The sequence below is a fragment of the Nocardioides sp. genome (genome assembly GCF_036267815.1).
Classification (GTDB): domain Bacteria; phylum Actinomycetota; class Actinomycetes; order Propionibacteriales; family Nocardioidaceae; genus Nocardioides.
Map to the genome: position 1 here is coordinate 1 of NZ_DATAVI010000011.1, position 56,616 is coordinate 56,616.

General features: G+C 72.5%; 56 protein-coding genes (1 of these 56 only partly in view). 19 read left to right on the forward strand and 37 right to left on the reverse strand.

What is annotated here, in order from left to right:
* The 4 genes from VHW64_RS01990 to hemL all read right to left on the reverse strand — a co-directional run.
* A partial coding sequence (locus tag VHW64_RS01990) for a cytochrome c biogenesis CcdA family protein (RefSeq protein ID WP_329648827.1) occupies window positions 1-708 on the reverse strand: 708 nt, incomplete at its 3' end.
* Window positions 701-1,276, reverse strand: a complete 576-nt coding sequence (locus VHW64_RS01995; RefSeq protein ID WP_329648828.1) for a TlpA disulfide reductase family protein — start codon at window positions 1,274-1,276, stop codon at window positions 701-703. The genes VHW64_RS01995 and VHW64_RS01990, both read right to left, overlap by 8 nt.
* Window positions 1,277-1,280: 4 nt before the next feature.
* Window positions 1,281-1,964, reverse strand: a complete 684-nt coding sequence (locus VHW64_RS02000; RefSeq protein WP_329648829.1) for a histidine phosphatase family protein — start codon at window positions 1,962-1,964, stop codon at window positions 1,281-1,283.
* A complete protein-coding gene (gene hemL / locus VHW64_RS02005; RefSeq protein WP_414690436.1) occupies window positions 1,957-3,273 on the reverse strand; it encodes a glutamate-1-semialdehyde 2,1-aminomutase in 1,317 nt (438 codons plus the stop codon). Before hemL ends, VHW64_RS02000 begins: the two co-directional genes overlap by 8 nt.
* A 242-nt stretch (window positions 3,274-3,515) precedes the next feature.
* Between hemL and VHW64_RS02010 the strand changes: the two genes are divergently transcribed.
* The gene (locus VHW64_RS02010) at window positions 3,516-4,679 is read left to right on the forward strand and encodes a lytic transglycosylase domain-containing protein (protein WP_329648831.1); all 1,164 of its coding nucleotides are present in this window, start codon (window positions 3,516-3,518) and stop codon (window positions 4,677-4,679) included.
* A gap of 139 nt (window positions 4,680-4,818) precedes the next feature.
* Here the strand turns inward: VHW64_RS02010 and hemB are convergent, their stop codons facing one another.
* The 6 genes from hemB to VHW64_RS02040 form a co-directional block, all read right to left on the reverse strand.
* Window positions 4,819-5,817 carry a porphobilinogen synthase gene (gene hemB / locus VHW64_RS02015; protein WP_329648832.1) on the reverse strand — a complete coding sequence of 333 codons (999 nt, stop codon included), beginning with the start codon at window positions 5,815-5,817 and terminating at the stop codon, window positions 4,819-4,821.
* Window positions 5,814-7,466, reverse strand: coding sequence for a uroporphyrinogen-III synthase (locus VHW64_RS02020; protein ID WP_329648833.1), 1,653 nt, complete (start codon window positions 7,464-7,466; stop codon window positions 5,814-5,816). Before VHW64_RS02020 ends, hemB begins: the two co-directional genes overlap by 4 nt.
* A complete protein-coding gene (hemC, locus tag VHW64_RS02025) occupies window positions 7,463-8,434 on the reverse strand; it encodes a hydroxymethylbilane synthase (RefSeq protein WP_329648834.1) in 972 nt (323 codons plus the stop codon). Before hemC ends, VHW64_RS02020 begins: the two co-directional genes overlap by 4 nt.
* Window positions 8,431-9,759: a glutamyl-tRNA reductase gene (locus VHW64_RS02030; RefSeq protein ID WP_329648835.1), complete on the reverse strand. Its 1,329-nt coding sequence runs from the start codon at window positions 9,757-9,759 to the stop codon at window positions 8,431-8,433. The genes hemC and VHW64_RS02030 overlap by 4 nt, the downstream gene beginning before the upstream one ends.
* Window positions 9,756-10,427: a redox-sensing transcriptional repressor Rex gene (locus VHW64_RS02035; RefSeq protein WP_329648836.1), complete on the reverse strand. Its 672-nt coding sequence runs from the start codon at window positions 10,425-10,427 to the stop codon at window positions 9,756-9,758. Before VHW64_RS02035 ends, VHW64_RS02030 begins: the two co-directional genes overlap by 4 nt.
* A 165-nt stretch (window positions 10,428-10,592) precedes the next feature.
* A complete protein-coding gene (locus tag VHW64_RS02040; RefSeq protein ID WP_329648837.1) occupies window positions 10,593-11,144 on the reverse strand; it encodes a M15 family metallopeptidase in 552 nt (183 codons plus the stop codon).
* A gap of 10 nt (window positions 11,145-11,154) precedes the next feature.
* On the opposite strand from VHW64_RS02040, the gene VHW64_RS02045 reads away from it, so the two are divergent.
* The 3 genes from VHW64_RS02045 (at window position 11,155) to VHW64_RS02055 (ending at window position 12,594) form a co-directional block, all read left to right on the forward strand.
* The gene (locus VHW64_RS02045; protein WP_329648838.1) at window positions 11,155-11,292 is read left to right on the forward strand and encodes a hypothetical protein; all 138 of its coding nucleotides are present in this window, start codon (window positions 11,155-11,157) and stop codon (window positions 11,290-11,292) included.
* A 109-nt stretch (window positions 11,293-11,401) separates the two neighbouring features.
* Window positions 11,402-11,926, forward strand: a complete 525-nt coding sequence (locus VHW64_RS02050) for a SigE family RNA polymerase sigma factor (RefSeq protein ID WP_329648839.1) — start codon at window positions 11,402-11,404, stop codon at window positions 11,924-11,926.
* Complete coding sequence (locus VHW64_RS02055; RefSeq protein ID WP_329648840.1) at window positions 11,926-12,594, forward strand: hypothetical protein; 669 nt, start codon at window positions 11,926-11,928, stop codon at window positions 12,592-12,594. The genes VHW64_RS02050 and VHW64_RS02055 overlap by 1 nt, the downstream gene beginning before the upstream one ends.
* Before the next feature lie 40 nt (window positions 12,595-12,634).
* Here VHW64_RS02055 and VHW64_RS02060 read toward each other — a convergent pair whose 3' ends face one another.
* Window positions 12,635-12,904: a glutaredoxin family protein gene (locus tag VHW64_RS02060; RefSeq protein ID WP_329648841.1), complete on the reverse strand. Its 270-nt coding sequence runs from the start codon at window positions 12,902-12,904 to the stop codon at window positions 12,635-12,637.
* Complete coding sequence (locus VHW64_RS02065; protein ID WP_329648842.1) at window positions 12,901-14,502, reverse strand: class I adenylate-forming enzyme family protein; 1,602 nt, start codon at window positions 14,500-14,502, stop codon at window positions 12,901-12,903. Before VHW64_RS02065 ends, VHW64_RS02060 begins: the two co-directional genes overlap by 4 nt.
* A gap of 102 nt (window positions 14,503-14,604) precedes the next feature.
* Between VHW64_RS02065 and VHW64_RS02070 the strand changes: the two genes are divergently transcribed.
* From VHW64_RS02070 to VHW64_RS02080, 3 genes are all read left to right on the forward strand, one after another.
* The gene (locus VHW64_RS02070) at window positions 14,605-15,483 is read left to right on the forward strand and encodes an HAD-IB family hydrolase (RefSeq protein WP_329648843.1); all 879 of its coding nucleotides are present in this window, start codon (window positions 14,605-14,607) and stop codon (window positions 15,481-15,483) included.
* Window positions 15,484-15,615: 132 nt separating this feature from the next.
* A complete protein-coding gene (locus VHW64_RS02075) occupies window positions 15,616-16,371 on the forward strand; it encodes a sigma-70 family RNA polymerase sigma factor (protein ID WP_329648844.1) in 756 nt (251 codons plus the stop codon).
* Window positions 16,372-16,509: 138 nt separating this feature from the next.
* Window positions 16,510-17,700 carry a DUF5667 domain-containing protein gene (locus VHW64_RS02080; RefSeq protein ID WP_329648845.1) on the forward strand — a complete coding sequence of 397 codons (1,191 nt, stop codon included), beginning with the start codon at window positions 16,510-16,512 and terminating at the stop codon, window positions 17,698-17,700.
* A gap of 40 nt (window positions 17,701-17,740) precedes the next feature.
* Here the strand turns inward: VHW64_RS02080 and VHW64_RS02085 are convergent, their stop codons facing one another.
* The 5 genes from VHW64_RS02085 to VHW64_RS02105 all read right to left on the reverse strand — a co-directional run bounded on the left by VHW64_RS02085 (window position 17,741) and on the right by VHW64_RS02105 (window position 22,299).
* A complete protein-coding gene (locus VHW64_RS02085) occupies window positions 17,741-18,811 on the reverse strand; it encodes a lysophospholipid acyltransferase family protein (protein WP_329648846.1) in 1,071 nt (356 codons plus the stop codon).
* Window positions 18,804-19,853 (reverse strand): NAD-dependent epimerase/dehydratase family protein, encoded by a 1,050-nt coding sequence (locus VHW64_RS02090; RefSeq protein WP_329648847.1) that lies wholly within the window; start codon window positions 19,851-19,853, stop codon window positions 18,804-18,806. The genes VHW64_RS02085 and VHW64_RS02090 overlap by 8 nt, the downstream gene beginning before the upstream one ends.
* A gap of 12 nt (window positions 19,854-19,865) precedes the next feature.
* The gene (locus tag VHW64_RS02095) at window positions 19,866-19,967 is read right to left on the reverse strand and encodes a 30S ribosomal protein bS22 (protein ID WP_008356322.1); all 102 of its coding nucleotides are present in this window, start codon (window positions 19,965-19,967) and stop codon (window positions 19,866-19,868) included.
* Window positions 19,968-20,241: 274 nt separating this feature from the next.
* Window positions 20,242-20,448, reverse strand: coding sequence for a helix-turn-helix domain-containing protein (locus VHW64_RS02100; protein WP_329648848.1), 207 nt, complete (start codon window positions 20,446-20,448; stop codon window positions 20,242-20,244).
* A 201-nt stretch (window positions 20,449-20,649) separates the two neighbouring features.
* A complete protein-coding gene (locus VHW64_RS02105; protein WP_329648849.1) occupies window positions 20,650-22,299 on the reverse strand; it encodes an acetoin utilization protein AcuC in 1,650 nt (549 codons plus the stop codon).
* 358 nt (window positions 22,300-22,657) lie between these two features.
* On the opposite strand from VHW64_RS02105, the gene trpS reads away from it, so the two are divergent.
* Window positions 22,658-23,656: a tryptophan--tRNA ligase gene (trpS, locus tag VHW64_RS02110; RefSeq protein WP_329648850.1), complete on the forward strand. Its 999-nt coding sequence runs from the start codon at window positions 22,658-22,660 to the stop codon at window positions 23,654-23,656.
* A 9-nt stretch (window positions 23,657-23,665) separates the two neighbouring features.
* Here trpS and VHW64_RS02115 read toward each other — a convergent pair whose 3' ends face one another.
* The 7 genes from VHW64_RS02115 to VHW64_RS02145 form a co-directional block, all read right to left on the reverse strand.
* Entirely contained in the window at window positions 23,666-24,901 is a 1,236-nt protein-coding gene (locus VHW64_RS02115; RefSeq protein WP_329648851.1) for a hypothetical protein, read from the reverse strand.
* Window positions 24,901-25,425, reverse strand: a complete 525-nt coding sequence (locus tag VHW64_RS02120; RefSeq protein WP_329648852.1) for a SigE family RNA polymerase sigma factor — start codon at window positions 25,423-25,425, stop codon at window positions 24,901-24,903. The genes VHW64_RS02115 and VHW64_RS02120 overlap by 1 nt, the downstream gene beginning before the upstream one ends.
* Window positions 25,426-25,582: 157 nt before the next feature.
* Window positions 25,583-26,386, reverse strand: coding sequence for a pyrroline-5-carboxylate reductase (proC, locus tag VHW64_RS02125; protein WP_329648853.1), 804 nt, complete (start codon window positions 26,384-26,386; stop codon window positions 25,583-25,585).
* A 30-nt stretch (window positions 26,387-26,416) separates the two neighbouring features.
* Window positions 26,417-27,352 carry a proline dehydrogenase family protein gene (locus VHW64_RS02130; protein WP_329648854.1) on the reverse strand — a complete coding sequence of 312 codons (936 nt, stop codon included), beginning with the start codon at window positions 27,350-27,352 and terminating at the stop codon, window positions 26,417-26,419.
* Window positions 27,353-27,481: 129 nt separating this feature from the next.
* On the reverse strand, window positions 27,482-28,255 hold the full coding sequence (locus VHW64_RS02135) for a sugar phosphate isomerase/epimerase family protein (protein ID WP_414690438.1): 774 nt from the start codon (window positions 28,253-28,255) through the stop codon (window positions 27,482-27,484).
* Between the two features lie 2 nt (window positions 28,256-28,257).
* A complete protein-coding gene (locus VHW64_RS02140) occupies window positions 28,258-29,196 on the reverse strand; it encodes a Ppx/GppA family phosphatase (protein WP_329648856.1) in 939 nt (312 codons plus the stop codon).
* Window positions 29,197-29,205: 9 nt separating this feature from the next.
* Window positions 29,206-29,907: a hypothetical protein gene (locus tag VHW64_RS02145; protein WP_329648857.1), complete on the reverse strand. Its 702-nt coding sequence runs from the start codon at window positions 29,905-29,907 to the stop codon at window positions 29,206-29,208.
* 49 nt (window positions 29,908-29,956) lie between these two features.
* Here VHW64_RS02145 and VHW64_RS02150 point away from each other — a divergent pair, with 49 nt between their 5' ends.
* From VHW64_RS02150 to VHW64_RS02160, 3 genes are all read left to right on the forward strand, one after another.
* A complete protein-coding gene (locus VHW64_RS02150; RefSeq protein WP_329648858.1) occupies window positions 29,957-30,718 on the forward strand; it encodes a hypothetical protein in 762 nt (253 codons plus the stop codon).
* 85 nt (window positions 30,719-30,803) lie between these two features.
* A complete protein-coding gene (locus VHW64_RS02155; protein WP_329648859.1) occupies window positions 30,804-31,442 on the forward strand; it encodes a VOC family protein in 639 nt (212 codons plus the stop codon).
* A gap of 7 nt (window positions 31,443-31,449) precedes the next feature.
* A complete protein-coding gene (locus tag VHW64_RS02160; RefSeq protein WP_329648860.1) occupies window positions 31,450-32,151 on the forward strand; it encodes a class I SAM-dependent methyltransferase in 702 nt (233 codons plus the stop codon).
* A 115-nt stretch (window positions 32,152-32,266) separates the two neighbouring features.
* Here VHW64_RS02160 and VHW64_RS02165 read toward each other — a convergent pair whose 3' ends face one another.
* Complete coding sequence (locus tag VHW64_RS02165; RefSeq protein ID WP_329648861.1) at window positions 32,267-33,298, reverse strand: LacI family DNA-binding transcriptional regulator; 1,032 nt, start codon at window positions 33,296-33,298, stop codon at window positions 32,267-32,269.
* Window positions 33,299-33,466: 168 nt separating this feature from the next.
* Between VHW64_RS02165 and radA the strand changes: the two genes are divergently transcribed.
* The 3 genes from radA (at window position 33,467) to disA (ending at window position 38,056) form a co-directional block, all read left to right on the forward strand.
* Window positions 33,467-34,882 carry a DNA repair protein RadA gene (radA, locus tag VHW64_RS02170; protein WP_329648862.1) on the forward strand — a complete coding sequence of 472 codons (1,416 nt, stop codon included), beginning with the start codon at window positions 33,467-33,469 and terminating at the stop codon, window positions 34,880-34,882.
* A 40-nt stretch (window positions 34,883-34,922) separates the two neighbouring features.
* Entirely contained in the window at window positions 34,923-36,881 is a 1,959-nt protein-coding gene (locus VHW64_RS02175) for a glycoside hydrolase family 15 protein (protein WP_329648863.1), read from the forward strand.
* A 125-nt stretch (window positions 36,882-37,006) separates the two neighbouring features.
* The gene (gene disA / locus VHW64_RS02180; RefSeq protein WP_329648909.1) at window positions 37,007-38,056 is read left to right on the forward strand and encodes a DNA integrity scanning diadenylate cyclase DisA; all 1,050 of its coding nucleotides are present in this window, start codon (window positions 37,007-37,009) and stop codon (window positions 38,054-38,056) included.
* Window positions 38,057-38,072: 16 nt separating this feature from the next.
* Here disA and VHW64_RS02185 read toward each other — a convergent pair whose 3' ends face one another.
* Entirely contained in the window at window positions 38,073-38,837 is a 765-nt protein-coding gene (locus VHW64_RS02185) for a hypothetical protein (RefSeq protein WP_329648864.1), read from the reverse strand.
* Window positions 38,838-38,914: 77 nt separating this feature from the next.
* Between VHW64_RS02185 and VHW64_RS02190 the strand changes: the two genes are divergently transcribed.
* On the forward strand, window positions 38,915-39,778 hold the full coding sequence (locus VHW64_RS02190) for an A/G-specific adenine glycosylase (RefSeq protein ID WP_329648865.1): 864 nt from the start codon (window positions 38,915-38,917) through the stop codon (window positions 39,776-39,778).
* On the opposite strand, the gene VHW64_RS02195 is transcribed toward VHW64_RS02190, so the two are convergent.
* Window positions 39,763-40,335 (reverse strand): TetR/AcrR family transcriptional regulator, encoded by a 573-nt coding sequence (locus tag VHW64_RS02195; protein ID WP_329648866.1) that lies wholly within the window; start codon window positions 40,333-40,335, stop codon window positions 39,763-39,765. The genes VHW64_RS02190 and VHW64_RS02195 overlap by 16 nt on opposite strands.
* A 99-nt stretch (window positions 40,336-40,434) precedes the next feature.
* Here VHW64_RS02195 and VHW64_RS02200 point away from each other — a divergent pair, with 99 nt between their 5' ends.
* Window positions 40,435-40,875: a multidrug efflux SMR transporter gene (locus VHW64_RS02200; RefSeq protein WP_329648910.1), complete on the forward strand. Its 441-nt coding sequence runs from the start codon at window positions 40,435-40,437 to the stop codon at window positions 40,873-40,875.
* On the opposite strand, the gene VHW64_RS02205 is transcribed toward VHW64_RS02200, so the two are convergent.
* The 10 genes from VHW64_RS02205 to VHW64_RS02250 form a co-directional block, all read right to left on the reverse strand.
* Window positions 40,808-41,836 carry a glycosyltransferase family 2 protein gene (locus tag VHW64_RS02205; protein WP_329648867.1) on the reverse strand — a complete coding sequence of 343 codons (1,029 nt, stop codon included), beginning with the start codon at window positions 41,834-41,836 and terminating at the stop codon, window positions 40,808-40,810. The two genes, VHW64_RS02200 and VHW64_RS02205, sit on opposite strands and share 68 nt — an antisense overlap.
* Before the next feature lie 104 nt (window positions 41,837-41,940).
* Window positions 41,941-42,963 carry a glycosyltransferase family 2 protein gene (locus VHW64_RS02210; protein ID WP_329648868.1) on the reverse strand — a complete coding sequence of 341 codons (1,023 nt, stop codon included), beginning with the start codon at window positions 42,961-42,963 and terminating at the stop codon, window positions 41,941-41,943.
* Between the two features lie 230 nt (window positions 42,964-43,193).
* Entirely contained in the window at window positions 43,194-43,523 is a 330-nt protein-coding gene (locus VHW64_RS02215) for a hypothetical protein (RefSeq protein ID WP_329648869.1), read from the reverse strand.
* 272 nt (window positions 43,524-43,795) lie between these two features.
* On the reverse strand, window positions 43,796-46,390 hold the full coding sequence (locus VHW64_RS02220; RefSeq protein ID WP_329648870.1) for an ATP-dependent Clp protease ATP-binding subunit: 2,595 nt from the start codon (window positions 46,388-46,390) through the stop codon (window positions 43,796-43,798).
* A gap of 168 nt (window positions 46,391-46,558) precedes the next feature.
* Window positions 46,559-46,879 (reverse strand): Lsr2 family protein, encoded by a 321-nt coding sequence (locus VHW64_RS02225; RefSeq protein ID WP_329648871.1) that lies wholly within the window; start codon window positions 46,877-46,879, stop codon window positions 46,559-46,561.
* A 160-nt stretch (window positions 46,880-47,039) separates the two neighbouring features.
* Window positions 47,040-47,825, reverse strand: coding sequence for a type III pantothenate kinase (locus tag VHW64_RS02230; protein WP_329648872.1), 786 nt, complete (start codon window positions 47,823-47,825; stop codon window positions 47,040-47,042).
* Entirely contained in the window at window positions 47,822-48,706 is an 885-nt protein-coding gene (panC, locus tag VHW64_RS02235) for a pantoate--beta-alanine ligase (protein ID WP_329648873.1), read from the reverse strand. The genes VHW64_RS02230 and panC overlap by 4 nt, the downstream gene beginning before the upstream one ends.
* On the reverse strand, window positions 48,703-49,617 hold the full coding sequence (locus tag VHW64_RS02240; RefSeq protein WP_329648874.1) for a Rossmann-like and DUF2520 domain-containing protein: 915 nt from the start codon (window positions 49,615-49,617) through the stop codon (window positions 48,703-48,705). The genes panC and VHW64_RS02240 overlap by 4 nt, the downstream gene beginning before the upstream one ends.
* Window positions 49,618-49,798: 181 nt before the next feature.
* On the reverse strand, window positions 49,799-50,998 hold the full coding sequence (locus VHW64_RS02245; RefSeq protein ID WP_329648875.1) for a hypothetical protein: 1,200 nt from the start codon (window positions 50,996-50,998) through the stop codon (window positions 49,799-49,801).
* On the reverse strand, window positions 50,995-52,200 hold the full coding sequence (locus tag VHW64_RS02250) for a hypothetical protein (RefSeq protein WP_329648876.1): 1,206 nt from the start codon (window positions 52,198-52,200) through the stop codon (window positions 50,995-50,997). The genes VHW64_RS02245 and VHW64_RS02250 overlap by 4 nt, the downstream gene beginning before the upstream one ends.
* A 118-nt stretch (window positions 52,201-52,318) precedes the next feature.
* Between VHW64_RS02250 and VHW64_RS02255 the strand changes: the two genes are divergently transcribed.
* From VHW64_RS02255 to VHW64_RS02265, 3 genes are all read left to right on the forward strand, one after another.
* Window positions 52,319-53,362 (forward strand): sulfotransferase family protein, encoded by a 1,044-nt coding sequence (locus tag VHW64_RS02255; RefSeq protein WP_329648877.1) that lies wholly within the window; start codon window positions 52,319-52,321, stop codon window positions 53,360-53,362.
* The gene (locus VHW64_RS02260) at window positions 53,359-54,816 is read left to right on the forward strand and encodes a bifunctional cytidylyltransferase/SDR family oxidoreductase (RefSeq protein WP_329648878.1); all 1,458 of its coding nucleotides are present in this window, start codon (window positions 53,359-53,361) and stop codon (window positions 54,814-54,816) included. The genes VHW64_RS02255 and VHW64_RS02260 overlap by 4 nt, the downstream gene beginning before the upstream one ends.
* A gap of 216 nt (window positions 54,817-55,032) precedes the next feature.
* Window positions 55,033-56,616, forward strand: the start of a protein-coding gene (locus VHW64_RS02265) for a bifunctional glycosyltransferase/CDP-glycerol:glycerophosphate glycerophosphotransferase (protein WP_329648879.1). It continues 2,052 nt past the right edge of the window; 1,584 of the gene's 3,636 nt are visible here — the first part of the coding sequence; the start codon lies at window positions 55,033-55,035; its stop codon lies beyond the right edge, outside the window.

The following is a 56,616-nucleotide window of genomic DNA, read 5'->3' on the forward strand; positions in this document are numbered from 1 at the left end:
CCAGGTGACCGCCTGGTCCCAGAAGCCGGTCACCAGGGCGAGCCCGACGAGCACGAGCATCAGGCCGCCGATCCGGGTGACCCACTGCTGGTGGCGGCGGATGACGCGGAAGGCGCCCAGCGCGCGCCGGTAGGCCAGGGCCGCGACGATGAACGGCACCCCCAGCCCGACGCAGTACGTCGCCGCGAGCAGCGCGCCACGCTCGGCGGTGCCCTCGTTGAGCCCGAGGGTGATGATGGCGCTCAGGGTCGGCCCGACGCACGGCGTCCAGCCGAGCCCGAAGAGGAAGCCCAGCAGCGGTGCGGCACCGAGCCCGACAGCCGGCACCGTGTGCACGCGCACGTCGCGTTGCAGGAACGGCACGAGCCCGGCGAAGGCGAGGCCGAGCAGGATCATCACGATGCCGAGCACGACCTCGAGGTCGGTCCGCTGTCGCACCAGCCAGGTGCCGAGCGAGCCTGCGGTGAACCCGATGACGACGTAGACCACCGAGAAGCCGAGCACGAACAGCACGGCCCCCGCGAGCATCCGGCCGCGCCGTCCGTGCTCGAGGTCGGCCCCCGACAGGCCGGTCGCGTAGGAGAGGTAGCCGGGCAGCAGCGGGATCACGCAGGGCGAGAAGAAGGACACCAGGCCGGCGACCAGCGCCACCGGCATCGCGAGCAGCAGCGAGCCGGACAGAGCCTGCTCGCGGAACCAGTCACCCACCGCGCGCCACCTGCCGGACGAGCTCGACCACGGTCAGCTGCGACGGCACCGCGCCGATCATGCTGGCCGCCACGCGCCCGTGCGCGTCGAGGATGACGGTCGCGGGGATGGAGTTCGGCGTGAGGGTTCCCGGAAAGGCGAGCAGCGCCTCGCCGCCGGGTGAGTAGAACGAGGGCCACGAGACGCCGAACTGGGTCTGGAACGCCTTGGGCGCCGCCGTACCGCTGTCGCGGACGTCGATGCCGACGAAGTTCGCCGTGCTCCCCAGCGTCTTCTGCGCCCCCACGAGCAGCGGGGCCTCCTTGCGGCAGGGCGGGCAGTCGGCCCACCACACCGAGATCACCGTCGGCTTCCCGCGCATCGAGGCCAGTGACAGCGGCTTCCCGGTGAGGTCCTCGCCGCTGAAGTCGATCGGGGCACCGCGGTCGGCGACGGCGATCTGCCGGGGCGCGCCGTCCCCGGACACGTAGTCCTTGCCGTCGGTGCCGTTGACGCCGTGCAGGGAGCAGCCGCTCGTGGCGATCAGCACCATCGCCGCCACGAACGTCGCACGAACCCCTCGGATCACGTCGCTAGGGCTTTCGCGAGTCCGGGGCGTTGCCGGCGGAGAACGGCGCCCTCTTGTCGCGCAGCGGGATCAGGTCACCGGCGGGCTCGGAGTAGGCGATCGTCGTCAGGTCGTCGCCGGTGAAGGTCAGCGACGTCACCGAGCACAGCGTGCACTGACGCCGCCGCGGGTCGTGCAGGAACGACCGGCGCTCCAGCGAGAGCCGGGTCACCCAGATCGGCAGCTGGTGGGAGACGATCGCGGCCTCGTGGCCGCGCGCGGCGTCGCGGGCGTCGTGCACGGCGGCCAGCACCCGCGCGACGACCTCCTTGTAGGGCTCGCCCCACGAGGGCCGCAGCGGGTTGCGCAGGTGGATCCAGGTCGACGGCTTCCTCAGGGCGTTCTCGCCGTGCCCGAAGCGCTTGCCCTCGAAGACGTTGGCCGACTCGATCACGCGCGGGTCGAGCACGGGGGTGAGCCCTCGGGCAGCGGCGAGCGGCGCCGCGGTCTCCTGGGCACGCTCCAGAGGAGAGCTGCGGAGGTGGACGATGTCGCGCTCGCCGAGCACCTCGGCAACGCGCTCGGCCATCTGAAGACCCAGGTCGGAGAGGTGGTAGCCGTCGCGGCGGCCGTAGAGCACGCCCTCGGGGTTGTGCACCTCGCCGTGCCGGACGAGGTGGACGACGGTCTGACCGGCGGAGTCAGCCACGCGCGGCCTCCTGGGCGTCTGCTGCGGCCCGAGCGGCGTGCGGAAGGGCATCGACGATCGTGCCGACCGCCGCGTCGTCGTGCGCGGAGGAGAGGAACCACGCCTCGTACGCCGAGGGCGGGAGGTAGACCCCGCGATCGAGCATCGCGTGGAAGAACGCGGCGTACGCCGCGGTGTCCTGGCGCTGCGCTGCGTCGTAGTCGCGGACGGGACCGTCGGCGAAGAACACCGAGAACATCGTCCCGGTGGCCTGCACGGCGTGGGCGACGCCGGCGTCCGACAGCGCCTTGTCGGCGGCCTCCTTCACCAGCTCGGCGACCGCGCCGACGCGGACGTAGACCTCGTCGGTGGCCAGCCGCAGGGTGGTCAGGCCGGCGGTGGCCGCGATCGGGTTCCCCGAGAGGGTGCCGGCCTGGTACACCGGGCCGACCGGCGACAGCATGGCCATCACGTCGGCCCGGCCACCGAACGCCGCGGCCGGGAAGCCGCCACCCATCACCTTGCCGAAGGTCATCAGGTCGGGGGCCCAGCCCTCGGTCGCGCCGTCGAGGCCCCACTGGCCCTGGCGCGAGACCCGGAAGCCGGTCATCACCTCGTCGCTGACGAACAGCGCGCCGTGGTCGGCACAGGTGCGCGCGAGGAGCTGGTTGAAGCCGGGGTCGGGCGGGACGACGCCCATGTTGCCCGGCGCCGCCTCGGTGATCACACACGCGACGTGCTCGCCCTCCTCGGCGAACAGCGCCTCGAGGGCCTCGGCGTCGTTGTACCGCAGCACCCGGGTCAGCGCGGTCGCCGACTCGGGTACGCCGGGTGTCCCGGGCACCGCCAGCGTCGTGAGGCCGGAGCCGGCCGAGGCCAGCAGGGCGTCGACGTGGCCGTGGTAGCAGCCGGCGAACTTCACCACGACGTCGCGGCCGGTGAAGCCCCGGGCGAGCCGCACCGCCGACATCGTGGCCTCGGTGCCCGAGGAGACCAGCCGCACCTGGTCGACCGGAGTCCGCTGCACGATCTCCTCGGCGAGCTCGACCTCGGCCTGCGTCGGCGCTCCGTACGACGTGCCGCGCGCGAGCGCCTCGCCCACCGCGGCCAGCACCTCGGGGTGGGCATGTCCGAGCAGCATCGGCCCCCACGAGCCCACGAGGTCGACGTACTCGTTGCCGTCGACGTCGGTCAGCCGCGAGCCCGACGCCGAGCGGATGAACCGCGGCGTCCCGCCCACGGCCCGGAATGCGCGCACCGGGGAGTTGACCCCGCCGGGCGTCACCGCGCTCGCGCGCGCGAACAGAGCCTCCGACCGGACGTGAGTCACGCAGGCCATTGTGTCCGAGCCGCCCAACCGGCCGACAACCGCGGTCGACCCGGGGTTGGGTGAAGTGGCCAACCCCACGTCTACTGCCGCGTAACATCGAGCAGCGTCACTCGTTTGAGAACACGCAGGGAGGGAACGCTGCACACGAGGCTCCACCCGTCCGGGGCGTCCGACGCCGTGGCCGGTCACGGAGCTCGTGGGCGCCGGGCTTTCTCCGCGGGCTCCTGCGAGAGGAAGGTTCGATGACTCGGTTCGGGCGCGCACAGAAGGCGTCGGCGTTGCTGCCTCTCGCCGTGCTGTCGGCTGCCTGGACGGCGGGTCTCGCCACCGCCGGGTCCGACCCGTCGGCCGCCGCCAGCTCGCAGACCCTGCCCGACGGCACCCGCCTGCCGGGCCAGGCGGTCCGTGCTCCGGCGAGCCTCACCCCGAGCCACGCGCTGAGCCGCCGGCTCCAGCGCAACGCCCACCGCGTCGTCGCGACGTCCGCTGCGAGCGGGATCCCGACCGCGGCCCTCGCGGCGTACCAGCGCGCGGCGACGGTGATCGACGCGGCCGACCCGACCTGCCACCTGCCCTGGCAGCTGGTGGCCGCGATCGGCCGCGTCGAGTCCGACCACGGACGCGCCCAGGGCAACGTCCTGAACGACCGCGGGATCGACAAGCCCGGCATCTACGGCCCGGTCCTGGACGGCCGGCACGGCACGGTGCTGATCAAGGACACCGACGCCGGGCAGTACGACCACGACACGGCGTACGACCGCGCGGTGGGGCCCATGCAGTTCATCCCCTCGACCTGGGCGATCGTCGGCGTCGACGCCGACAACGACGGCCAACGAGACCCGCAGGACATCAACGACGCCTCGCTCGCCTCCGCGGTCTACCTCTGCTCGGGCACCGACGACCTCTCGACCACCGCGGGCCAGCAGGCGGCGGTCTACCGCTACAACCACAGCAAGCAGTACGTCTCGCTGGTCCTCGCGATCGAGAGGGCCTACCAGGCGGGCGACTTCAGCGAGGTGCCGAACGGCCTCACGAGCACCGGCTTCTCACTCGCGGACCCGACGAGCGGCAGCCCCGGTCGCAGCCACCGTCGCCACCATCACCATCACCACCGCCACCACTCCCCGGGCGGCCCGGGCGGTGGGCCGACCACGGCTCCGACGACCGGTCCTTCGACGGGCCCCAGCAGCGGCCCCTCGAACGGTCCGACCACGGACCCGACCCACAGCCCGAGCCCCATCCTGCCGTCGATCACACTGCCGACGATCCTGCCGACCACGATCCTCCCGACCGCCCTGCCGACCCTGCTCACCGAGGCCCAGGCGATCATCCAGTGCCTGGCCAAGGGCCTCCTCGAGGGCACCCCCGCCTTCAACGCCTGCGTCACCAAGCTCACCCACGGCTGACCCCCCTCCCCACCGGGGTGCGGCGCTGGCGTCAAATCCCCCGCTGAAGCGGGGGATTTGGCACTTCTTGGGGATTGCAACCCCCAAGAAGTGCCAAGAGAGGCCAGGGAGTCGAGCGGACCGTTGTGGCCGGGCCCGTTCAACGAGCCAGCAGGCCCGCGGCCTCGGCGGCCCAGTAGGTGAGGATCACGTCGGCGCCGGCACGACGGATCGAGGTGAGGACCTCCAGGACCGCCCGCTCACGCTCGATCCACCCGTGCGCAGCAGCGGCCTCGAGCATGGAGTACTCCCCCGACACGTTGTACGCCGCCACGGGGACATCGACCGCCTCACGCACCCGGCGTACGACGTCGAGGTAGCCCAGCGCGGGCTTCACCATCACGATGTCGGCGCCCTCGGCGACGTCCAGCAGGGCCTCGCGCACGCCTTCACGGGCGTTGCCGGGGTCCTGCTGGTAGGTCCGCCGGTCGCCCTCCAGCGAGGAGTCGACCGCCTCGCGGAAGGGCCCGAAGAAGGCCGAGGCGTACTTCGCGGAGTAGGCCAGGATCGCCACGTCGGTGTGGCCGCCACCGTCGAGCGCGCCACGGATCGCGGCGACCTGGCCGTCCATCATCCCGCTCGGGCCGACCATGTCGATGCCCGCATCGGCCTGCGCCAGCGCCATCTCGGCGTACGCCGCGAGGGTCCGGTCGTTGTCGACGCGCCCGTCGGGCGTCAGGACCCCGCAGTGGCCGTGGTCGGTGAACTCGTCGAGGCACAGGTCGCTCATCACGGTGAGCGCGTCGCCGACCTCCGCCACGACGTCGGCGATCGCGACGTTGAGGATCCCGGCCGGGTCGATCGCACCGGACCCGACGTCGTCCTTGTGCTCGGGGATCCCGAAGAGCATGACCCCGCCGAGGCCGACCTCCGCCGCCTCCTGGGCCGCCTTGCGCAGCGAGTCGCGCGTGTGCTGGACGACGCCGGGCATCGCGGCGATCGGGATCGGCGACGAGGCTCCCTCGCGCACGAACATCGGCAGCACGAGATGCTCGGGCACCACCCGCGTCTCGGCGACCAGGCTCCGCAGTGCCTGGGTCGTGCGCAGCCGCCGCGGCCGGGTGACCGGGCTCGGGACTCCGCTCGCGCCGCCGGTCATCGCGAGGAGGTGACCTTCCTCCGCGACGTCGGCTTGCGCTCCGAGGGCCGGGTCACCGGCAGGCCGGCCACGACGAGCTCCTCCCGACGGGAGGCGCCGTAGGCCGCAAGCGCGTCGACCAGCTCGTCGACGTCGGGCTTGGCGGAGAGAACGTCGACGCGAAGCCCGTGCTCCTCCGCGGTCTTGGCCGTGGCGGGGCCGATCACCGCGATCACCGTGGACGGGTGTGGCTTGCCGGCGATGCCGACCAGATTGCGCACGGTCGAGGACGACGTGAAGACGACGGCGTCGAACTTGCCGGTCTTGATCGCGTCGCGCACCGGCGCCGGCGGCGGCGCCGCACGCACCGTGCGGTACGCCGTGACGTCGTCGCACTCCCAGCCCAGGTCGACCAGGCCGGCCACGAGGTTCTCGGTCGCGATGTCGGCGCGCGGCAGGAAGACGCGGTTGATCGGGTCGAGCAGCTCGTCGTACTCCGGCCAGTCGTCGAGGAGGCCGGCTGCCGACTGCTCCCCGCTGGGCGTGAGGTCGGCACGCAGGCCCCAGTCGCCGATCGCCGCGGCCGTCTTGTCGCCGACCGCCGCGATCTTCAGCCCGGAGAACGCGCGGGCGTCGAGGCCGTACTCCTCGAACTTCTCGCGTACCGCCTTGACGGCGTTCACACTGGTGAAGGCGATCCACTCGTAGCGACCCTCGACCAGCCCGCGCACGGCCTTGTCCATCTGGAGCGGGTTGCGCGGCGGCTCGACGGAGATCGTCGGGACCTCCTCGGGCACGCCACCGAAGCCGCGCAGCCGCGAGGACAGCGACCCGGCCTGCTCCTTGGTGCGTGGCACCAGGATCCGCCACCCGAACAGCGGCTTGGTCTCGAACCACGACAACGCCTCGCGCATCGCGACGACCTCGCCGATGACCGTCACCGCGGGCGGCGAGATGCGCGCGGCGCGGGCGTCGGCCGCGACGTGCTCCAGGGTGGAGATGAGGGTCTCCTGGTCGGTGGTGGTGCCCATCCGGGTCATCGCGACCGGGGTCTGCGGGTCACGGCCCGCTGCGACCAGCGCCGAGGCGATGTCGGCGATCGAGTTCACCGCCGAGAGCACGACGAGCGTCGTGGTGTCGGCGTACTTGGTCCAGTCGGTCTTCTCGCCCGCGGTCACGACCGCGACCTCGCGGTGGGACTTCGTGGTCAGCGGGATGCCGGCGTACGCCGGGACCGCGGACGCCGCGGAGACGCCGGGCACGATCTCGAAGCCGAGCCCGGCCTTGGCGCAGGCCGAGGCCTCCTCGGGGCCCGAGGCATGGACGAACGGGTCACCGGTCATCAGGCGGACGACGCGCACGCCGCGCCTGGCGTGCCGGACGACGACCTTGGCGCGCGCGGCGTGGGTCAAGGGCTGGCCGTCCTCACCGAAGCCGCCGTCGACCAGCTCGGGTCCGCCCTCGGACCCCTCGGGAAGACCGAGCAGGGTGCGGATGAGGGCCGGGTGCTCCGGTCCCTCGGTGATCACCACGTCGGCCTCACGGATGAGGTCGGCGGCGCGCACGGTCAGCAGACCGGGGTCTCCCGGCCCGCTGCCGACGAACGCCACGCTCCCCTGGCTCCTGGGCTGTGCGGTGGTCTCGGACTTGGCCCTCTGGGCTTGCGTCATGCCTCTTGCCTTTCGCAGTCGGTCACCGGCGGCTCGTGCGGTGTGATCGGCTGGTTGTCCGTCAGCTGTCCTGCCCCCTCGTCGAGCATCAGCCCGGCCAGGCGGTCGCCGACGCCGAGTGCGTCGGCCGGGTCACCGGTGGCGGACATCCGCACCGCCAGCGTCCCGTCGGGTGAGAGCGCGACCGCTCGCACCCAGAGCTCTTCTGCGTCCTCGCCCTCGGCGACCTCGGCCAGGGCCCCCACCGGTGCGGCACAGCCACCCTCGAGCCGGGCGAGCACCGCGCGCTCGGCGGTGACGGCGGCCCGCGACCCCGGGTCGTCCAGGACGCCCAGCTCGCCGGCGAGGTCGGCCCCGTCGCGGGTCTCGACGGCCAGCGCTCCCTGGCCCGGGGCCGGCAGCATCTGGAGCGGGTCGAGCACCTCGGTCGCCTCGACGAGACGGTCGAGGCGAGCGAGCCCGGCGCGGGCGAGCACGACCGCGTCGTAGGTACCCGACCGGACCTTGCCGATCCGGGTGTCGACGTTGCCGCGGATGTCGACGATCTCCAGTCCGAGACCGAGGGCGTGCACCTGGGCTGCCCGGCGGGGCGAGCCGGTGCCGACCCGGCTCCCGGGCGGCAGCTCGGCCAGCGTGAGCCCGTCGCGGGCGACCACGACGTCGCGAGGGTCCTCACGAGCGGGGACGGCCGCGATCACGACGCCGGCCGCGGGCTGCGTCGGAAGATCCTTCAGCGAGTGCACCGCAACGTCGATCCGGCCCTCGCGCAAGGCACTGCGCAGCGCGTTGACGAAGACGCCGGTGCCGCCGATCTGGGTCAGCGAGTGCGCCACGACGTCCCCCTCGGTCGTGATCTCGACCAGCTCGACCGGGCGCCCCAGGGCAGCGGTGATCCGATCGGCGACCCACCGCGACTGGGCGACGGCGAGGGCCGAGGCGCGCGTGCCGAGCCGGATCGCGGCCGTCACGGGCCCTCCTCCGTCAGGTGCGCGGACGGCGGTCGGGGCAGCTCGGTCGCGGACTCCTCGGAGACGACGGGCCGGGTCACGGCGTCGACCGCGTCGGGGTCGAGGGCGAAGAGCTCGGCCAGCGCGGTGGCGTAGGAGACGGCCGCGCGGTCGCCGAGCTCCTTGGCCCGGATCGTCGGCTGGTGGACGAGCTTGTCCGCGACGCGCCGCAGCGTGTGCAGCAGCTCAGCGCGCGTGGCCGGGTCGAGGTCGGGCAGGCGCCGCTCCAGCCTGGCCAGCTCCGACTCCACGACGCCGGTGGCCATCGACCGCAGCGCGACCACCGTCGGCGTCATTCCGGCCCGCCGTCGCGCCGAGAGGAACGCCTCGACCTCGTCGGTGACGATGCGGCGCACCGCGTCGACCTCGACGCCCACCTCGGAGCCGCGCAGGTCCTCGCCGAGGTCGGCGAGCGCGACCAGGGTGACGCCCGGCAGGTCGGCGACCCCGGGGTCGATGTCGTGCGGCAGGGCGAGGTCGACCAGGGCCAGGGGCTGCTCCGCGGCGGCGACCGCCTGGCGGCTCACCAGCAGGCCGCTGGCGCCGGCGCAGGCCACCACGACATCGGCGGCCGCCACCTCGCTGTCGAGGGAGGTCAGCGGCGCCGACCGGACGGCGTACTCGGTGGCCAGGCGCTGGGCGCGCTCGGCCGTGCGGTTGAGGACGACCACCTCGCCCGCGCCACGCCGTACGACGGTCGCGACGGCCAGCGCCGCCATCCCGCCGGCACCCACGACGACGACGCGTCGCCCGCGCAGGTCCTCGGCGGCGCGGTCGAGCGCGGCGGAGACCAGCGTGGGCGCGGCGCGGTCGATGCCGGTCTCGGCGTGGGCGCGCTTGCCCACGCGCAACGCCTGCTGGAACAACGTGTTGAGGACCGGGCCCACCGAGCCCAGCTCCTGGCCCCGGCTCAGGGCCTCGCGGGTCTGGCCCAGCACCTGGACCTCGCCGACCGCCATGGAGTCCAGGCCCGCGGCGACCTGGAACAGGTGCGAGACCGCACCGTCGTCGTAGTGGACGTAGAGATGCGGGCTGAGGGCCTCGACACTCTCCCCGGCCGGCTCGAGGAGCCGCCCCGAGATGTCCTCGACGCTGCCGTGGAACCGGTCGACCGCGGCGTAGATCTCCAGCCGGTTGCAGGTGGCCACGACGGTCGCCTCGGAGACGTGGGGGTTGGCGAGCACGTCCTCGATGAGCTTGGTCGCCCCGTCGCTGTCGACGGCGAGGCGCTCCAGCAGCGCGATCGGCGCCGACCGGTGGGAGAGCCCGACGACCAGCGCGGTCATGACGCGGTCTCCTGGTGGGTCGCCTTGCGCTGCTCGTGGTAGGCCAGGACCTGGAGCTCCTTGGAGAGGTCGACCTTGCTCACGGCGACGTCGGGGCCGACGGTCAGCACGGTGGGCGCGAAGTTGAGGATGCTGCTGATCCCGGCGTCGACCATCCGGTCGGCGACGTCCTGCGCGGCGGCGGCCGGGGTGGCGATCACGCCGATCGCGACTCCGTGCTCGCGCACGATCACGTGCAGGTCGCTGAACGCTCTGACCACGACGCCGGCGACGACCTCGCCGTGGCGGGTGCCGTCGGCGTCCAGCAGTGCGACCACGCGGAAGCCGCGACTGCGGAAGCCGGAGTAGTTGGCCAGCGCATGACCGAGGTTGCCGATCCCGACGATCACGACCGGCCAGTCGCGGGTCGCCCCCATCTCGCGGGCGATCTGGTAGCGCAGGTAGTCGACGTCGTACCCGACCCCGCGGGTGCCGTAGCTGCCGAGGTAGGACAGGTCCTTGCGCAGCTTGGCGCTGTTGACACCGGCGGCCGCGGCGAGATCCTCGCTCGAGCAGACGGCGGTGCCGGCCTCGGAGAGAGTGCTGAGCGCTCGCAGGTAGACAGGAAGTCGGGCCACCGTGGCCTCGGGAATCTCCCGAGCGGTGTCGTGGGACGTCCGTGCGCTCACAGCTTCGTCTTTCCAGCCGCCGGACACGTGGTCGGCCCGCCGTGTGACAGGCTCGGCCCGAGCGGCGTCGTTCACTGTAGGAGTTTGTGAACGAGAGAACAAAATCGTGGGCGGAGCGGTCCTGCGGCGTCGGCCGACTGGTGGTGAGCGACCCTCGACCCGCCCTCAACCCGCGTTGCCCGCGTCGGGATACGCGCCACCGGCGACCCCGAAGAACGCCTCCAGGGAGCCGGTGCCGGTGACGCGGAGCTCGCGGGCCAGCGCCACTGCGACGTAGCGGAGGTGCCACGGCTCGGGGGAGTAGCCGGTGACGTGGCGGTTGGCCCGCGTGTACCGCTCGACGAAGCCGAACCGCCACGCGTAGGCGTCGAGCCACCGGCCGGCGGGGGTGCCCGCGAAGCACGGGTCGAGGGCACAGGTGCCGTCGACCGGCTGGAGGTCGACGGCCAGACCCGTCTGGTGCTCGCTGTAGCCCGGACGCGCCGAGATCGCGTCGGCGGTGCTCTGGCCGATCGTGGAGACCAGCCGGGAGTGCACGCCCTCCTGGTAGGCGTAGGACCGGAAGGCGCTGGCGATCTTGAGGTGGACGCCGTCTCGGTCGGCGCTGTCGAGCAGCCGGGTCAGCGGGCCGGCCGCCGCGGTCGCGACCTGGTAGCCGCGCACCACCGCGACCCGGGGCTGGAAGTCGAGCGGGGTGATCGGGTGCTTCTTGTTCACGATCACCCAGATGCTGTTCGGGTCGGTCAGCGAGTGGCGGCTCCGGTCGAAGGCCTTCGCACGCGTGGAGGACGACGTGGGCCCGGCCGGTGAGCTGTGCGTCGCATTGCCGCTGGTCGGCGCCGACGACGTGGTGGTGGTCGCGTGAGCCGCGCATCCACTCACGGCCAGCAGGACCAGCAGCGCGGCGCCCGGTGCTCTCACAAGACCTTGACGGGGACGGCGCCCGGATCGGTTGCATGGGTAGCCTCGGTGGCGTGGGTCGTGCTGATCGTGACGCGGAGTTCGTCGCCTTCACCACGGCGTACCGGCGCGACCTGCTGCGCACCGCGACCCTGCTGTGCGCGGGCGATGCGGCCACGGCCGAGGATCTGGTGCAGACGACGCTGACCAACCTCTACCTGTCGTGGGCCAGGACCCGCGCGACAGACAGCCCGCTGGCCTATGCCCGAGCCAGCCTGACCAACGCCTTCGTCGACGAGATGCGTCGCGCCCATCGGCGTCGTGAGAGCTGTCCCGAGCAGCTGGAGCGCGCCGAGCCCGCGGGTGACGACCCGGACGTCGCCCTCCGGCGTACGCTCTTCGCGGCGCTCGCCACTCTCGGTCCACGACAGCGCGCGGTGGTGGTGCTCCGGCACTGGCACGACATCGACGTCGAGGAGACCGCACGCCTCCTCGGCTGTTCGCGCGGGACGGTGAAGTCGCAGAACGCCCGCGCGCTGGGGCATCTGAGGGATGCGTTGGGCTCGCTCGACCGCGACGCCGTGCGGGGGGCGGGCTGATGGACGACCCGACCAGGGTGAAGCGGGCCTTCGAGCGCGCACTGCCCGACGCGACGGCCCCGTCGGACCCGCAGGCGGATCTCGCCCGTGCGCGGGACGCCGTACGCGCGCGCACTCGGCGTCGCGTCAAGACGGGCTTGGGCGCGCTCGCCGTCGTCCTCGTCGCCGGCGTCGGAGTCGCCGGCGCGCTCGACCGCGCGACCCCCGACCAGACGGCCGGGCAGGACCCCGCGGGCCACTCGACCGCCAACACGGCCACGGACAGGGACACGCCGATCACGCTGCTGGCGACGAGGTTCCACGCGAGGCCCTACTCCTTCGGGCTGACCCCGAAGGGATGGTCGGTGCAGGCGAGGACGCCGTACCTCGTCACGATCGTGCCGGACGGCGGCTCGACCTCGCCGGATCCCGACGTCTTCATCGGCAAGCTCGTCATCACCTTCGACCACAACCGCCTGGGCGGGCGGCGCGTCCGCGGCGGACATCGCTGGGTGGCGTACCACGTCGATGCGGGCTACACGACGATGTCGATGCGGACGACGTCCGGCGAGCCGGCAGGCGTCGTCCGGATCCAGTACCCCGACGACGCGGGCTGGGACCACTCGACCATGGAGCGCTTCCTGCTCAGCATCCACGTCGGCCCCGGCGCCCGTCCCTCCCTCGGCTGAACGCTGACCCGGCGTTGCGGGGCGGCGACCTTCGGCCGGGTCAGCGCTCTGGGCGGTGACCTTCTGCCGGGTCGGCGATCAGGGCGGCACGGAGGCGGGTGGGGTCCACGCGCCAGTAGTCGTGCTGGTGGCCGTCGACGAAGGTGACCGGCACCTCATGGCCGAAGCGGCGCTCCAGCTCGGGGTCGTCGTCCACCGAGACCTCGGCGAACGACTCGCCCACCTCGGCGCATACCCGCGCCACGACCGCGCGCGCCTCGTCGCACAGGTGGCAGCCGGGCCGGCTGAAGAGCGTGACCCGCGCGCTCACTCGAGCAACCCCAGGCTCCGGCGGCGTTCGAGGTTGCGCAGCCTGCCCTTCTGCACCTTGCCGGTCACCGTCAGCGGCAGCTCGGACACGACCTCGACCCGAGCCGGCCGCTTGAAGCGTGCCAGTCGTACGGCGCAGTGGTCGCGCACCGCGGTCGCCAGCGCCTCGGAGCCGGCCCCGCCCCGGGGTACGACGTAGGCGACGACGCCCTCGCCGGTCGCGGGGTCCTCGACGCCGATCACGGCCGTCTCCGCGACGGCCTCGACCTCGCGGATGACCTCCTCGACCTCCACCGGGTAGACGTTGAAGCCCGAGACGATGACCAGCTCCTTGAGCCGGTCGACGAGGAACAGGTCACCCGAGGCATCGAGGAAGCCGACGTCGCCGGTCCCCCACCAGCCTTCGGCGTCGGGGCCGCCGTCGCCGTCGGGCCAGTAGCCGCTGAACACGTTGGCGCCGCGGATCCAGATCTCGCCCGGGTCGTCGCCCTCGGGCGGGTGGCCGAGGTCGTCGCGCAGCTGGATCTCGATGCCCGGGAGGGCAGCGCCGACCGAGCCGCTCTGGAGCTCGCGGCTGCACAGGGTGCTGGTCACGATCGGCGACGCCTCGGTCAGGCCGTAGCCCTGGTGGACGGGGATCCCGGTAGCCGCCGTGAAGCGCTCGACCAGCTCGGGCGACAGCGGGGCCGAGCCGGACAGGATCAGCCGGACCGGGCCGAGGCGCTCGCGCAGGTGCTCGTCGGGCACCCAGTAGGCGAAGACGGGCGGCGCCACGGGCACCACGCTGACGGCCTCGTCGTCGATGAGGTCGAGGGTGCCCTGGGGGTCGAAGCGCTCGGTCAGGACCAGCTTCGCGCGGTGACGCAGGACCCCGCCGAGTACGGCGTTCAGGCCGTAGACGTGGAAGAGCGGGAGTACGCCGAGAACGACGTCGTCGCCATGGATCATCGGCGGCTGCACCTGGGCCGCCTGCTCGATGTTCGCGACCAGCGCGCGATGGGTGAGCATCGCCGCCCGGGGACGGCCCGAGGTGCCGCTGGTGTAGAGCAGGCACGCCAGCTTCTCCGGGTCGGGCAACGGCGGCACCGGGCGCGGCGCGGCGGCCCGCAGTGCGTCGTAGGCCTGCTCGCCGTCAGCGGGCTGCGCGCCCGCGAGGTACACCCGCGGGTCGTGGGCCCGCTCGAGCAGCTCGGGCTCGAGCTCGTCGGTCTCGCCGGCCAGCGCCGACCGCAGCAGGCGAGCGGCGTCTCGCACCGTGTCGATCGTGTCGGGGTCGGCGAGCACGATCCGTGCGCCCGAGTCGGCGACCATCCGGGCCAGCTCGCCCGGGGTCGAGCGCGGGTTGACCGGCACTGCGACGACCTGGGCGCGCAGCACCCCGAGGTACGACGTGACGAACTCGATCCGGTTGCCCATCGCGATCAGCACCCGCTGGCCGGCCACCAGCCCCGCCGCTCCGAGGCCCGTCGCGAGCCGCGCGACGTCGTCCTCGAGCTCTCCCCAGGTCACGCTGCGACCACCGGCCTCGACCACGGCTAGCATCTCCGGCCGGTCGAGGGCAGCCTCGGCCACCAGCGACGAGACGTCGTGGGCAGGCATGCGGGCAAGGATCGCACAGCGCGAGACGTCGGGTCGTCGGCGACGGGTGGGGGCACGCGAAGCGCGCAGGCCTTTCGCCCGCACGCCACTAGGCTGGCGGGCGTGCCTCCCGAGAAGAGTCGCAAGCCGCTGGACCTCCAGCAGCGCTCGGCCCTCGCCGGTGAGGCCTCGGCCGCCGCTGCCGAGGTGGAGACCGCGCTCGCGACCCCGCCGAACCCGAGGGCGGCGGCGTTCTTCGACGTCGACAACACCCTCATGCAGGGCGCGAGCGTCTTCCACCTCGCGCGCGGCCTGCACCGGCGCAAGTTCTTCACCACCCGAGACATCGCCGCAGCGGCCTGGCGGCAGGCCTACTTCCGCGTGGTCGGTGTGGAGGACGCCGACCACGTCGCCAAGTCGAGGATATCGGCGCTGGCCTTCATCGAGGGGCACACCGTGCGTGAGCTGGAGGACCTCGGGGAGGAGATCTTCGAGGAGGCGATGGCCCACCGGATCTGGCCCGGCACCCGGGCCCTCGCGCAGCTGCACCTCGACGAGGGGCAGCGGGTCTGGCTGGTCACGGCGGCGCCGATCGAGATCGCCCGCATCATCGCCCGCCGGCTCGGCCTGACCGGTGCCCTCGGCACCGTGGCCGAGCACGTCGACGGTGTCTACACCGGCCGGCTCGTCGGCGAGATGCTGCACGGACCGGCCAAGGGCGAGGCTGTCCAGGCCCTCGCCGAGCGCGAGGGTCTCGACCTCGCGGAGTGCGCGGCGTACTCCGACTCCTACAACGACCTCACGATGCTCTCGCTGGTCGGCGATCCCTGCGCCGTCAACCCCGACGCCCGGCTCCGCGCCTACGCGCGCCGGCAGGGATGGCGGATCCGCGACTACCGCACCGGACGCAAGGCCGCCCGGGCCGGCGTCCTGGCCGCAGCCGTGGCCGGCGTGGCGACCGGTGCCGCGGCGGCGGGCGCCGCCGTCCGTCGTCGTCGCTAGTCACCTGGGTGGCGGTCTCACCCGAAACCGGGCGCCAAGGGGCTTCGTCACTCTGGCTTACACGCAGCCCCGGGCGCGCTTACCATGAAGTAGCGCCAGACCCCCCTTGGCGCTCGGGGAGGATGTCACGCCATGACGTGGGGCGACCACGACGCGGCACGCGGCCTCGATGACCTGCGCGCGGCGGTTATGGGCGCCCTCGGACTCCGCCCGCAGCCGGCCGGCGTACCGGCCTGGCTGCTTCTCAGCGAGGCCGTCGTGGGCGACGGACCTGGTGCTGGTGGCGGGTACGACGACTCCGGCCGGGCCGCGTCGTCGGAGGACTCCGCCGCCGAGCGCTCCCGCCTGATCGCGCTGGTCGAGCTGGCCCGCGACGGGGACGCCGAGGCGTTCGGACAGCTCTACGACCACTACCAGCCGTCGGTGTACCGCTTCCTCTACTACCGCACCCGGTCGCAGACACTCGCCGAGGACCTCACCTCGGAGACCTTCCTGCGCGCGCTGCGGAACATGAGCGGCTTCCGCTGGCAGGGTCGTGACTTCGGGGCCTGGCTGATGACGATCGCCCGCAACCTGTGCACCGACCACTTCAAGGCCAGCCGCACCCGGCTCGAGCTGACCACCGACGACATGGGCGTCCACGACGATGCCACCGAGGGTCCCGAGGGCGCCGTCCTGGCGGGCCTCACCAACGAGGTGCTGCTGGGCGGCCTGCGGCGGCTCTCCGAGGAGCAGCGCGACTGCCTGATCATGCGCTTCCTGCAAGGGCTGAGCATCGCCGAGACCGCGGAGATCCTCGGCCGCAGTGAGGGAGCCGTCAAGCAGCTCCAGCTGCGCGGCGTACGCAACCTGGCCAAGCTGGTCCCGGCGGGGTGGCGCGATGAGTAGCCGCTGGCCTCGGCGTCTGCGACGGCGCCACCCGCGGCTGCTTCGGGACTTTGGTCCCGTAACCCGTCTCCTCGGCCCGTCGTTGACCGTGGTGTCCGGCACTCGCCGCGACACCGAATCAAGGCATCGAGGCTCATCGTGACCAGGGGGCGGCGCGCTCAGCGCTTCCACGCGCTCGTCGAGGACCAGTCCGCGGACCGGTCCTCGGTCGGCGCGCCCGAGTACGCCGAGCTGATCGCCGTCGTGGGCTCCCTGCGCGCCGTTCCGGCTCCGGTCGCCGACGCGGCGTTCGTGTCGACCCTCCGTGACCGGCTGGTGGCCGAGGCTGAGTCGATCCTCGCGGCGGCCGCTGCCGAGCGCGAGCACGACGACGCCCGCCTGCGGCTGACCCCGCTGGCTCCGCACGCGCGGCGTCGAAGCCGCCGGCTCGCGGCCGTGGTCAGCGGCGCGGTGCTCGTGGCCGGCTCGGCCACCATGGCCTACGCCGCGCAGTCGGCGTTGCCGGGCGACGGGCTCTACTCGGTCAAGCGCGGCCTGGAGAACGCCCACGCGGAGCTCACCTTCAACCGCGCCGACCGCGGCCGCGTGCTGCTGGCGAACGCCGACACGCGCCTCGACGAGGCCCAGCAGCTGACCCGCGACCACGCCGACCCCTCGCGGGTGGACCAGGCGCTGGACGCGTTCACCGCGCAGGCCGTGTCCGGCTCCGACCTGCTGGTCTCCGACTACGAGTCGACCGGCGACCGCTCCACGATCACCAGCCTGCGCACGTTCACCGTCACCAGCATGACCCGCCTCGACGACCTCCAGTCGGCGGTGCCGGCCCAGTCGCTCGGCCCGTTGCTCCAAGCCGCGCAGGCGCTCGACCAGGTCCAGCAGACCACCGTCGAGACCTGCGCGGTGTGTCTCGGACCGGCGTTGAGCTCGGTGCCGAGCGTGCTCTCCCAGGCGACCCGGGCCACCGTCGACTCCTGGACCGTCGCGGCGCCCGCGCCGCGAGGACACCCGGTCGTGCAGGGCCCCGACGGCGGCCCGCTGCTGCCGCACCTCAAGGGTCAGCTGCCGCCGGCCAGCGTCACCAACCCTGACGACACCGGACTCCTCCAGGTGCCGACGCCCACGGTGCCGACGGCGGTGGACGTCCAGCACACCGTCCAGCACCTCACCGAGGGCTTGACCGACGACCTCCAGCAGGACGTCGCCTCGACGGTGACCGACACGGCCACCAACCTGCTGGACGCCGTCGGCAAGGTCGGCAACCAGGTGGCCCAGACCCTCGACGGGACCGTCACCGGTCTGCTCGGCATCCTCGGCACCCAGACCCCCTGACGCCCTCCCCCCTCGGCGCGGAGCTTAACCCACCTCGGCGTCAGTGCCAGATGGAGGAGCGCTGACGCAGGAGGGCGTACAGCGACTGCTGGATCGTCTCGCGGACCTGGTCGGTCACGTGGAAGACCAGCATCGGGTCGTCGGCGGCACCGGCGTCGTACTCGTCGGTGCGGACCGGCTCGCCGAACTCCAGCAGCCACTTCGACGGCAGGGGCACCAGCCCGAGCGGCCCGAGCAACGGGAACGTCGGGGTCACCGGCACGTAGGGAAGTCCGAGCAGGCGCGCCAGCGACGGCACGTTGCCGACCAGGGGGTAGATCTCCTCGGCACCGACCACCGAGAGCGGCACGATCGGGACGCCGGTGCGGATCGCCGCGGCGACGAAGCCGCCACGACCGAAGCGCTGAAGCTTGTAGCGCTCGGCGAACGGCTTGCCGATGCCCTTGAACCCCTCGGGCCACACCCCGACCAGCTCGCCGCCGGCGAGCATCCGCTCGGCGTCCTCGGTACACGCCAGGGTGGCGCCGCTCTTGCGCGCGAGGTCGCTGACCACGGGCAGGCGGAAGACGAGGTCCGCGCCGAGCGGGCGCAGGAAGCGGCCGGTGTGGTCGTGCACGGTGACCATCGTCATCAGGCCGTCGACGGGCAGCGTGCCGGAGTGGTTGGAGACGACCAGCGCGCCGCCCTCGGTGGGGAGGTTCTCCACCCCGCGGGCCTCGATCCGGAACCACTTCCGGGCGATCGGCCGGAGGCTGGCGAGCACGAGCCGCTCGGCGACCTCACGGTCGAAGCCGTACTCGTCGACGGCGTACTCACCGGAGAGGCGGCGGCGCAGGAACGCCAGGAACCTCGCCAGCTGCGGCTCCCAGTCGATGCCGAAGACCTCGCTGGCGCCCTGCTGGAACGCCGCAAGCCAGTCGCCGGGCGGGATTCCGGCTCCGGGCACCCGGTCGGTCGTGGTCGCCACCGGGCGCAGGGGCCGGTCGGTCCGCTCGGTCGAGGGCGCCGCGCCCCTGGCCAGCGAGCGCGACGCACGCGAGGGGCGGACGTCGCCGGTGCCGCGGCCGGGCCTGCCGCCGGTGCCGATCGGGATCACCTCGGCGTCACCCATCGCCGGCTCCTCCGGAGGCACGTCCCGCCCCGCGACCGGCCAGGGTCGCCCCGAGGCCCTCGATTGCCTGCTCGACCGGCCCGGGGCCACGACCGATGGCCGCGGCGAAGTCGGCGAAGGTGGCTTCGGTGGTGTAGTCAGGCTCGAAGCCGAGCTCGGTGCGCATCCGGGTGGTGTCGATGCCGCGACCGTAGGTGAGGAAGCCGAGCTGCTCGGGCGAGAAGTCCGCCATCCGGGCCGACTTCAGCACGGCGGCGACCCCGCCGACCGCCGGACTGACGAGCGGCACCGCGGGCTTGCGGAGACGGCGTACGGCCTGCGAAAGCAGCATCACCCCGTCGCCCGCGACGTTGAAGGTGCCCGGCACCTCGGTGTGGACGCAGTGGGTGAGCGCCCGCATCAGGTCGGTCTCGTGCACGAACTGCATCCGCGGGTCGTGCCCGAGCACGGTGGGCACGACCGGCAGCCGGAAGTACGACGTGATGGGGCTCGTGACGTGGGGGCCGAGCACGTTCGCGAGCCGCAGCGTGGTGACCCGGACGTCGGGGCGCCGACGAGCGAAGCCACGCACGTAGCCCTCGATCTCGGCGACGTCCTTGGCGTAGCCGCTGCTGGGCTGGCGGCGTGGCTGCATGGCCTCGGTGAACATCGCCGGGTCGCGGCTGCTCGCGCCGTACACCGTCGAGGTCGACTTGACCACGAGGTGGCGGATCGTCTCGGCCTTCTGGCAGGCCGCGAGGAGCTGCATCGTCCCGATCACGTTGAGCTCCTTCATCGTGCCGCGGCCGCCGGCAGTCCCCGGAGTGGCGATGACGCTCATGTGGACGATCGTGTCGACGTCCTCCTTGGCGATCACCTTGGCGATCACGGGGTTGCGGATGTCAGCGCGCACGAAGGTGACGTCGCCGATGTCGTCGCGTGGCGGCACGGCGTCGACGCCGATCACGCGGGCCACATCGGGCTCGGCGCACAGCCGGCGCGCGAACCTACGACCGAGGTCGCGGGAGACCCCGGTGACGAGCACGACCCTCTGCTCGGCCACCGGCGCTCGGGACTACTTCCCGAGCTTGCGCCGCTGGACGCGCGTCTTCTTCAGCAGCTTGCGGTGCTTCTTCTTCGCCATCCGCTTACGACGCTTCTTGATGACCGAACCCACGAATACCTCTTCCGCTCCCAGATCTGGGTCCCGGACACGCCGGGACGACGCGCACAGCCTAACGGGCCGTCGTTCAGGCGCGAACTTCTCACGGCTCCACCCATGGCACCCCGGCCGTGACCAGCCGGCTCGGCCGCCCGGTCGGCAGCACCCTCGTCGCCGATCGGGCGTACTCCCTGGCCTCTCTTGACACTTCTTGGGGGTTGCAGCGGCCAGGAAGTGCCAAATCCCCCGCTTCAGCGGGGGATTTGGCAACACACGCAAACCAACGCCGTCAGCCGGCGCTGTAGAAGCTCTTCCGGAGGTACTCGTTGACGTCGTCCTCGGTCACCCGGAACGAGCGGCCGACGCGGACCGCGGGCAGCTCGCCGCCGTGGACCAGGCGGTAGACCGTCATCTTGGACACGCGCATCGTCGCGGCCACTTCGGCCACGGTCAGGAACTTCACCTCGGAGATGTCTCCGGGCTCGTGGGCAGGCATCGCAGGCACACCATCTCTCTGGCAGGCACGCATCGGCTTCCCCTCCGATGACTCCACGTCCCGCGCTCTGTGGTGAGAATAGGGCCTCTTGTGACTCGTGGGGAAGGAAATCCCTACAGAAACCCACGTTGCCGAGGCGTGTCGAGTTGAAATGGGCGCCAAATTGGGTGTCCGGACACGTCCGAAGAGGTCTTCGCAGGCTCACGGCAGGGGGTCCAGGCCGTGTCGCCAGAAGACCTCCTCGCGGGTGGCCTGCACCGACCGGTCGAGCCAGGTGCCGGGGTCGTAGCCCTCCGACCAGTCGCGATAGGCCGGCTCCCGGCCGTCGGTCATCACCGCGGGGGCGGTCCTGCCGAGCCGGTCGCGGACGTGCGCGCGCCACGCCTGCGGGGTCTCGGTCGCCGGGTCGAGCGGCCGTCCGGCGACCGTGGCGAGCAGGTGGGTCCAGGCTCGCGGCACCACGTCCACCAGCGCATAGCCCCCGCCACCGGTGGCCACCCACCGGCCGCCCGCCACCTCGTGGGCCAGCTCGTGGAGGGCGAGGTACGACGCCCGCTGGCCGTCGACGCTGAGCATCAGGTCGGCGAGCGGGTCGTCGCGGTGGCTGTCGCAGCCGTGCTGGGTCACCAGCACGTCGGGGGCGAACTCGCGCACCAGCGGCGGCACGACGGCGTGGAAGGCACGCAGCCAGCCGGCGTCCGAGGTGCCGGGCGGGAGGGCGACGTTCACGGCCGAGCCCTCCGCTCCCGGGCCGCCGGAGTCGGCGGGGAAGCCGGTCCCGGGGAACAGCGCCTGGCCGGTCTCGTGCAACGAGATCGTCAGCACCCGCGGGTCGTCGTAGAAGACACGCTCGACTCCGTCGCCGTGGTGGACGTCGACGTCGACGTAGGCCACCCTCCCCACACCGGCGTCGAGCAGCGACCGGATCCCGACGGCCACGTCGTTGTAGATGCAGAAGCCGCTGGCCCGGTCGGGCATCGCGTGGTGGAGGCCGCCGCAGATGCTCACGCTGTGCAGGCTCTCGCCGGTGCGCACCTGCCGGAAGGCCTCCACGGTGGCGCCGACCACGTGCGCCGCGGCCCGGTGCATGTCGTGGAAGACGGGGTTGTCGTCCGTGCCGAGGCCGTACGCCGGGACGAACCCGAGCGGGTCCTCGCCCGCACGCCGGACCGCGTCGATGAGCTCCCGGTCGTGGACCGTCGCGACCAGGTCGTCGTCGGCCATCGGGGCGGCGACCGTCGTCAACCCGTCGAGGACGCCGAGCGCCTCGGCGAGGCGCATCGTGAGGTCGACCCGGACCGGCGCCATCGGGTGGGAGCTGCCGAAGTCGTACTCCGTCAAGGACGGGTCGAACACCACCGAGGCCGGACCCACGCAGGGCGACGTCGCAGACACCCCGGACACCTCGGCCATGGAGCGGACGCTACCCGTCGTCGTCCGAGCGCTCCCAGGCCTCCTCTCCGCCGCGCTCTCGTCGACATACCGCTGTCCCGGCTCGAGGTTCACCTCCCCGCCGGTGCGCAGGTCGACCGCGGTGGCGCCCGGCTGGAGGTTGGAGAGGTCGGGTGCGACCACGGTGTTCTCCACCGGGTCGGGGAGCCGGAGACCCGGCGCGACCGCGCCGACGAGCGGGACCAGCTCGCTCGAGACGCGGTTCGGCAGCGTGTCGCCGCGGAAGCACTCCGGCCGCCGGAGCTGCCAGGCGTACCTCAGGACGACGCCGAGCAGGATGGCGCCGCCCAGCACCGGGAGCACGCCCTGCATGATCGTGTCCCGGGTGCTGGTGCGCATCGTCCGCCGGTAGAGCCAGGCGCAGGCGAAGCCGGTGAGCCCGTGGTAGAAGGCGACCATCAGGCCGACCGCCGCGGTCGTGTCGGCCAGGATGTCTGCTCAGCAGCGTCAGCCCGACGTAGAGGACCCTCCGGGCTAGAGCCCCCTGGCTGCGGGGGCCTCGGTTGCCTCGACGACGGCCATGGGGTCTCCTGCCGTAGCGCGGGCCCGGACACAGCTGGTTGTGCGGTGAGGTGACCCGTATCCTGGGCGGGTGCCTCGGATCTCGACCCTCTGCTGGTGGCCCGCCTGACGGCGGACCCCGATCGAGCACGCACTCATCCCACGGCCGCCCACGGGCGGCCTTTCTCGTCTCTCGAGCCGGTCGAGACCACCGCCCTGGGCCCCCCGACACCTCATCGACACCCAGGAGACCACCATGGACCGCAACCTCTCGCTGATCACCCCGACCGGGCGGCTCACGCTCGGCAACCACCTCGGAGCGCTACGACGCTTCGTCGCCGCGCAGGACGCGAGTGGGAACGGTGCTTCCGGCGAGGACCGCGCCGGCGGCGAGTGCTTCTTCGGGCTCTCCGACCTGCACGCCCTGACCACGCCCCAGGACCCGGCGGTGCTGCGGGCCACCGTCACCGAGATGGCCACGCTCTTCCTCGCCGCCGGCCTCGACCCCGCGCGGGCCACCCTGTTCCGCCAGAGCCAGGTGCCGGCACACCGGGAGCTGGCCTACCTGCTGGAGTGCACGGCGTACACCGGCGAGCTGAACCGGATGATCCAGTTCAAGGAGAAGGGTCGCGGCGTGCCATCGACCAGGGTCTCGCTCTACACCTACCCGGCGCTGATGGCCGCCGACATCCTGCTCTACCGGCCCTCCGTGGTGCCGGTCGGCGACGACCAGCGCCAGCACGTCGAGCTGACGCGCGACGTGGCGATCCGCTTCAACCACGCCTACGGTCCGGTCTTCGTGGTGCCCGAGGTGCGTACGCCGGCCGCGGGCGCCCGGGTCATGGACCTCGCCGACCCCACGCGCAAGATGTCGAAGTCGGCCGAGCCCGACGCCGGGGTGATCCGGCTCCTGGACCCGCCGGACGTCGTACGCCGCAAGGTGTCCCGGGCCGTGACCGACTCCGACACCGGGCCCGACGCCGTCCGGGTCTCGGCGGAGAAGCCCGGCGTGAGCAACCTGCTCGACATCCTGGCCGCCTGCGGGGGCAGCGCCGACGGCATCACGACGTACGGCGCGCTGAAGTCGGCGGTGACCGAGGCCGTGGTGGCGACCCTCGACCCGCTTCAGAGGGCCCACGCCGAGCTGGCCGACGACCCGGCGTACGTCGAGTCGGTGTTCGCCGCGGGCTCCGCGCACTGCCGCGAGGTCACGGCTTCGGTCCTCGCGGACGCCACCGCGGCGATGGGCCTGTGACCAACCCGGCTACGGCGTGTAGAGCCAGGCCCGGTTGCTCGGCTTGCCCGAGCTCTGATCCGACTCGTCGCCCGCCCCGCCGAAGGCGAGCAGCGAGCCGCCGGCCCAGACCGCGGTGACGTCGTACGACGGCGCCCCGGCCGGCCTGCCCAGCGTCGTGACCCCCCCGGTCGCGGTGTCGTAGACCTGCCCCGACGTCGCGACCCAGCGTCCGCCGGCGGCGTCGACGGGCCAGCCGTCGCTGGTCTCGGAGCTGAACGCCGACGGCAACGGGGACCACCGGCCCGAGGTCGGGTCGAGCCGGCCTCCGACCGGATATCGCCGGCCCCAGCTGCCCACCTGGCCGCCGTCCATGGTGCCGATCTCGGGGTCGACCAGCTGCGTGCCGGTCCAGGACCACGTGTCGTTCCCGACCTGGCCGGTCGCGGGCAGGCGGTGCCACGCCGTGCCGTCGTACACGTCGGCCAGGACGACGTCTGCCACCGAGCCGTCGTCGGGCCGGGTGGCGTCGTACCCGGTCACCACCGGGCCGATCGGCGTCGCCGTGATCCGGCGGTGGGTCAGCCGTGGCCGGATCGGGTCACGCGGGATCCGCTCGTACCACAGGCCACGCGCGGCGTCGTACATCACGACCCGCCCCTGGCGGAAGCCGTACACCCGGTCGCCGACGGCGGACGGCGTCCCGGCGGCGGGGATCCCGAACCACTGGTCGGCCACCGGGTCGTAGACGAACCAGGAGATCCGGCCCCGGTGCCAGTGTGCGAGCAGCACGCGGCCGGCCGCCGCGACGAGCCGGTCGCTCACGCTGGTGCGCACCGGAGCGGGTGCGATCTTGTGCCAGGCATGGGCGGCGGGGTCGTACGCCGCGCCGTCGCGGAGCAAGGCATCGGGCTGGTAGGCGCAGTCGGCGTTGGGCGCGCACGGCCGGCGGTCGCCTCCGACCACGACGATCTCCTTGCCGGTCCACGCCGCCAGCGCGTCGGCGCGTGGTGACAACGGCGGGGTCGGCAGCGCACGCCACGAACCGGCAGTGTGGGAAGGCCCCACCGTGACCCGGCCGGTGCCGACCAGCGAGCCGGCGACGGCGACGGCGACCACGGCCGCCGCCGCGACGCCCACCGCCCGCCGACGCCTGACCCGCATCCGCTGTCCGGTGCGGCGCGCGGCTGCGGAGTCCCCCGGTGTGGGGTCGAGCGAGCCGAGCCGGGCGGCGTATGACTCGCGCAGCTGCTCTTCCAGGTCCATCAGAGTCCCTCTCTGGTCCGGCTCGGGGGGTGCACCCGGCTGCGCAGGGATGCCAGCGCGGCCGACGCCTGCGACTTCACGGTTCCGGGCCGACAGCCCAGGACGTCCGCGATCTGCTGCTCGCTGAGGTCCTCGTAGTAGCGGAGCACCAGCACCGCCCGTTGCCGCGGTGGCAGTGCGGCGACCGCGCGCCAGAGCTCGTCCCGGGCGAGGGGGTCGTCGTCCGGACGACCCTCTCGTTCCGGTGGCTCGGCGCTGGTCACCTCGTGCCTGCGGCGCGCACGACGCCGGTCGCTGAGCACCTCGTTGACCGCCATCCGGCGCAGGTAGGCCTCCGGGGCGTCGAGCCGCGAGATCCGACGCCAGCTGCGGTAGGCCTTGGCGAACGCCGACTGGACGGCGTCCTCCGCCACGCCGAGGTCGCCGCACACGGCGTAGGCCGTGCGCACCAGACGCGGCCACATCGCGGCGTAGACGTCGTCGTACTCCAATGCCGGCATCGCACCTCCGCGGTTCGCACGCACCCCAAGAACGTCGACGGCCCACGATTCGGTTCGGTCGCGGCTCAGCCGGTGCGGGTCACGGCAGCCGGGATCCACGCGCGGTCGCCGCGCACGACCGGGACGCGGTCGTCGATCCGGACCCGCCCCCGGAGGCTAACCCGGGAGACGGAGCGACGCCTCAGGAGCCTTCGGCCAGCTCCGCAGACCGGTTGCGCGCGGCCTCCATCGCGGCGAGGAACGCCGCCCGGACCTTGTGCACCTCCAGCTCGCGCAGGGCTGCGGCAGTGGTGCCACCGGGCGAGGTGACCTGCTCGCGGAGCACGACGGGATGAGTGCCCGTCTCGCGCAGCATCTTGGCCGACCCGACCAGTGTCTGCACGACCAGCTCGGTCGCGGTCGCCCGCGGCAGCCCGAGGTGGACGCCCGCCTCGATCATCGACTCGACGACGAAGAAGACGTAGGCCGGACCGGTGCCGGAGATCGCGGTGACGGCGTCCATCTGCCGCTCCGGCACGCGGAGTACGCGGCCGGTGGAGCCGAGCAGTGCCTCGGCGACGGCGAGGTGCTCGTCGTCGCAGTGGGAGCCCGGTGCGATCGCGGCCATCCCCTCGTCGACCAGGGCCGGGGTGTTGGGCATGACGCGGACGACGGGCACGCCCTCGGGCAGCCGGGACTCCAGGAACGCCGTGGTGATGCCGGCCGCGAGCGAGACCACGAGCTGGCCGGGACGAACGGCAGGGCCGATCTCCTCGAGCACCGCACCCATGTCCTGCGGCTTGACCACGAGCGCGACGACGTCGGACCGCTGCGCCGCCTCGACGTTGGAGACCACCGAGACGGCGTACCTCTCCTCAAGCTCGCGGGCGCGCTCGACCCGCTTCTCGCCGACGAGGAGCTCGGCGACGGGGCGGCCGGAGCGGAGCAGCCCGGACAGCAGGGTCTCCCCCATCACGCCGGCGCCGATGATCGCGGTGGTGCTCACTGGTGAGCCTCGACTTCCCGCTGCTTCTTGCTACTTCTTGGAGATCAGGGACCGGAGGAAGAATGTCAGGTTCTGCGGTCGCTCCGCGAGACGTCTCATGAGATAGCCGTACCACTCGGTGCCGTAGGGCACGTAGACGCGCACCGTCTCGCCCGCCGCGGCCAACCGGCGCTGCTCGTCGGGGCGGATGCCGTAGAGCATCTGGAACTCGTAGCTGCCGGCCTCGCGGCCGTTGCGGCTGGCCAGCGACGACGCGATCGTGATCATCCGGGGGTCGTGGGTCGCGATCATGGGGTAGCCCTGGCCGGCCAGGAGCACCTTGAGGCAGCGCACGTAGGACCGGTCGACGTCGAGGCGGCTCTGGAAGGCGGCCGCGGCCGGCTCGTCGTAGGCCCCCTTGCAGAGGCGTACCCGGGAGCCCTCGTAGGCCAGGGCGCGGCAGTCGGCCTCGGTGCGGTGGAGGTAGGCCTGGAGCACCGCGCCGGTCTCCGGGAAGTCCTTGCGCAGCTCGCGCAGCGTCGCCAGGGTCGCGTCGGTGGTGGTGTGGTCCTCCATGTCCAAGGTGACCGTCGTTCCGGCGTTGCGGGCGGCGCGGCAGATCGTGCGGGCGTTCTCGAGCGCGATCTTGCGGCCCTGCTGCGAGATCGCCTGGCCGACGGCCGAGAGCTTGACCGACACCTCGGCGTGGCGGGTGAGCCCGCGCGCGGAGAGCGCGGCGAGGGCGTCGAGGTAGGCCTGGACGGTCGCGTCGGCCTGCTCGGCGTCGAGAGTGTCCTCGCCGAGGTAGTCCAGGGTCACCCGCAGGTGGTCGTCGACGAGCTCGCCCGTGGCGCGGACGGCGTCCTGGGTCCGCTCGCCCGGGACATAGCTGCGGACGATCCCGGCCGACACCGGCATCGCCGTCACCAGCCGCTTCACCCGTCCACTGCGGGCAAGCAGCAGCAGCGGCTGACGTAGGACAGGCATGCCAACCAGGCTACGCGGCCCCTGCCCCTGCCCCGGCACTCACCCGAGCGGGTAGTCCCTGACAGAAGTGTCGTCAGAACGACGTGGAGGGGACATTTCTGTCAGGGACTACCCGGCAGGTGGCGAGGCTCAGGCGCGGAAGTGGTGGCGGGCGAAGTCCAGCGACTCGCGCAGGTCCGCCTCGCGCTCCGCACGGGTGGCCGCCTTGCGCGTGTTGATCTCCAGCACGATGTGGCCGGCGAAGCGGACGCTGGACAGGTACTCCAGGAAGCCCTGCGCATCCATCGCCCCCCGACCGGGGACGAGGTGCTCGTCCTTGGGCGAGCCCGACCCGTCGGTCAGGTGCACGTGGCGCAGCCGCTCGCCCAGCCGCTCCGCCATCTCCACCGGGGACGCCTGGGCGATCGCGGCGTGGGACAGGTCGACGGTGGCGTTGGCGTAGGACTCCTCGGACGGGTCCCACCCCGGCAGGTACATCTCCACCCCGCGACGCGGCGACGCGCGCCACGGGTACATGTTCTCGACCGCGAAGGCCAGGCCCGTCGACTGCTCCAGCGCGGCGATGCCGTCGACGAAGCCGGCGGCGTACTCGCGCTGCCAGCGGAACGGCGGGTGGACCACCACGACGTCGGCTCCGACGGAGTGCGCCATCTCGGCGGACCGCTCGAGCTTGCCCCAGGGGTCGGTGCCCCAGACCCGCTGGGTGAAGAGCAGGCACGGCGAGTGGACCGCGCACACCGGGAGCTCGTGGTGGTCGGAGAGCTGCTTGACCGCGGAGGTCTGCTGGCTGAGGGCGTCGATGCCGACCATCACCTCGACCGCGTCGTAGCCGAGCGACTTGGCGTAGCTGAAGGCGTGGGCACTGGACTCCGGGTAGACCGATGCCGTCGAGAGGGCGACCAGGCTCACGGGGCAGCATCACCTGAGAGCTGGTCGAGGCGTTGGAGGATCACGCCCTCACGCAGTGCCCACGGGCAGATCTGGAGCTCGGGCAGGTCGAAGATGTCCATCACGGCCTCGGCGACCAGCGCGCCGGGAAGGATCTGGTGGGTGCGGCTCGGGGAGACGCCCGGCAGCTCGGCGAGGTGCTCCGGGCCCAGGTCGACCAGCCGCGGGATCCACTCCTCCAACGACGCGAGCGACAGGACGCGGTCGACCAGCGGCCCCTCGATGCTCGGCGCGGCACCACTGATCCGAGCCAGCGACCGGAACGTCTTCGACGTCGCCGCCGCGACGTCCGGCACGCCGGCGCGCAGGAGGCGTCCGGCGTCGCTGGCGATGTCTGCCCGGATCTTCTTGCGCAGGGCGCGGATCGTCGCCGCATCCGGGTTGCCGTCGTGGAAGTGCTCTCGAGCCAGGCGGGCCGCGCCCAGCGGGATCGACCAGGCGACGTCGGGCTCCTCGTCGGCCCCGCCCGCGATCTCCAGGGAGCCGCCGCCGATGTCGAAGACGGCAAGCCGTCCCGCCGACCACCCGAACCACCGTCGTACGGCGAGGAAGGTCAGGCGTGCCTCGTCGTCGCCGGGCAGCACCCCGATGCGTACGCCGGTCCGCGCGGCGACGTGCTCGAGGACGGCGTCGCTGTTGCGCGCGTCGCGCACCGCCGAGGTCGCGAAGCCCAGCATGTCCTGGGCTCCCTTGTCCTCGGCGACGACGACCGCGTCGGCGACGAACTTGGTGAGCGCCTTGATCCCCGTCTGCGTCAGCTCGTCGTCCTCGAGGTTCTCGGCGAGCCGCAGCGGCTCCTTGTGGGAGTACGCCGGCAGCGGCGCGGCGCCGCGGTGTGCGTCGACGACGAGCAGGTGACCTGTGTTGGAGCCGATGTCGAGGACGCCGAGGCGCATGGGTCGAGGCTACCGGTCGCGGCGGCCCAACCAGCCAGGCCGTCTGGGCGACGGTCGCTCCACCTCGGCCACCAGGTAGACCAGCCCGGCGACGACGTCACCGGCCACGGGTGGGTGCTCGTGGTCCTCCGCGGCTAGGCAGAGGTCGAGCTCCATGCCGACCGTGTGCACGCGCGCGGCGTGGAAGGTCTGGCCGGTCGCCCCCACGGTCGCCGTCCGGCAGGACAGCACGGTGCCCGTCAGCTGGGCCACGGGACCCGGCTCCTCCTCGCCGCCGAACGCCGCGAAGGACAGCGCGTCCTCGCCGCGCTCGCCCTCGTCCTGGTGGATGCCGAGGTCGAGCCCGAAGGCGGTCACGACGGCCCTGCCCGAGCTCGGCACCGGCCCCGGGGCCAGCACCTCGACCAGGATCTCGGCGACCGGCTCGCCGTTCTCGAGCAGGTCGGCGGACACGACCGTGTGATGGAGCGCGACGAGGCCCGACAGCTCGGCGCCCTGCTGCCCGTCGTACGACGGGGTGACGTCGTCGATCGCGCCCCTCCGGTCGGTGGTGATGGTGAGCCGCGCGCCCGAGACGTCGGACCAGACGTAGAGCGCGCTGCCGTCCTCCTGCCGCGTGGCGGTGGACGTGGGGATCAGGTCGGCCAGCAGATCGGCGAGCGCCTGGGAGTCGGCCACGCCGAGGCCGACGCAGCCGAGGTTCGAGGTCACGGACACACTCCATCACGAGAGCGCAGGTGCCCGCGCCTAGGCTGGTGCGGTGCCCGAGGTCGATCTGGTGTTCCCGCGTGCGTTCGTCGAGTTCGCCGACCCCGCCGACCCGGCTCAGGTCTACCGCTGCGACCTCACCTGGCTGACCTCGCGCTACACCTGCATCTTCGGCCAGGGCTGCCAGGGCATCTACGCCGAGGCGCCCGACGTCGGCTGCTGCGCGCTCGGTGCGCACTTCGCCGACAAGGCCGACGAGAAGCGCGTGGCCGCCTACGTCGACCAGCTCGGCGAGGACCAGTGGCAGTTCCACCCCGGACGCCGGCCCAGGAAGGCCGACTGGGTCGACCAGGACGACGAGGGCGAGCGCAAGACCAGGATCGTCGAGCACGACGGGCAGTCGGCGTGCATCTTCCACAACCGGCAGGACTTCCCCACGGGCGCTGGCTGCGCCCTGCACGGCTTGGCACTGCGGCAGGGGCGCAACCCGCTGGAGACCAAGCCGGACGTGTGCTGGCAGCTGCCCATCCGGCGGACCTTCCGCACGGTCGAGAGGCCCGACGACACGTCGTACACCGAGGTGACTATCGGTGAGTACGACCGCCGAGGGTGGGGCCCCGGCGGACACGACCTCGACTGGTACTGCTCGGGCAACACCGAGGCCCACGTGGCGCCCGAGCCGCTCTACGTCACCAACGACGCCGAGCTGGTCGAGCTGATGGGGCGGGCGGCGTACGACGAGCTGGTCACCCACTGCGAGCACCACCTGGCCGCACGCCGACGGCTCGCCCTCCACCCGGCCGACCCGGCCTGACGGCGGCGGCCCAGCACCTTCTCGACGTCGAGAGAACCCGACCCCCTGTCGGGATCGGCGTACGTCGTGGCGCAGAATGCTCGGCATGCGCCTGGACCATCTCAGCTACGCCGCCGGCCCGGACGGGCTAGTCGGCACCGCCCAGCGCATCGGGGGGTTGCTCGGCCGTGACTTCCTCGAGGGCGGCATCCATCCGCGGTTCGGGACGCGCAACAAGGTGCTGCCGCTGGCCGACCACACCTACCTCGAGGTGGTCGAGGTGCTCGACCACCCCGCCTCCGACAAGGCTCCGTTCGGCCAGGCCGTGCGGGCGCGGTCGGCGCTCGGTGGCGGCTGGCTCGGCTGGGTCGTCGCCGTCGACGACATCGCGCCCGTCGAGCAGCGCCTCGGCCGTGCGTCCGTCGCGGGCAACCGGCACCGGCCCGACGGCACCGAGCTGCTGTGGCGGCAGATCGGTGTCAACGGCCTGATCTCCGACCCGCAGCTGCCGTTCTTCGTGCAGTGGCTGAGCCCCGACTCGATGCACCCGTCGGCCGCCGCCACGGGCGACTTCTCACTGGCCTGTCTGGAGATCGCCGGTGATCCGCACCGGGTCAGCGAGTGGCTCGGCGAGACCGTCGAGGCGCCGCTGGAGGACGTGAAGGTCGAGTGGGTCGCGCCCCACGGCACCCCCGGCATCATCGCCGCACAGTTCCAGACGCCGGGCGGCCTCGTCCGGCTCTGACCCCGACGTGGCGAGCGACCTCCCGCGTGGTGCGGTCCGCAGCGCGAACATCTGGGAGCACCCCGCGACGTACGAGCTGGAGAACCGCGCGGTCGACCAGGACGGCCGCATCGAGGCAGCGATGTCGGACGTCGCCGGCTGGTCGGGCCGCGACGTCCTGGACCTCGGGTGCGGCACGGGGTTCCACCTGCCGCGCTTCGCCGCCACGGCGGCCCGGGTGTACGGCGTGGAGCCGCATCCCGCCCTGCTCCGGCTTGCCGCTCGTCGGGTGGGCTCGCTGACCGGTGTCACCCTTCTGGCCGGCACCGCCCAGGCCGTGCCGCTGCCGGACGCGTCGGTGGACGTCGTCCACGCGCGTTGGGCGTACTTCTTCGGTCCCGGGTGCGAGCCGGGGCTGCGGGAGCTGGCCCGCGTCGTACGACGTGGCGGCACGGCGTTCGTGATCGACAACGACGCCACGCGCTCGACGTTCGGCCGATGGTTCCGGCGCGGCTACCCGCTGGTCGACCCCGTCGCCGTCGAGCGCTTCTGGGCGGCGCACGGCTGGACCCGGGTGCCGCTCGAGGTCGACTGGCGCTTCGCGGACCGTGCCGACCTCGAGGCCGTCGTCCGCATCGAGCTCGCCCCCGACATCGCCGACGCCGTCCTCGCCGAGCACTGCGGCACCACCGTCGACTACGCGGTCAACCTCTGGTGGAAGCGGTTCTGACGCTGACTTCCTGGCCTCTCTTGGCACTTCCCGGGGGTTGCAGCGGCCAGGAAGTGCCAAATCCCCCGCTTCAGCGGGGGATTTGGCAGCAGCGACCACAAGAGCGGGGCGGGGGTCAGCCGGAGGAGAGGCGGACGGCGAGGGTCGGCGAGAGCAGCACGCCCGGTGCGGCGACGGGGGGCGTCGAGAGCAGGCCGCCCAGGGCCCTGACCAGCTCGACGGCGACCTCCTCCAGCGGCTGCCGCACCGAGGTCAGACCCCCCGGCACCACCTGGGCGACCTGGGAGTCGTCGAACCCGACGACGGCGACGTCGCGACCCCAGTGGATGCCACGGTCGCCCAGCGCATGGAGCACCCCCATCGCCAAGGTGTCGGAGGCGCAGACGAAGGCCGACGGATGGGCCTCGTCCAGCAGCACCGACGCCGCCTCGCGTCCCGAGGCCACGGTGTCCTCGACGCGCGACGCCAGTCCGGTCGTGGCCAGGTCGCGGGCGTGCATGGTGCGCAGCCAGCCAGAGCGGCGGTCCTCACCGATGAAGGAGTCCTTGCGCCAGCCGATCCACGCGATCCGGGTGTGGCCCTTGTCGAGGAGGTGCTCGGTGGCGAGCTGGGTGCCGGCGGCGCCGTCCACGTCGACCCACGCATGGGTGGCTCCGGGGTTGTCCCAGGGCCGGCCGAAGGCGACGAAGGGCGCGCGCCTCGACGTGAGCCAGGTGGCCTGCGGGTTGCCGAGGTAGGTGTCGGTGACGATGAAGGCGTCGACAGCCGTCGAGCGCAGCAGGTCGTCGTAGCCGCCCAGCGGGTCGTCGGTGGAGCCGGAGAACAGCAGGAGGTGGTAGCCGCTGTCGGCCGCGGTCTCGACCAGCGTGTGCACGAAGCGGTCCATCGCCGCGTTGGCGGTGCCCTCCTGCGCCGGGTTGAACTTCAGGCCGATCAGGTGGGAGGCGCGGGTGCGCAGGTTGCGGGCCGCGCGGTTCGGCGAGTACCCCAGCTCGGCGATCGCGTCCTGCACCCGCACCAAGGTGTCGGGCCGCAGCAGCTCGGGGTTGTTGACGGCGTTGGAGACGGTCTGCCGCGACACCCCGGCCCGCTCGGCCACGTCGGCCAGCGTCGGGGGGGTCAGGGCGAGACGACCCGACCACGCCATGGAGCCTCCCCCGTCGACGACCCTCGACCGACCGATCCCCTTGATCGATCCAAGGAACGACACGATACCGCCGCTCCGGTACACCCGTAGGGGTACGACGACGGGGCGCGTCGGGGGCCAGGGCGCGTCGCGCACCTGCCGTCGGTGCCGGTGTCTAGCGTTCCCGGTATGTCGAGAAGCCCCCGTGCGTCCTACCAGTGCTCCGAGTGCGGGTGGAGCTCCGCGAAGTGGGTGGGGCGCTGCGGTGAGTGCCAGGCCTGGGGGTCGGTCGCCCAGGCGCTGGTGGCCCGCGAGCCGGTCCGCGTGGGCCGAGCCGAGGCCGGTCCGGTCTCGAGCGCCGCCGTGCCGATCGCCGCGGTGTCGGTCGAGACGGCGTCGTTCCGCAGCAGCGGCGTGCCCGAGCTCGACCGGGTGCTCGGGGGCGGCCTGGTGCCGGGTGCGGCGATCCTCCTGGCCGGCGAGCCCGGCGTCGGCAAGAGCACGCTGCTGCTGGAGGTGGCGGCGCAGACCGCTCGCTACCAACGCCGCACCCTCTACGTCACCGGCGAGGAGTCGGCGTCCCAGGTCCGCCTGCGTGCCGACCGCACCGGCGGGGTGCACGACGAGCTGTACCTCGCCGCCGAGACCGACCTCGGCGCGATCCTCACCCACGTCGAGCAGGTGCGTCCCGAGGTGCTCGTCGTCGACTCCATCCAGACGATCGGCGCCGCCAGCGTCGATGGCGTGCCCGGGGGCGTCACCCAGGTCAAGGAGGTCGCGGCCGCACTGATCCGGGTGGCCAAGACCCGCGACATCACCACCATCATCGTCGGGCACGTCACGAAGGACGGCTCGATCGCCGGTCCACGGGTGCTCGAGCACGTCGTCGACGTCGTCCTCCACTTCGAGGGCGAGCGCAACTCCCGCTTCCGCATGGTCCGGGCCCTGAAGAACCGCTTCGGCCCGGTCGACGAGGTCGGCTGCTTCGACCTGGCCGCAGACGGCATCACCGCCGTGGCCGACCCGACCGGCCTGTTCGTGGAGAACCACCAGACCCGCGTGCCGGGCACGTGCGTCGCGGTCACCATGGAGGGACGCCGGCCGATGCTCGCCGAGGTGCAGGCCCTGGTGACCCGCACCTCGCTGGAGCGACCACGGCGGACGACGTCGGGGCTCGACTCCGCCCGGGTCGCGATGATCCTGGCCGTCCTCCAGCAGCACTGCGGGATCCCGCTCCACGTCTGCGACGTGTTCGTGTCCACGGTGGGCGGCGCCCGGCTCTCCGAGCCGGCCAGCGACCTCGCGGTCGCCGTCGCGATCGCCTCGGCGGCGCGCGAGGCGGCGCCGCCGCAGGGCGTCGTGGCGCTGGGCGAGATCAGCCTGGCCGGCGAGGTGCGCAAGGTGCGCGAGCTGCCGCTGCGGGTGGCCGAGGCGGCGCGGCTCGGCTTCCGGGTGGCCATCGCCCCGGTGGGCGACCGCGGCGCCCAGCCCGTCCGACGCTCCCTCGACGGTCTTACCGTGCTCGAGGTCACCGACCTGCGCGGAGCGCTGACGGCGCTCGGCCTGACCACCACCCGACGCCAGCCGGCGGCCGATCCGGAGTGACCTGCTTGCGCGCGGGTCTCGTGCGGTCGATCCTGCGGGTATGCCCTCCTCGGATCCGGCGGACCACGCGCCCGACGCCACGACCACCGCGCCCACCGATGCGCTGACCGACCCGATCAGCCGCACCCGCTCGGTGCCGATCGGCGACCACGGCTTCCTCAGCGACGGCGAGGTCTCGGCGCTGCTCGCCCCCGACGGCACGGTGTCGTGGATGTGCGTCCCGCGCTTCGACGCGCCCAGCGTGTTCGGCTCGATCCTTGGCAGCCGCGCGGGAAGGTTCCGGATCGCTCCGCTCGACGTCGGCGTCCCGGCCAGCCGGCGATACCTCCCGGGCACGATGATCCTCGAGACCAGCTGGGGCACCCCGACCGGCTGGATCATCATCCGCGACGTGCTGCTGATCGGCCCGTGGCACCACACCGCCGACCGCTCGGTCACCTACCGTCGCACGCCCAACGACTACGAGGCCGAGCACATCTTGCTGCGCACGATCCGCTGCGTGTCCGGTGAGGTGCAGACGGTGATGGACTGCGAGCCCGTCTTCGACTACGGGCGGTCGCTGGCCGGCTGGGAGTACACCGGCGAGAGCTACCACCAGGGGGTCGCGACCTGCCCGTCCGCCGCCGAGGGCAGCGACGTCCGGCTGACCCTGACCACCGACCTGCTGCTCGGCTTCGAGGGCGGGCACGCCGGCTCGCGCACCCTGCTGAAGGAGGGGGACACCCGCTTCGTCGCCCTGTCGTGGGGCGGCGCGGAGCCGCCGACGACGTACGACGACGCCTACTCCCGGCTGGTCTGGACCGCCCACCACTGGCAGCACTGGCTGGCCCGCGGGAAGTTCCCCGACCACCCGTGGCGCAGCTACCTCCAGCGCAGCGCGCTGACCCTGAAGGGGCTGACCTACTCGCCGACCGGCGCCGTCACCGCGGCCGGCAGCACCTCGCTGCCCGAGACGCCCGGCGGCAACCGCAACTACGACTACCGCTTCGCCTGGATCCGCGACGCCACCTTCGCGCTGTGGGCGATGTACTCCCTCGGCCTGGACTGGGAGGCGGTGGACTTCTTCGAGTTCATCGCCGACATGGCCGGCGGCGACCAGGACCTCCAGATCATGTACGGCATCGGCGGCGAGCGCGAGCTGGTGGAGCGCGAGCTCGACCACCTGCCCGGGTACGCCGGCTCGCGCCCCGTGCGCATCGGCAACGCGGCGTACTCCCAGCGCCAGCACGACGTGTGGGGTGCGCTGCTCGACTCCGTCTACCTGCACTCCAAGGCCGCCGACCACCTCGACAACCGGATCTGGCCGATCCTGGACAAGCAGGTCGGCGAGGCCCTCGAGCACTGGCGCGAGCCGGACGCCGGGATCTGGGAGGTGCGGGGCGAGCCGAAGCACTTCACGTCCTCGAAGATCATGTGCTGGGTCGCTGTCGACCGCGGCGCCAAGCTCGCCCGGATGAACGGCGACGACGCCAAGGCCGCCGAGTGGGCGCAGGCCGCCGAGGAGATCAGGCAGGACATCCTCGACCACGGCGTCGACGGGCGCGGCGTCCTGACCCAGTACTACGGCGGCACCTCGCTGGACGCCTCGTTGCTGCTCGCGCCGCTGCTGCGGTTCCTGCCGCCCGACGACCCGCGGATCCGGGCCACGGTGATGGCGATCCGCGACGAGCTCACCGTCGACGGCCTGGTGCTGCGCTACCGGGTCGAGGAGACCGACGACGGGTTCAGCGGCGAGGAGGGCACCTTCACCATCTGCTCGTTCTGGCTGGTCTCGGCGCTGTGCGAGATCGGCGAGCACCAGCTGGGCCGCCAGCTGTGCGCCAAGCTGCTGTCGTTCGCCGGGCCGCTGGAGCTCTACGGCGAGGAGATCGACCCCCACAGCGGCCAGCACCTGGGCAACTTCCCCCAGGCGTTCACCCACCTGGCGCAGATCAACGCCGTCCTGCACGTGATCGCGCAGGAGACCGACGACACCGACGACCGCCCCGGGCCCTCCTGAGGGTCGCGTCCGGGTGTGGACGCCGGAGCGGACCGCCCCGGCATTTCGCTCGCCCGCCACTAGACTGACGCCGCACGCACACGAGGGGAGGCCGGGTGGCCGGCGTGATCTCGAACGACGACACGATGCGCCTGCGCGCGACGTTATCGGTGATCGCTCCCGGCACGGCGCTGCGCGACGGCCTCGAGCGGATCCTGCGCGGCCGGACGGGGGCGCTGATCGTGCTCGGCCACGACAAGGCGGTCGAGTCGATCTGCACCGGCGGCTTCACCCTGGACGTCCCCTTCACGGGCAACGGGCTGCGTGAGCTGGCCAAGATGGACGGCGCGATCATCCTCGACCGCGACCTGACCCGGATCACCCGCGCGGCGGTCCATCTGATGCCCGACCCCGGCATCCACTCCGACGAGACCGGCACCCGCCACCGGACCGCCGACCGCGTCGCGCGGCAGACCGGGATCCCGGTCATCTCGGTGTCGCAGTCGATGCAGATCATCGCGGCGTACGTCGGCGAGACCCGCCACGTCATCGAGGGCTCGGCGGCGATCCTGTCGCGGGCCAACCAAGCCCTGGCGACCCTGGAGCGCTACAAGCTCCGGCTCGACGAGGTGTCCGCGACCCTGTCGGCCCTGGAGATCGAGGACCTGGTGACGGTGCGCGACGTGGCCGTCGTGGCACAGCGCCTGGAGATGGTGACCCGGATCGCGAGCGAGATCGAGGACTACGTCCTCGAGCTCGGCACCGACGGCCGACTGCTGTCGCTCCAGCTTGAGGAGCTCGTCACCGGTGTCGACCAGGAGCGCGAGCTCGTCGTTCGCGACTACCTCCCCTCCGGACGACGTGCCAAGGGCCCGGAGTCCGCGCTCGCCCGGCTCGAGGCGCTGTCGTCGATCGACCTTGTCGACCCGGCGTCCGCGGCCCGCGCGATCGGCCTCGGCGAGCACCTCGACGGCGCGGTCGCCCCGCGCGGCTACCGCCTGTTGGCCAAGGTCCCGCGGCTGCCTCCGACCGTGGTCGAGCGCCTGGTCGAGCACTTCGACACCCTTCAGAAGCTGCTCTCGGCCGGCGTCGACGACCTTCAGGCGGTCGACGGAGTCGGCGAGCTGCGCGCCCGCAGCGTCCGCGAGGGCCTTTCGCGCCTGGCCGAGTCCTCGATCCTCGAGCGCTACGTCTGACCGCTGACCGGTGAGGTCAGCCCGGTGGGCGCTTGTGGTGCCTCTTGGGCTTCTTGTCCTTCGTGGACTTCGTGTTCTTCGTGTTCTTCGTGGACTTGGAGTCGTGCTTGGTGGACCCGGCGGTCGGGTCGTTGCTCGGCGCCGTCAGCAGGAACGCCGTCTCCTGGGGCTGGCCGCCGAGGGCCGCGACGTCCAGGTGGTAGGTGCCCGGCAGGGCCCACGCGGTCTCGACGGGGCAGCCCGGCTCGGAGCGACGCGCGTCCCAGGTCACCTTGACGCGGGTCGCTGTGCCCTGCCGGACCACGAGGTCCTGGGCCGGGATCGCATGGCCGCACTGGGCGGTGGTCCAGATCAGGTCCGCCCCGCTGGTGATCTTCATCGCCAGCGTCTGCGAGGACAGCGTCCAGCTGCACGCCGGAGTCGCCAGGCTGGAGACGTCGAGGGCCACCGTGATGTCGGCCCCACCCACCGGGTGCGGCACCGACGGCGTGATCGCGATGTCGCTCGCGGCACACGGACCCGACGGCACGACGCGGGTCGGGGTGGCGTCGTCGGAGCTCCTCTTGCCCTGGTGGGCGCCCTGGTCGCTGGGATCGCCGCCCTCGGACGACGTGTCGGCGACCTGTCGGGCGCGGTCGGCGGAGTCGCCACCGGACCCACCACCCCCGCCGCTCAGCAGCTTGGCGACGCCGACGACCAGCAGCAGGGCGATGCCGAGCACCATCAGCCGGCGGACCCAGTAGACGCGCGCCGGCAGCCGGCCCCGCGTCGTTCTGGTCATGTCGTCACGCTAACGAGGCCGAGCCGCTCGACCGGCCCCGCCACACCGGAACCCGTCGGGTCTCTACGATCGGCCGCGTGTCCGAGCTCCACGAGCCGCTCCTGCGGTGGTACGACGCACACGCGCGCGACCTGCCGTGGCGCCGTTCCTCGGCCACGCCGTGGGGCGTGCTGGTCTCGGAGGTGATGCTCCAGCAGACACCGGTCAGCCGGGTCCTGCCGGTGTACGACGCGTGGCTGGCGCGGTGGCCACGCCCCGGCGACCTGGCAGCGGAGGCGCCGGGCGAGGCGATCCGGGCCTGGGGCCGGCTGGGGTACCCGCGCCGGGCGGTCCGGCTGCACGCCGCGGCGGTGGCTCTCGTCGAACGTCACGCCGGCCGCGTCCCCGACCACTACGAGTCGCTCCGCGCCCTGCCCGGCGTCGGCGACTACACGGCGTCGGCAGTTCTCGCGTTCGCGTTCGGCCGACGCCAGGTCGTGCTCGACACCAACGTGCGGCGCGTGCTGGCCCGCGTCATCTCCGGTGCCGAGCTGGCGCCGGCCTCGGTGACCGTGGCGGAGCGGTCGACCGCGCGCGACCTCCTGCCGGCCGACGAGCCGACCGCGGCGACCTGGTCGGTCGCGCTCATGGAGCTCGGGGCGCTGGTGTGCGCGGCCAGGTCCCCGGCCTGTGGCGACTGCCCGCTGCGCGATCGGTGCGCCTGGCACACCGCCGGCCACCCGGCGTACGACGGCCCGCCCCGGCGGGGCCAGGCCTGGGACGGGACCGACCGTCAGTGTCGCGGCCGGCTGCTGGCCCTGGTCCGGGAGTCACCGGTGCCGCTCACCCGGCGCGACCTCGAAGACGGCTGGTCCGAGCCGGCCCAGCGCCAGCGCTGCCTGGACTCACTGCTCGCCGACGGTCTGCTCGTCGGCAGCGGCGACCGCTACGCCCTGCCCTGACCCGGCTCCCCCCACCTGGCGACCACCGCGTCGGCGAGGTCGCCGACGGTGCGGCGCAGCTGGGCGGGAGAGTCGAGCTGCTCGTCCAGCTGCAACCCCATGAACGCCGCGTCCACGAGGACGGCGGCCTGTCGCGCGGCGGCCTTGGTCAGCCCGACCCGGCAGAAGTGCCCGGCCACGGCCGCTCCCCAGTGCACGTTGGTCTCGCGGACGACCGTCGCGTACGGCTCGCGGCCGAACAGGCCCAGCGCCGCCGCCTCGACGTACAGCCACTGGCAGCGCTCCTGTGGCCCCGTGGACAGGGTTCGCCAGAGGTCGATCACCGCGGACCGGAGGTCCCGGGAGGGGCGCAGCTCCCGCAGGCTCCGCAGGGAGCGCTCGAGGCTGGTGCGCAGGATCGCGGCGACCAGGTCGTCCTTGGTCTCGAAGTGGTAGAGCAACATCCGGTCACTGGTGCCGAGGGCTTCGGCGACCGGCCGGAGGCTGAGCCCGATCAGGCCGTGCTCGAGGGCGTAGTCGGTGGCCGCCTCGGTCAGCTCGTCACGTCGTGTGGCCACCGCCACACCCTAGTCACAGAATTCCTTTGAGCCGTCCTGTAGCGGCCGCTACACTGGTCTTGTAGCGACCGCTACATAGACTCGGAGAGAGTGACCACCATGATCAGCCCGTTCGTCGTCCTTCTTGCCGCTATCGGCATCGAGGTCGGTGCGACCACCGCCCTGCCACGCACTCGCGGCTTCCACGACCTGTTCTGGTCGGCCCTGGTGCTGGGGGGCTATGCCCTGTCCATCTGGCTGCTTGCCGTGGTGGTGCGCCACATGTCGGTCTCGGTGGCGTACGCGCTGTGGTCCGGGCTCGGCACCGCCGCGATCGCGGGAGTGGGCGTGTTCGCGTTCGGCGAGCGTCTCGACCTGGTCAAGGTCACGGCGCTGGTGCTGATCATCGTCGGGGTCGTCGTGCTCAACCTGCACACCGTCAGCCCCAGCCACCACGGGTCCGGCGCCCGGACCGCCGATCGCACGCCGGAGCTCAGCGCAGGCCGCGTTGCAGCTTCGCTATCAGAGCCGGTGCCCGCTGGTTCCGGGCGCGCGGCTTGAACATCCGCTTGTTGACGTCGGCAGCACGGCGCAGCAGCTCGCGCAGCTGAGCCACCTCGTCGTCGGGCGGACGCGGCCGGCGCGGGCCCTCGTCGGGGTGGACCTCGACGAGCAGGCCCAGCCGGGTCAGGCTCTCGACGTCGTCGAGAGCGGTGCGCTCGTAGAGCTCCTCGAGCAGCGACGCCGTCTGCTCCTCGGGGAGGCCGAGACTCAGCAGCGCCGCGACCGACGCGGCGACCGGAGCCCGCTTCTTGTGCTGGGCGACGTCGAGGCCCGACGACAGCAGCGCCGTCCACTTGCGCACGAACTCCTCGCCGTCGTGCGACTCGTAGTGCAGCACCCGCAGGCCCGGGTCCTTGACCGTGTCGACTCGATCGCCGGTCCCGGTGTCCACGACGTGATGGACGCCGAGCGCGAGGTCGGCGGACGGGCGGAGCCCCGGCTTGCCGGACATGTGGCCACGGAAGTACGAGCGCTGCTTGGGCTCGGCGATGACCCCCAGGGCATGCAGCAGCTGGAGCTCGTCAGCGCTCAGGAGCCTCTTGAACAGCGTCGGGTCGGCGACCGGGTGCAGCCGGCTCGCCGCCTCCAGCGGCAGCAGCCGGACGGCACGCTGCTGGGGCGCGAGGGCGTCGAGGACCGGGCGGTCGATGCGAGCGACCTCGTCGCCGTCCAGCATGAACATCCACTCGGCCCAGACGAACCCGACGACCAGCCGCGAGATCAGCGCAGCGTTGGTGATCTGCCGCTCGTTGAGGCCACCGGGGGGCGTCGACCCCCACCACGCCCCGTGGGCGCGGACGCAGGTGACGTCCGGATGCCCGTCGAGCAGCTCCTCGACGTCCGGGAGCGGGGCGTCGAGGAAGATCACCAGGTGGTCGATGCCTCCGAGCAGGTTGCGCCGCACGAACTTCTCGACGTTCTCACTGGTGTCCTTCACCGTGCTGGCCGAGATGATCACGAGGCCCCCTCCCAGTGGCGTCTCGACAGGTGCGTCGTCGGCACCTTCTCACGGCTCGGCCTCGGACCTCGCTCGGCCTCCCACCACACGGTCCGCAGGCGCGTCTACAGGGCCGCCTGGAGCCTGGCCACCATCGCGTCGGCCTCGGGCGAGAGCGCCTTGGGCAGGAAGGCGCGCTTGGGGAGGTCACGGGCGGCCGTCAGCAGCCTCCGGAGCTGGTCGACGCCCTGGACCGAGGACGCGACCTCCCGGCGCCGCGAGTCCGGGTCGACCTCGACCAGGACGCCCAGCCGCTCCAGCAGGCCGACGTCGTCCTCGCACAGGCGCTGGTAGAGGCGGTAGAGGAACACCTGGGTGTCCGCCTCGCCCAGGTCGAGCCCGAGCAGGGTGCGGATCGAGCCCGCCACGGACGCACGCTGCCCGCGCTGGCCGATGTGGCCACCGGACCCCAGCAGGGCCGACCACTTGCGGACGAACTCGTCGCCGCTGAACGACTCGTAGTGCAGCAGGCGCAGACCCGGCGCCTGGGCCGGCTCGACCTGGTTGCCCTCGCGGTCGATGACGTGGTGGACGCCGATGGCGTGGTCCAGTGACGGCCGCACCCCGGGCTTGCCGAAGCGGTGACCGCGGAAGTAGACGGCGTTGCTCGGCTCGGGGATCGCCCCGAGGAGGGTCAGCAGCTGGAGCTCGTCGACACCGAGGCGGCGCTTGAACGACGTGGGGTCGCCGGCCGGGTGCAGCCGACCGACCGCCTCCAGCGTGCTCAGTCGCACGGCCCGGCAGTCCGCCCCGAGGGCGGCCAGGTCGGCCCGGTCGACCTGCGCCACCTCGTCGCCGTCCAGGTGGAACACCCACTCGGCCCACGTCAGCCCCGCCAGGAGCCGGCAGGTCAGTGCGGCGTTGACGATCTGCCGGTCGTTGAGCAGCTCCGAGGGCGCATCCGCGTACCACTCCGCGTCGCCGCGCACGACCGTCACGTGCGGGTGCGCCCCGAGCATCGCCTCGAGCTCGGGCTGCGGCCCGTCGACGACGACGACCAGGTGGTCGATCCCGCAGGCCAGATTGCGTCGCACCCACTTCTCGGCATTCCCCACCGAGTCCTTGAGCGTGGTCACCGACAAGATCACAGACCCCATCCTCGCCTACCCCGCACGACCCCGCCTCCTCGGCTCAGACAGGCGAGCCCCGGCCGCGTTGAGCCCCCGGGCTCCTGGCTCGGCGGGCTCGGCGAGCCGACGTCGTGGCTGAGGGGACAGCGGCAGAGCGTGCACTCAGCGTGCCTGCGGAGCGCGGCTCACCAGTCGATCCCGCTCATCGCGGAGTAGTGGACAGCGGCAGGTCAGGTCGTTCCGACCGATCACGACCCCACTTTCGGCCCCGACCTCGTGCCGATCCAACGCCTCCCACGAGGCCCCGTCGATCTTCCCTGCATCTGGTGCCACATCGTCTCGGTGGAGCGGTCCGGGAGTTCGGTCGGAAGGGCCTCCTCACCGTTCGCGGCCTTGGGAAGCGCGTCGATCGGTCCCCGTCGCGGGAGGTGCGCCCTCCCCCGCGAGAGATCCAGCAACGCATCTCGAAGGAGCGACACCAGGCCGGCGATGACACCCCACGCAATCCCCACGACCCCCACGACCAGGAGAAGTCCGAGCAGGGCCAGGATCGCGGGCCCCAGGAAGGACGTGCTCACGCAGCCAGCCTAGGCCGAGGTGGCTCTCGATGCGACGAATGCCCTCCATGTCGACCTCAGATCGACGAGACAGGTCGGCTTTGGACGTCGCACTGACCCAGGAGCGCCTCGGGTGTGCGAAGCGAGGGCCGCAACGACGGGCACGACAAGGCAGCCGGCGCGCACTCGTGCGCCGCAAGAGTCACTGTGACGACGCACCGTCAACCGAGGCCGCCGAGCCAGGACGGCAGGCTCAACGGGCTCGGTCGGCTCGAGTCGACGACTTACCGGGATCAGTCAGTGCCGGCGGACTTCTCCACGTCGGCGGGACCGGGGGTCTCGCCCTCTCCCTCACCCCGCCCGGCCGGCCCGGCCGAGGGCTCGACAGCCACTGTCTCCAGCGGCGGCAGGTCGGGCAGCTCGGCCATCTTCTGACCCTTGAACGTGAACTCAGCCGTCGGGCCCTCGCCCTCGATGTCGACCAGCACGATCTGCCCGGGGCCGACCTCGCCGTAGAGCATCTTCTCGGCCAGCGCGTCCTCGATCTCGCGCTGGATGGTCCGGCGCAGCGGACGTGCGCCGAGGACGGGGTCGAACCCGCGCGTGGCCAGGAGGTCCTTGGCGTTCTGGGTCAGCTCCAGGCTCATGTCGCGGTCCTTCAGCCGGAGCTCGACGGCCGCGATCATGTTGTCGACCATGTGGATGATCTGCTCCTGCGACAGCGGCGGGAAGACGATGATCTCGTCGACGCGGTTGAGGAACTCCGGGCGGAAGTGCTGCTTGAGCTCCTCCTGCACCTTGTTCTTCATCCGCTCGTAGGAGCCGGCCGCGTCGCCGCTCTGCGCGAACCCGAGGTTCATGCCCTTGGCGATGTCCTTGGTGCCGAGGTTGGTGGTCATGATGATCACGGTGTTCTTGAAGTCGACCACGCGACCCTGGGAGTCGGTCAGGCGACCTTCCTCCAGGATCTGGAGCAGGCTGTTGAAGATGTCCGGGTGGGCCTTCTCGACCTCGTCGAACAGCACCACCGAGAACGGCTTGCGCCGCACCTTCTCGGTCAGCTGGCCACCCTCTTCGTACCCGACGTAGCCCGGAGGCGAGCCGAACAGGCGCGAGACCGTGTGCTTCTCGCTGAACTCGCTCATGTCGAGCTGGATCAGGGCGTCCTCGTCGCCGAAGAGGAACTCCGCGAGCGTCTTGGACAGCCAGGTCTTCCCGACGCCGGACGGGCCGGCGAAGATGAACGAGCCGCCGGGACGCTTGGGGTCCTTCAGGCCCGCGCGAGTACGCCGGATGGCCCGGCTCAGCGCGGCCACGGCCTGGTCCTGGCCGATGACCCGCTTGTGCAGCTCGTCCTCCATCTTGAGCAGCCGCGTGGACTCCTCCTCGGACAGCTTCACGATCGGGATGCCGGTCGCCACGGCGAGCACCTCGGCGATCAGCTCCTCGTCGACCTCCGCGACCTCGTCGAGGTCACCGGCACGCCACTGCTTCTCGCGCTCGACCTTCGCGGCGGTCAGCTGCTTCTCCTCGTCGCGGAGCTTGGCGGCGGCCTCGAAGTCCTGTCCGTCGATGGCGGCCTCCTTGCGGGCACGCACCTCGGAGATCTTGTCGTCGTACTCGCGCAGGTCGGCCGGCGCGGTCATCCGCCGGATCCGCAGCCGCGACCCCGCCTCGTCGATGAGGTCGATCGCCTTGTCGGGCAGGAACCGGTCGGAGATGTAGCGGTCGGCCAGGGTCGCCGCGGAGACCAGCGCCTCGTCGGTGATCGTGACCCGGTGGTGCGCCTCGTAGCGGTCACGCAGGCCCTTGAGCATCTCGATCGTGTGCGCGATCGAGGGCTCGGCGACCTGGATCGGCTGGAAGCGGCGCTCGAGGGCGGCGTCCTTCTCGAGGTACTTGCGGTACTCGTCGAGGGTGGTCGCACCGATCGTCTGGAGCTCACCGCGAGCCAGCATCGGCTTGAGGATGCTGGCCGCGTCGATGGCGCCCTCGGCGGCACCCGCCCCGACCAGCGTGTGGATCTCGTCGATGAACAGCACGATGTCGCCGCGGGTGCGGATCTCCTTGAGCACCTTCTTCAGGCGCTCCTCGAAGTCACCGCGGTAGCGCGAGCCGGCCACCAGCGCCCCGAGGTCGAGGGTGTAGATCTGCTTGTCCTTGAGCGTCTCGGGAACGTTGCCCCGGACGATGTCCTGAGCGAGGCCCTCGACGATGGTGGTCTTGCCGACGCCGGGCTCCCCGATCAGGACCGGGTTGTTCTTGGTGCGCCGGCTGAGGATCTGCATCACCCGCTCGATCTCCTGCTCGCGCCCGATGACCGGGTCCAGCTTGGAGTCGCGCGCGTCTTGGGTGAGGTTGCGTCCGAACTGGTCGAGCACCAGCGAGGACGACGGGGTGTCGGCCGGAGCGCCGGCGGTCGCGGCCTGAGCGCCGCCCTGCTCCTTGCCCTGGAACCCCGACAGCAGCTGGATGACCTGCTGCCGCACGCGGTTGAGGTCGGCGCCGAGCTTCTGGAGCACCTGCGCTGCGACGCCCTCGCCCTCGCGGATCAGGCCGAGCAGGATGTGCTCGGTGCCGATGTAGGAGTGGCCCAGCTGGAGCGCCTCGCGCAACGACAGCTCGAGGACCTTCTTGGCCCGCGGCGTGAACGGGATGTGCCCGCTGGGTGCCTGCTGACCCTGGCCGATGATCTCCTCGACCTGGGCGCGCACGGCCTCCAGGGAGATGTCGAGGCTCTCCAGCGCCTTGGCGGCGACGCCCTCGCCCTCGTGGATCAGGCCGAGCAGGATGTGCTCGGTGCCGATGTAGTTGTGGGAGAGCATGCGGGCCTCTTCCTGGGCCAGCACGACCACCCGCCGGGCTCGGTCAGTGAACCGCTCGAACATGCGTATCGCTCCTCAACGCGGAAAAACAGGGGACGCCCCCCACAGCGGGGACGTCACCTCTTCCAACTGGTCTCCCAGACTACGTGTTCCCACGGTGCCACACGCGTGCGTACGCCAAGAGCGAAAACCGATGGTTGAGGGGGTCGCCCTGCGGCCCTCTCGATAGCGCTAGTGAGCGGCTTCGAACGCCTCGCGCACGTCGGAGGGGATCCGGCCCCGGTCGGGGACCTTGTGGCCGTTGGACCGCGCCCAGTCGCGGATCTCGCGAGCGCTGGTGCCGACCTGGGCCCGCCGCTTGGCGGCAGCACTGCGGCCGCCCGCTCGACGGGCGACGCCGACGTACTTGGCGAGCGCGTTGCGCAGGGCCTTGGCGTTCTTCTCGTTGAGGTCGATCTCGTAGCTGCGTCCGTCGAGGCCGAAGGCCACGGTCTCGGCGGCGTCCCCACCGTCGAGGTCGTCCTCCAGGGTGATGTGCACCTTCTGTGCCATGCTCGGTCCTCTCGAAAGCTGACGTGTCGACTAAGGGGATCGGCCCGCACGGGGGATGATCTGCGGGGCCGCATAAAACCTAGTCGAATGACGTCCCGTCACACAAACCGGCGCGCGCGAAGTACGGTTAGCGATGATATCGGGACGATAAAGACCTCGGTCAGGCGTTTCGCAGATAGACCAGCTCGAGGCCGCGTAGCGTCAACCACGGGTCATGCTCGGTGAAGCAGGCGCACTCGTCGTAGACCAGCGGCGCGAGGTAGCCGGTCGCCACCACCGGCACCGTGTCGGACGCAAGTCCGAGCTCGCTCACCATGCGCGCCACGATCCCGTCGACCATGCTCGCGACGCCGAAGATCATTCCCGACTGGAGAGCCTCCACGGTGTTGCGCGCGATCACGGTGCGCGGACGGCGTAATTCGACCATGCGCAATTGCGCTCCGCGTCGCTCCAAGGCGGCCAGTGATATCTCCATCCCCGCCGATATGGCCCCACCGACGTACTGACCCTGCGAATTCACCACGTCGAAGGTCGTGGCGGTGCCGCCGAAGTCGACCACGACCACGGGCCCGCCGAAGCGCGTCAGGGCGGCCAGCGCGTTGACGATCCGATCGGTCCCGACCTCCCGCGGGTTGTCGGTCAGCACCGGGATGCCGGTGCGGACCCCCGGCTCGACCACGACCTGCCGCACGTGGGCGAACGGCCCCCCGAGCATGGTGCGCCACTCCCGGAGCACCGCCGGGACGGTCGAGGCCACGACGATGCCCGTCAGCTCCGGCTCGCGCTCACCCAACAGCCCGCGCAGCAGCACGGCCCACTCGTCCGACGTCCGGCCCTCCACCGTGGCCACCCGCCAGTCGGCCTCCACGACGCCGCCGCGGACCAGGCCGAGCCCGGTGTGGCCGTTCCCGATGCTCGCGGTCAGCAGGAGTCCGGGCTCGGTCACGAGGTGCCGCCGAGGGTCAGCGGCAGGTTGTCGATCAGTCGCGTGCCACCCAGCCGGGCTGCCACCAGGATCCGCGCGGGCACCGGCTCGCGCGGGTGGAGCTCGGTGACCTCGTCGAGCCGGGGAGTGCGGATCGCGAGGTAGTCCAGGTCGAGATCCGTCTGGGGAACCTCGTCGAGGACCCTCATCGCCGCCCAACGCGCGGCGGGCAGGCCGTGCGCCGCGCGGTCCTGCGCGGCGCGCAGGGCCCGGTTGAGGACGGTCGCCTGGTCCCGCTGCGCCGCGGACAGGAACCGGTTGCGGCTCGACAGGGCCAGGCCGTCGGCGCCGCGCACCGTCTCGGCACCGACGACCTCGACCCCCAGACACAGGTCGCGAGCCATCCGCTCGACGAGGACCAGCTGTTGGTAGTCCTTCTGGCCGAACACCGCGACGTCGGGGCGCACCAGGCCGAACAGCTTCGCCACGACGGTCAGCACCCCCCGGAAGTGGCCGGGCCGCGACTCGCCCTCGAGCTCGTCGCCGAGCGGACCGGCGTCGACGGTCACGACCGGGTCTCCACCGGGATAGACCTCATGCACCGCGGGCGCGAAGACGACGTCGACGCCCTCGCGCTCGCACAGGGCCAGGTCCGACTCCAGGGTTCGCGGGTACCGCTCGAGGTCCTCACCGGCGCCGAACTGGAGCGGGTTGACGAAGATCGTCGCCACCAACGGCCCCTCGCCGACCCGCTCCCGAGCGACCCCGAGCAGCCTCGCGTGGCCCTCGTGGAGGGCACCCATGGTGGTCACGACGCCGACCTCCGCCCCCGAGCGGCGGTACGGCGCGAGCGCGGCGGCCAGCTCCTCGCGCGTCGGCGCGAGGAGCAGAGATCCGCTCACCGCAGCGGAGTACGGCGTGCGGCCGGGTCGGCCGCGGCCGGCCGGACCGCGGTGTCGAGCACCCGCCGGATCGCGGCCGCGCGGATCGGCAGCACGCGCCCGTCGGTGACGACGCGGTCGAGCGTGGCCCGGGCCAGCGCGACGTACGACGGGAGGGTCTCGGGGGCGGTGCGCCCGATCTCGCTCAGGTGGGCCTGCACGGTGTTGACGTCTCCGCGGACGATCGGACCGGTGAGAGCGGTGTCGCCGTCGGCGAGGGCGTTGTCGAGCGCCGCCTCCAGGAGCGGCCGAAGGATCGCGGCGGGATCGACGGCGCCGGCGGCGCCGAGCAGCTCCATCGCCTGGGTGACCAGGGTGACCAGGTGGTTGGCGCCGTGGGCGAGGCCCGCGTGGTAGAGACCGCGCAGCTCCTCCGGCACCCACATCACCGAGCCACCGAGCTCGGCGACGAGCTCGGTGGCCCACGCGCGCTCCGCGTCGCCGACGGTCACCCCGAAGACGCAGTCGGCCAGGCGGCCGAGGTCGCGGGAGGTGCCGGTGAAGGTCATCGCCGGGTGCAGAGCCACCGGGCGCGCGCCCAGCTCCGCCGCCGGCTCGAGGATCCGGAGCCCGTGGCTGCCGCTGGTGTGGACGACGTACTGGCCCGCGCGGATCGCCCCGCTCGCCGCGAGCTGGGTGACGACGTTGTCGAGCATGTCGTCGGGCACGGTCAGGAGGAGCAGGTCACAGGCGCGGGCCACCGCCGTCGGCTTGGCCAGCGGGACGCCGGGCAGCAGAGCCGCCGCGCGACTCCGCGAGGCGTCAGACTCGCCGGCCACCGACACGACGAGGTGTCCGCGCCGGCGCAGCGCTGCGGCGAGCACGGCACCGACGCGACCGGCACCGATCACGCCCACTCGGAGTGGGTACATCAGGCTCCTCGGCGTTCAGGTCCCACCGACCACCCTCGGTGAGGGCCGGAACGGGTACCACACGATGTGGAACCCCATGAATCTACGCCGTATGCCCGGAGTCGACGTAGCGATCCGGCGTGTGACGTGGGCGACGTTGACGCGCCGTCCTCATTCCGATCTCGCGCCCGGGACCTCCGGCTCAGCGGTCGAGGCGGCGTCGGGCGCGGCGGCCCAGCTCGCGGGCCAGCGTCCGGCCCGGGACGGCCGGGAGACCCGCAGCCGGGGACTGTGGCGGCTGGGACGGCTGTGCCGGGGCCTCGGCTGCTCGCCCGGCCGCACGCAGGGCGGCGTCGAGGACTCCCGCGACCCCGGCTGTCGCGGTCTCCACCGCCACCGTCGCCTCGGCCGCGGTTCCGGTGCCGGTGCCGGCTCCGTCATCGTCGCCCTCCTCCTCGTCAGGAGGCAGCAGGCGTGACGGGTCGCCCACGACCCGGAGCCCGAGTGCGGCGATCGCCGCGACCCGGCGCTCGCTCCGCTCGGCCACCAGCGGACGGGCCCAGGCAGGCAGGCCCGGCATCGGGGCGTCGTACGGCGAGCGGCCGGCGTCCTGGAGACCGCGGACGACGCCGTGGCGCACCAGAGCGCGGTAGTCGCGGTCGGACCAGCCGCGCGCGGCGAACGCCTCGTTGACGCGGCGCAGGACCTCGGTGGCGTCGCCGCTGAGCGAGGCGTTGGCGCCGCCGTGCGGGGCGAGCAGGCCGGCCGGGAGCCCCAGCAGCTGCTCGAAGACCCCGGAGAGCAGGAGGCGGTCGGAGTCGTCGCTGACGACGACGGTGAACCGCTCGGCCGGCAGCACGTCCAGCCAGTGTGTCGCCATCCGCTCGATGTCGTGGGAGGTCCAGAAGCTGCGGTGGGCGTTCAGGCTGTCGTCGCCCTCCAGCACCTCGTGCAGCCACGCGTCATAGGTCAGGGTCTCGGTGCTCTTGACCCGCTCCTGCCAGTGCGACGGGAGCAGTCGGTGGTAGGCGCGGGCGACCGCCAGGACGTACAGCCGGTCGGGCCCGAGGTCGGCGACGATCTTGTGGGCGCGGTCGGCGTTGCGCAGGCGGCCGAAGTCCTCGGTGCTGATGCAGACGCGCTCGGTCCGCGCGCGGATCCCGGCCGCGAAGTCGTCCCACACCGACTCCGGCGGCACGGACTTCCCGCGCGGCGCCCACTGCATCAGCGAGTGGCCCTCGCGGAACAGCCGGCGCCACCCGTCGGGGTAGTAGACGCCGTGCTCGGCCAGCGCCGCACGCTGGTCGGCCAGCGCCTGCTGGATGGCCGTCGACCCGGTCTTGTAGGGCCCGATGTGCAGCAGGACCGCCCCCGGGGGCAGGGTGGCCGGCGGCGCGGTCACCCGCTCGCCTTCCCGGACGACGTCGGCCGGAGTCGTCCGAGCCGGCCGGCCTGCCGCCGGGCCAGCTCGCGGAGGATGGCCCTGCTCGACACCCCCGTGAGCGGGTCGGGCCGGGGCGACGGAGCAGGAGCGGCGGCCCGGCGCCGGGCCCGGGCCCGGCGCTCGAGAACCCCGGCCAGGGTGTGCTCGATGGCCGACGCCGCGGCGGCGGCCGGGAGGACGACGGGAGGGTCCGCGAGGTCCGGCGCGTCGGGCGGGGCGTCGTAGCGGAGCAGGCCGGGGTCGCCCAGGACCCGGGCGCCGGACTCCGCGACCGACCGCGCACGCTCGTCGCTGAGCTCGACCAGGCGTGGGCCGGTCCAGGCCGGCAGCGGGGGGATCAGCGACTCGAACGTCGCCAGCGGCGCGGACCGCAGGCCGGCGAGCAGCGCCCGCCGCGGCCGGTTCAGCGCGCGCGAGCCGACCCAGCCTCGGGCCTGCGCGGCGACGTTGACCTGCCGGCACAGCTCGATGCGCTCCATCGACAGCGACGTGTTGGCGTGCGGACCCGGGGTGAGGGTCCCCTCGGGCAGGCCGAGCAGGGCCTCGAAGGTCGCGGCCTGGAGCCGCCGGTCGGCCTCGTCGTTGACGAGCACGATGACCCGGTCGGCGGGCAGAGCGGAGGTCCAGCGCCCGATCAGCGAGCTCAGGCCATGGTTGTGCCAGAACGTCCGGGCCGCGCGGCCGTCCCGCTCGGGACCCAGCACCTCGCGCAGCCACGCGTCGTAGGTGCGGGTCTCGTTGACCGACTTCACGCGCTCCTGCCAGGCCGACGGCAGGAGCTTGTCGAGCCTGCGCGCGACGACCAGGACGTGCACCCGGTCGGCACCGAGCTCGTCGACGAGCCGCCTGACCTGCGCCGGTCGGGCCGAGGCGAAGTCCTCGCTGCTGATCACGACGCGCCCGGCGGCTCGCCGTACCTCCTCGGCCATCGCGTCCCACTCGTGGGCCGGCACCCGGGCCTCACCCACGCGGCTGCGCCCCAGCAGGGCCCAGCTCGGCCGCATCTGCCGGTGGTAGCGGCCGGGGTAGGTGACGCCGTGCTCGAGCAGGTCCGGGCGGTGCTCGTGGAGGCTGGTCTGGATGGCGGTCGTGCCCGTCTTGTACGGACCGATGTGCACCAGGACCGCTCGCTCGGCAAGCAGCTCGGGCTGCGTCACCATGCCGATCCCTCCACTCGCCTCGGGCGCTGGGAAGTCTAGGGCCAGTCCCACCCGTCCCGCCGAGCTGGGACTTCCCCACGGTCGAGATGCCTGGAACCGGCTGTGACAGAGTTCCCTCATGGACGAGGGGACCTCGGTGCGGCAGGGCGGCAGGCAGCTGCTGGTCGTCGCCGGCTCGGGACGCAGCGGCACGAGTCTGTTCACCGGACTGACCGGTCGGCTCGGCGTTCACATCCCCAAGCCGGAGGTGAGCGCCAACCGCTCGAACCCCCGTGGCTTCGGTGAGCCACGCTGGCTCGTCGACTACCACAACGACCTGCTGTCCTCCGTCGACGTGGTCGTCGAGGACGGTCGCCCCGAGGCCTGGGACCTCACCGACGAGCTCGCGGGAGACCCGAAGGCGCTCGATCCCCTCGTGGAGTGGCTCGAGGCGCAGTTCGGCGAGAGCGACCGCGTGGTGGTCAAGGACCCCAGGCTCGCGTGGTTCCTCCAGCTCCATCGCGCCGCGGCCGTCAAGGTGAGCGCGCAGATGCGGGTGGCGACGATGCTGCGGCACCCCGCCGAGGTCATGCGCTCGCGCGAGATCGCCTACGGCACGCGCACCAAGAGCTCCACCCGCGTCATCGGCTGGCTGACGATGATGCTCGGCACCGAGGTCCGCACCCGCGACCTGCCGCGCGCGACCGTGCGGTACGACGACCTCCTCGCGGACTGGCGCGCGGCGCTCGGCCACGCCGACACGACGATCGGGATGGGCCTGTTCGAGCAGGCCAGCCAGGAGCAGCTCGCCGACGCGGGCGACCTGGTCGACCCGACCCTGCACAGGTCGAGCGCCGACTGGGACGAGCTGGAGCTCCCGGCCCGGGTGCTCGACCTCGCGACGCGCACCTACGATGCCTACGGCCGCCTGGTCGGCGTCCCTGCCCCGGAGCAGGGCGAGCCGCGCGGCGAGCTCGACGTCCTGCGTGACGAGCTGGGCGCCTACTACGACGAGTGCTTCGACGTCGCCCGCACCCGCACCGGAGCCTTCGCCCGGCGCGAGAGGCGCAAGGCGGTACGCCGCGTGCGCGAGGAGCTGCGCCAAGCCGCGGTCGAGCCGCCGCAGGGCGTGGGCGGCATCGCCAAGCGCGCGGTCGGGCGCCTCCGCAGGACCACGTCGTGAGCGAGCCCGTGAGCGAGCCCGTGAGCCGGGCCGCGACCGGGGCCGCGACACCGCGGGTGGCGGTGATCCTGGGCGGCGGCGTGGGCACGCGCCTGGGCCTCGACATCCCCAAGCAGCTGCTCAAGATCGCCGGCCGGACCGTCCTCGAGCACACCCTGGCCGTGATGCAGGCCCACCCGATGGTCGACCAGATCCTGGTGACGATGGCCCCGGGGCACCTCGACCCGGTGCGCGAGATGGTCAAGAGCGGCGGCTACGACAAGGTGATCGCGATCATCGAGGGCGGCGAGACCCGCAACCACACCAGCCTGAGGGCCCTGGACGCCCTGCCGGAGTGCTCGGTGCTCTTCCACGACGCCGTGCGGCCGCTGCTCAGCGAGCGGATCATCACCGACTGCTTCACCGCACTCGAGAGCCACGACGCCGTCGACGTCGCGATCCCCTCGGCCGACACGATCATCCAGGTCGACGCCGAGCGCAACACCATCGCCGACATCCCGCGGCGCTCGTCGCTGCGACGCGGCCAGACACCGCAGGCGTTCCGCGCCTCCGTGCTCCGCGCGGCGTACGCGACGGCCATGCAGGACCCCGAGCTCACCGCGACCGACGACTGCGGCGTCGTCCTGCGCTACCTGCCCGACGTCCCCATCTGGGTGGTGGCGGGCGACGAGCGCAACATCAAGATCACCGACCCGATCGACGTGTTCCTGGCCGACAAGCTCTTCCAGCTCACCAGCGACCACGTGCCCGAGGGGCACAGCCTCGAGGAGTACGCCGCGGCGCTGGCCGGCAAGGTTCTCGTCGTGCTCGGAGGCAGCTACGGCATCGGCGCCGACATCGCCACGGTCGCCCGCGAGTACGGCGCGATCGTCGAGACGTTCAGCCGGTCCTCGACCAACACCCACGTCGAGCGCCGGTCCGACCTGGTCGCCGTGGCCGAGCAGGTCGTCGAGAAGCACGGACGGATCGACTACGTCGTCGCCACCGCGGGCATCCTCCCCCGGGGCTCGCTGCTCGAGACCAGCGAGGAGACGATCTTCGCCGCCACCGAGGTGAACTACCTCGCGCCGGTCTTCATCGCACAGGTGTTCTACCCCCATCTCGCACGCACGGGCGGCGGCCTGCTGCTCTTCACCTCCAGCAGCTACACCCGGGGTCGCAGCGGCTACAGCCTCTACTCCTCGGCGAAGGCGGCCGTCGTCAACCTCACCCAGGCCCTGGCCGACGAGTGGGCAGAGTCCGGGGTCCGCGTCAACTGCGTGAACCCCGAGCGCACCGGCACCCCGATGCGCACCAAGGCCTTCGGCGAGGAGCCGCCCGACTCCCTCCTCGACTCCACGTCGGTGGCCCGCGCCTCGATCGACGTCCTGCTCTCCGACGGCACCGGCCACGTCATCGACCTCCGCAAGCTCGACCCCCTCGCGGTCGTCGAGGAGTCGCAGCCCCCGGGCTGAGCCCCCGCCCCCCACCCCCCGCCCCCGCGAGGTGGGAGGAGTTGCGCCGCGAGGTGGGAGGAGTTGCGCGGCGAGGTGGGAGGAGTTGCGCCCCGAGGTGGGAGGAGTTGCTCCCACCTCGCGCGGGTGGTGGGGTGGGACACGCCTCCGCTTGGGCCGCGGGCGGCGCGCGCCGTTAGCATGAGGCCTCGCCGTCCGGACCGACCTTAGGGACCGATGCAGAACCGCCTCACGCGCCCAGCCCGGCTCTCGAACGCGCCCCTGGACCGGGTGAGGCGTCTCGCCCGGACCGCGCCCGAGCGCGCGCGCCGAGCCAGCGACGGGGCTCGCATCCGGGCGCGGCGAGCGCTGCACCGGCGCGGCTACGTTCCGGGCCTGCTCTCGATCGTCGTTCCGTGCTACCAGGTCGAGGACTTCCTCGACGAGTGCCTGGTCTCACTGCGGTTCCAGTCCTACCGCGAGGTCGAGATCATCGTGGTGGACGACGGGAGCCCCGACCGCAGCGGTGAGATCGCCCGACGTCACGCGCGCCGCGACCTGCGAGTCCGCGTCGTCACCCGGGAGAACGGCGGGCTGAGCGCCGCCCGCAACACCGGCATCGACCATGCCCGCGGTGAGTTCCTCACGTTCGTCGACTCCGACGACGTGGTGACCCCCGAGGCGTACACCAGTGCGATCGAGGCCCTCAGCGAGTCGGGGTCCGACTTCGTGCTCTCCTGCTACGACCGGCTCGAGGGTGTACGGCGGGTGCCCGCGGGCACCTGGATCCGCGCGGCTCACGCGCGTCGTCGCCTCGGCGTCGACCTCGACTCCTACCCCGAGGCCATGGTCAACGCCGTCGCGTGGAGCAAGACCTACCGCCGGGGGTTCTGGGACCGCGCCGGCCTCCGCTTCCCCGAGGGGCGGATCTACGAGGACCAGCCGGTCAGCGCCGCGGCGTTCGCCCGGGCCCGGGCGTTCGACGTCGTCCCGGAAATCTCGGTGTCGTGGCGGATCCGCAACGACCGCTCGTCGATCTCGCAGAGCGCGTGGTCGTCCCGCAACCTCGCCGCGCACAGCGACTCCGTCGCCGCGTCGTTCGAGGCGCTGCGCGAGGCCGGCAAGGAGCGCGCTGTCCAGATCCGGGCCTTGCAGCTGATCTCGTTCAACATGACGTTCTTCACCCGGCACCTCGTCAAGGGCGGGGAGGAGTTCTGGAGCCTGCTGCGCGAGGCCGTCCTCGACCTGGTGGGCCGGGTCTCGCGCGAGGAGTTCGTGCACAGCGTCGGCGCGCAGGACAAGGTGCTGGTCGAGCTGATCGCCGGCGGCCGACGCGATGCGGCCGTGGAGTACATCGAGAACTGGGGCGGCGACCCCAAGCGCTTCGCCACGCGCCGATCCCCGGAAGGCATCCGCGTCGAGCTCCCCCTGACCGAGGGTCTGCCCGACGACGTCACCATCCTCTCCGACGCGCAGCTGGAGCTGGTGAGCCGGCTGATGCGGGTGGTCTGGAAAGACGACGAGCTGACCGTCGCGGGATGGTCCTACATCCGCAACATCGACCTGGAGGCCAACCCGCCCGAGGCGCTCCTGGAGCTGGTCTCCGCGGACGGCGCGACCCGGATCCCGCTCGAGACCGAGCTGTACGACGAGCCGCGGGTCGACGTGCTCGCGGTGCACTGGCACTGCAACTACCGCCTCGGCGGGTGGCGCGCCAAGGTCCCGGTCGACCAGATCCCGGCCGACCGCGAGCAGGAGTGGTCCCTCGAGGTCACGATGACCGCGGCGGGGGTGCGCCGCACCTCGCGGCTGCGCGACATC

Coding starts and splice junctions, on each gene's coding strand:
- VHW64_RS02010 (WP_329648831.1), top strand. CDS start 3,516: ATGACTCGGTTCGGGCGCGCACAGAAGGCGTCGGCGTTGCTGCCTCTC.
- hemB (WP_329648832.1), bottom strand. CDS start 5,817: ATGACCGGCGGCGCGAGCGGAGTCCCGAGCCCGGTCACCCGGCCGCGG.
- VHW64_RS02020 (WP_329648833.1), bottom strand. CDS start 7,466: ATGACGCAAGCCCAGAGGGCCAAGTCCGAGACCACCGCACAGCCCAGG.
- VHW64_RS02030 (WP_329648835.1), bottom strand. CDS start 9,759: ATGACCGCGCTGGTCGTCGGGCTCTCCCACCGGTCGGCGCCGATCGCG.
- VHW64_RS02045 (WP_329648838.1), top strand. CDS start 11,155: ATGCTGTTCGGGTCGGTCAGCGAGTGGCGGCTCCGGTCGAAGGCCTTC.
- VHW64_RS02055 (WP_329648840.1), top strand. CDS start 11,926: ATGGACGACCCGACCAGGGTGAAGCGGGCCTTCGAGCGCGCACTGCCC.
- VHW64_RS02065 (WP_329648842.1), bottom strand. CDS start 14,502: ATGCCTGCCCACGACGTCTCGTCGCTGGTGGCCGAGGCTGCCCTCGAC.
- VHW64_RS02075 (WP_329648844.1), top strand. CDS start 15,616: ATGACGTGGGGCGACCACGACGCGGCACGCGGCCTCGATGACCTGCGC.
- VHW64_RS02085 (WP_329648846.1), bottom strand. CDS start 18,811: ATGGGTGACGCCGAGGTGATCCCGATCGGCACCGGCGGCAGGCCCGGC.
- VHW64_RS02100 (WP_329648848.1), bottom strand. CDS start 20,448: ATGCCTGCCCACGAGCCCGGAGACATCTCCGAGGTGAAGTTCCTGACC.
- VHW64_RS02105 (WP_329648849.1), bottom strand. CDS start 22,299: ATGGTCGCCTTCTACCACGGGCTCACCGGCTTCGCCTGCGCCTGGCTC.
- trpS (WP_329648850.1), top strand. CDS start 22,658: ATGGACCGCAACCTCTCGCTGATCACCCCGACCGGGCGGCTCACGCTC.
- VHW64_RS02115 (WP_329648851.1), bottom strand. CDS start 24,901: ATGGACCTGGAAGAGCAGCTGCGCGAGTCATACGCCGCCCGGCTCGGC.
- VHW64_RS02130 (WP_329648854.1), bottom strand. CDS start 27,352: ATGCCTGTCCTACGTCAGCCGCTGCTGCTGCTTGCCCGCAGTGGACGG.
- VHW64_RS02140 (WP_329648856.1), bottom strand. CDS start 29,196: ATGCGCCTCGGCGTCCTCGACATCGGCTCCAACACAGGTCACCTGCTC.
- VHW64_RS02155 (WP_329648859.1), top strand. CDS start 30,804: ATGCGCCTGGACCATCTCAGCTACGCCGCCGGCCCGGACGGGCTAGTC.
- VHW64_RS02165 (WP_329648861.1), bottom strand. CDS start 33,298: ATGGCGTGGTCGGGTCGTCTCGCCCTGACCCCCCCGACGCTGGCCGAC.
- radA (WP_329648862.1), top strand. CDS start 33,467: ATGTCGAGAAGCCCCCGTGCGTCCTACCAGTGCTCCGAGTGCGGGTGG.
- VHW64_RS02175 (WP_329648863.1), top strand. CDS start 34,923: ATGCCCTCCTCGGATCCGGCGGACCACGCGCCCGACGCCACGACCACC.
- disA (WP_329648909.1), top strand. CDS start 37,007: ATGCGCCTGCGCGCGACGTTATCGGTGATCGCTCCCGGCACGGCGCTG.
- VHW64_RS02185 (WP_329648864.1), bottom strand. CDS start 38,837: ATGACCAGAACGACGCGGGGCCGGCTGCCGGCGCGCGTCTACTGGGTC.
- VHW64_RS02200 (WP_329648910.1), top strand. CDS start 40,435: ATGATCAGCCCGTTCGTCGTCCTTCTTGCCGCTATCGGCATCGAGGTC.
- VHW64_RS02220 (WP_329648870.1), bottom strand. CDS start 46,390: ATGTTCGAGCGGTTCACTGACCGAGCCCGGCGGGTGGTCGTGCTGGCC.
- VHW64_RS02225 (WP_329648871.1), bottom strand. CDS start 46,879: ATGGCACAGAAGGTGCACATCACCCTGGAGGACGACCTCGACGGTGGG.
- VHW64_RS02240 (WP_329648874.1), bottom strand. CDS start 49,617: ATGTACCCACTCCGAGTGGGCGTGATCGGTGCCGGTCGCGTCGGTGCC.
- VHW64_RS02250 (WP_329648876.1), bottom strand. CDS start 52,200: ATGGTGACGCAGCCCGAGCTGCTTGCCGAGCGAGCGGTCCTGGTGCAC.
- VHW64_RS02255 (WP_329648877.1), top strand. CDS start 52,319: ATGGACGAGGGGACCTCGGTGCGGCAGGGCGGCAGGCAGCTGCTGGTC.